Below are 55418 nucleotides of genomic sequence, written 5' to 3' on the forward strand. Positions count from 1 at the left end.
AGTTCCGGCTCGACTTTAATACATTTGGTATCCATTTGTTTATTCATCAGGTCAAACAGCACCATAGCAGCTAGACGGCCTATTTTTTGCTTGTCTTGTTTTACAGTCGTCAGTGGAGGTTCGGTATAACGACAGGCTTCTATATCATCACATCCCACTACAGCAATATCCTCGGGTACCCTCAAGCCGCTTTCCTTGAAAGCACGTATGGCACCAAAGGCAAGCAGGTCGGTCGCCGCAAAAATAGCTTTTGGTAAATTTCCTTGCTGTATCCACGCTTTCGCGACCTGGTATCCATCTTCTGCCGCGTAGTCCTTACCATACACGACCCATTCAGGTCTAACATCAAGACTAAACCGTTTTAGTGAAGCAATAAAGGCCTCCTCTCTCTCTTTAATAACCAAGGAGGGGCGTTCAATGCCTATAAACCCCATGTCGCGGTATCCATTCATGTAAAAGTGCTCAACAACCTTCATTGAAATCTTCTGATTGTCGGACATAATGTAGCAAGAACTGGCTCCGGTTAGTTCAATATCGACACCGATACAGGGGATAGGGCTGGCATCGAGATCAAAAACACTCTTCTCCACTTCATCTCCAGCAATAATAATGCACCCGTCCACTGAAAAATATTTCGAGCGAGCCAAATAGTCCTCTCCATTATCCAGAAATTTCTCATTTGAAAAAAACAATAGGTCGTAACCAAGCAAGCCAATCTGTTTTTTGAAGACATTAATGATATCTACAAAAAAAGGATGACTAAAATCAACATTCAGCTTACCAGCGAATATAACGCCTACCAGATTAGATTTTTTGGTAGCAAGCGTTTTAGCCGAGGAGGAGGGTCTATAGCCTGTTTCCTCCATGATTTTAAGTACCCGCTGCCGGGTTTCCTCACTGATGTCTGTGTAATTGTTAATGATTTTCGAAACCGTTGCTACTGAAACGCCTGCCATACTAGCTATTGTTTTTATATTCATGGAATCCTCCGCAACTAAACTGATTTAGTTAAATTGACTTTGTTTTTCAAAATTAATGATTACTCGTATTCTATGCTACCTCATAGAAGTGAGTCAACCGTGCTAATAAAGGATGGTTCCTAATATTTTAAGGAGTAATAACGGTGATTTGTATTTTATTTGATAATTTACAAATCTCTATTTACAAATACAGGCTATCCGATACATAATAGTAGCTGTAATTAACTAAACCGCTTTCGTAAAGGTAAGTGCATTTATTCTAAGATAGCCGGAGCTGTGAAGTCTTGATTCCTGAAAGGATGATACCAAGTATGAATGAGAATACCTATACATTCCCCACCACGTTTATGTGGGGAACTTCGACCTCTTCTTATCAAATTGAAGGTGGCGTGGATGAGGAAGGAAGAACGCCTTCTATTTGGGATACTTTCTGTCAAGTACCCGGGAAGGTGATCGGAGGGGACTGCGGAGATGTGGCTTGTGACCATTTTCACCGCTTTAAGGAAGACGTGCAATTAATGAAGCAACTTGGCTTTTTACACTACCGTTTTTCCGTGGCCTGGCCGCGCATTATTCCCGCACCTGGCGTGGTTAACGAACAGGGGCTACTCTTCTATGAGCGTCTGCTGGATGAGATTGAGTCGGCTGGGCTAATTCCAATGCTGACGCTGTATCATTGGGATCTGCCGCAATGGATTGAGGACGAGGGTGGCTGGACGCAGCGAGAGACTATCCAACATTTTAAAACGTATGCCTCTGTAATCATGGATCGATTTGGACAGCGTATAAGCTGGTGGAATACGATAAATGAGCCCTACTGCGCCTCTATTTTGGGCTATGGCACAGGCGAGCATGCCCCCGGCCATGAGAACTGGAGGGAAGCTCTTGCTGCCGCTCATCATATTCTGATGTGTCACGGGATAGCCATGAACTTACACAAGGAAAAGGGCCTGACGGGCAATATCGGTATTACGCTGAACATGGAGCATGTCGATGCAGCCTCTGAACACTCCGAGGATGTAGCCGCTGCTGTCCGGCGGGATGGCTTTATTAATCGTTGGTTTGCCGAGCCATTGTTTAACGGGAAATACCCTGAGGATATGGTGGAATGGTACGGGGAGCACTTGAACGGATTGGATTTTGTACAGCCTGGTGATATGGAGCTGATTCAGCAGCCAGGGGATTTTTTGGGCATCAACTACTACGCCCGCAGTATCATTCGAGCGACTACAGACGCTTCGTTGCTTCAGGTCGAGCAGATTTCCATAGAAGAACCGGTAACGGATATGGGATGGGAGATTCACCCTGAATCCTTTTATAAGCTGCTGACACGGATTGAGAAGGATTTTACCAGAGGATTACCCATCCTGATTACAGAAAACGGAGCAGCGATGAAGGACGAACTGGTGAATGGAAAGATTGAAGACATTGGGCGTCAGCATTACATTGAGGAACATTTAAAGGCATGCCATCGCTTTATTGGGGAGGGAGGTCAGCTTAAGGGCTATTTTGTATGGTCATTCCTCGATAACTTCGAATGGGCCTGGGGATACAGCAAACGTTTTGGGATTATACACATCAATTACGACACGCAGGAACGGACACCCAAACAAAGTGCGCTGTGGTTCAAGCAAGTGATGGCGAATAACGGGTTTTAAAAAGAAAAGGGGTGCACGATGCAGCAGTATTATTTTGACGATCAAGGACGTTTTGTGATTGAGAATTTTGCGCAGGCCAAGCCCTTTTCCAGTTTTCTACCCGGTATTGCTGGTGTTCAGGGAATTCCTCTGTGGGCGTATTATGTTAATCGTGGACAAGGAATTGCGAGCTTTGGTGTGGAGGATAAGAATGGAGCCATCATGGAGTTTTTTCCGGCCAACCGAACAGCTCCTTTATTGCTAGCAGTGCTAATGCTGATGCAAGTTTGCATGGAACGGGATATATCGCGAGGCTGAGCGGATCTACGGCAGAATTTATTCATATGTGGATATGGATGATGACGGGCGGGCAGCCGTTTGGCTATGATCATAGGGGCCTATCCTTGAAGCTGGAGCCCAAGCTGCCAGGCTGGCTGTTCACAGCTACAGGTGAGCTATCTTTCTGTTTTCTCGGAAGCTGTCAGGTGACTTATTTTAATACGGATCGCAAGGATACTTATCCACCGGAATGCATAGTGACCCAGTATGTACTGCATTACGCTAGTGGCGAAAAGAAGACGATAAGACAGGCTATATTAGATCATAAAGAGGCACAAGATGTGAGAGAGCGGTTGTTTTCCCGTATCGAGGTATATTTGGGGACATAGCTCCATTCATTAAAGCGGTCATGCTGCAATAACAGAGCATGACCGCTTTTTAAAGTTTCATAAATCCTTGTGTCAGGGCAGGGGACTTATGCTGAAATATCTTGCAACTCCAATATCACAGGACAGTGGTCACTGCCTGTAATATGACAATCAATGTTCGCATCCATCAATAGCGAACGAAGTCTCTCCGAGACGAGGAAGTAATCGATCCGCCAGCCAATATTCCTTTCTCTCACCTTTGGCATGTAGGACCACCAGGAATAAACATCCGTCCGGTCAGGATAAAAGGTTCTGAAGGTATCTATAAATCCGACGTCTAGCAGCTGTGACATGCGTTCCCGTTCCTCAGGCGTAAAACCGGCATTTCCGTAGTTAGCTTTGGCGTTTTTGAGATCGATCTCCTGATGAGCTACGTTCAAGTCTCCACACACGATGACAGGCTTCAAAGCATCCAGTTGTTGCAGGTAGCTGCGAAAACGGTCTTCCCATTCCAGTCTGTAGGGCAGTCGGGATAAGTCCCGTTTGGTATTTGGTGTGTACACATTGACGAGATAAAATTTTTCGAATTCCAAAGTGATGGTTCGGCCCTCCGGTTCTTCATTTTCTTCAAGTCCATAATGCACAGAGAGCGGCTTGATTTTGGTGAAAATAGCCGTGCCGGAATATCCTTTTTTCTCAGCATAATTCCAGTATTGTGTGTATTCCTCCATGTTCTCCATGAGGATCTGCCCTTCTTGAAGCTTCGTTTCCTGTACGCAAAAAATATCGGCATTCGTTTCTTTTAAATAAGTATAAAACCCTTTGGTCACACAGGCTCTTAAGCCATTTACATTCCAAGATATTAATTTCATTTGATTAATCTCCTTGCTACTTCACGCGGTCAAGCGATGTGATTTGTATATCCTTTGTTGACATAAGCTTATAAATGTCTTCTATCTGGACTTCATAGGTCTTTTCATCAAAATGGTCCTGACCAAACATATAATCGTTTAGTTCTATTGCCTTAAGGTTTCGGTTGGTATTCATAGCCGAAGGGAAGTATTCGATGTCTAATGAGGCTTTATTTCCGGCCAACACTGTTTTGAGAACTTTTGCAGTTTGTAATACCCGTTCTTTTTCCAATGACAATCCTGAGTCAGTTAGATCCTCGAATACAATTATACGAATATATTGATCGCCGACCGCTTCGGGATTCAGTTTAAAATCGTCGTATTCTTTGATCATTTTATCTGTTTCCCCTTCTTGCACCCCAGAATGAACAGCGGCTGCATCATTGTATAGCTTCTGTATAACAGGTTTGAGCTTCATGTCCAGTTGGCTCTCCCAAAGGGCGTTAAGATATTTTTCTCTAAATGGGACATCCTCATAAGGACGCTTGGTCATGTTAAAGAGGACGGAAGGATGACGATTAGAGATCGCCTCCATGGTATATTCAGTGAAGGGAATACTATGATAGCTAATATTTTGAATTTGAAAGTCCTCTCCGTATTTCTGCTCCAGATATTGCTCTGATTCTGCGGCTACGTTGCGTTTATTTTCACCTGTTTGTGTAAAAGGTTCTATAATATCTACGTATTTCATTGTGACTGCAAGAAGTAGAAGTGTAGCTCCCACAGTGAGACTGAGCAACATGCGCCATTTGGAAGGCAACGATGCACTTGTCGGCGCGCTACCCACATTGCTTGTAATTTGAAAAGATCGTATTGTAAAAATAATGCCTAAAATGTGGAGAATAATGGCCAGCGGTCCCGAAATAATAAGCAGGTATCCGAGAGAAAATAATGTAAAATAGATCAGAATTCCCTGTGTGATGATCAGAGCCGCTCCTCCAATCATATAGGAAGGAATGGCGAGATAAAACATACCCAATCCAGTACCTAATATAGAAAGCAAAGTGGCAACAAAACGATGAATTTCCCGCGACTTTTGGAGTTTATTCGTAGTCAAGGGAGTCAGCCAACCTCCTTTACTTCAAAATGGTGTAACATGATAGATGATAGCAATATCTGCGTTTTATTGAAAGAGTAGTGACTTGAAACCAGCGCCTAAAGTAGCGTGGCAGACTATTCTTTCTACATTATTTATCATCAAAAAAAGCTCCCTTGCGGAAGCTTTTTTTTGATGTAATTTATCAAGAGAGATACTCTCCTTATGGTTGACTGCGAAGTATAGGCTAACGATGCCGATGGGCCGACGTTCCCCTGTGAGTTATCTCATGAGAACAAAAAAAGCCTCCATTATGGAAGCTTCTTGTTATGACGTCCCAGGAGGGATTCGAACCCCCGACCGACGGCTTAGAAGGCCGTTGCTCTATCCAGCTGAGCTACTGGGACATAAAATTCAAGCGAATATTAATATATCATATGGATAAAAGAAATTCAAGTCTTATTTTGCATATATCGCTTATTTAGGCTTTATACAGCATAAATTCTGAGTAGACGTAGTTTTTTTTGCCTTGTAAAAGGGTATGTTAGAATACAGGTGAATATGTGTAAGACGAGTGGTTGGACTTCGGCTACTGTTTCTCATATAATCTACAAATACTTGAGCTTGTGAAGGAGAGGGGGTGCCTTGAATAAAGGACTCCAAGGTGACGACAAAAGAAAATAATATTGTATTGTTTCCGAAGACACTGGACTATTATCAAATCCAACTTACCGTGATGCTTGAAAACGAACGTTACGGAGAGGCGATGGCGATGCTGCGTTTTTTAATGCAGTGTCAGGGACAGGAGCAGAAGCAATACGATGAATGGAACGCTCTATTACAATGGCTGGAAGCTGCATTTCCACAGTACGCTGACAGCGGGGCGGTAACGGACGCTGTGGAAGAAGAGGTCAGTGAAGTAGAGTTAGCTCGCCGTCATGCACGCTTTAAGCAGGAGCAGGATGCGGGCTACGGCAACAAGCTGTTGCGGATGGCTATGGATGAACCCTTATCCGAACAGACGATTTTAGCGTTGGAGCAGTTGTCCTATTTGGAACTGCCAGAAATCGACGATGCCTTGCTTCGCTGGATTACGGACCGGGAAATCCATCCTTTACTTCAATTCCGTGTTCTACAGACAATGCGACGACGCGGAATGGAAGGGACGATAGAAATCAGACGGGGTGATGAACAAGCGGAAATCGACATTGAAACGGTTCCGTTACAGCCTGGTGATTTTCCAGAGTCGATTATGCGTATTTTGGAACGGGTGGCTGATCAGACTGAGGTGCACGAGCCTACACTATTCTATTTTGCACAGGAGTTGTGGTCACAGTTTGTGATGGCAGTATACGGTACGAATGATTATAGATCCATGTTGGTGGAAGAGGACGGAATGCCGGATATTTGGGCTGCAGCACTCCATCAGACCGTTTCGGAAAGTTTGAACGGTAATAATAATGAGGAAGAAACCCGTGCTATATATGGTATTACAGATGCGTTGCGCTTCCGTTTTGAGCAGGCGTATCGGTCGATGCGACTATTCGTAGCGGCGGGAATGCACACTCCTTAGTGACCGGAAACGTTTACCTGTGAAGCATTCAAAGGGCTGCTCTTGAAAAAGACAGTAATGTTAGATATACTATAGTGGTTATTTTGTGTGCGTTGATTGTAATGAAAACTAAGTGAAGATTTTGTTGGAGGGGAAAGCATAAAATGAAAGCAACTTGGGAGAAAATAGAGAAGAACCTTGGGGTTCTTGAAGTTGAGGTTGACGCGGATCGTGTAGCCGCTGCACTCGACAAAGCTTTTAATAAAGTGGCAAAACAAGTAAGTGTACCAGGATTCCGTAAAGGTAAAGTACCACGTCCTATCTTTGAAAAACGCTATGGTATTGAAAGTCTGTACCAAGATGCAATTGACATCCTGTTGCCAGAAGCTTACAGCCAAGCTGTAGAGCAAACGGACATCTTCCCGGTTGACAGCCCTGACGTTGAAATTGATCAATTTGCTAAAGGCGAATCTTTCAAGTTCAAAGCAAAGGTTACTGTTAAACCTGAAGTGACTTTGGGCGATTACAAAGGCGTAGAAGTGCCTGTAAGCAAACTCGAAGTAAGCGACGAAGAACTGGCTCAAGAACTGGAGCGCCTGCAACAACGTCATGCTGAACTGGTTGTCGTTGATGAAGATGCTGCTCAATCCGGTGATACAGCTATTATTGACTTCGACGGTTCCGTGGACGGTGTACCATTCGAAGGTGGACAAGCTGAGAAGTATTCTTTGGAACTGGGATCTAACACATTCATCCCTGGTTTTGAAGAGCAAGTGGTTGGTTTGCACACTGGCGATTCCAAGGACGTTGAAGTAACGTTCCCTGAGAACTACCATTCTGCTGACCTCGCTGGCAAACAAGCGGTATTCAAAGTGAAAGTTCACGAACTGAAACGCAAAGTTCTTCCTGAACTGGACGATGAATTTGCTAAAGATGTAAGCGAATTTGACACACTGGCTGAATTCAAGGAAGACTTGAAAAAGCAATTGTTGGATCGTAAGGAAAACGAAGCTAAAGCAGCCCGCGAGGGTGCTGTAGTGGAGAAAGTTGCTGAGAATGCAACAATCGACATTCCTGAAGCAATGGTGAAGAGCGAAGTGCAAAACATGGTTCGCGATTTCGACAACCGTTTGCGTAGCCAAGGTATGAACCTTGAAATGTTCCTTGGATTCTCTGGTCAAAGCAAGGAAGACCTGGAAGAGCAAATGAAAGCTGATGCTGAGAAGCGCGTACGTAACAACCTCGTGCTGGAGCAAGTGGCTAAAGCAGAAAACATCGAAGTTTCCGAAGCGGAAATTGATGAAGAACTGAAAAACATGGCTGAAGCTTACAAACGTTCAGTTGAAGAAATCCGTAGCATTCTGGAAGGTAACGGCTCGTTCGCTAACCTGAAAGAAGAAATTTCACTGCGCAAAACCATTGCTTTGTTGGTGGAAAACAGCAAAGAAGTAGAAGCGCCAGTTGAAGCTGCTGAGTAATTCAGACGATAAAATATACGGAGTATGCTGTAACAAGCTGAAACGTAGTAATTAGATAGGGATAAGGCACGTAGTGAAAGTTACGTGCCTTATTTTTACCTTTGATAACCCAAATTTTAGTCGTTTATGGAAAGTGCTGTGAGTCGCGTTTTCTTGTTTTACATAAGTCACTACCGTATATTTGCACATACATACGAAACATGGTTAAATATGAGAAGGTCTCGGCAGAGTGTACTGTAAATAGCCCGCACTGCATATATGAGCGCATGCAAATATGACACGAGACTCTGAACATGTTAAAATATTTTGTAAGGTGTTCACGTTTCATGCTTGCTGCTTCCGTTTTAATGGGACATAAGGAAGCGGATGAATACAGGTGTTCATTTTAATAAAGAAAAGAGGTTGGTCGTGATGAGTCTCGTCCCTATGGTTGTGGAACAAACGAATCGAGGAGAACGATCTTACGATATTTACTCGCGGTTGCTTAAGGATCGTATTATTTTCCTAAGTGGCCCGATTGATGACGATGTCGCCAATCTCGTCATTGCACAGCTATTGTTCCTTTCTGCGGAAGATCCAGAGAAGGATATTAATTTGTACATTAACTCGCCAGGCGGTTCTGTAACTGCGGGCATGGGTATATATGATACAATGCAATTCATTAAGCCGGACGTATCGACGATCTGTGTAGGCATGGCTGCAAGTATGGGTTCGTTGCTGCTAACAGCGGGTGCGCCAGGTAAGAGATACGCGCTTACCAATAGTGAAGTCATGATTCATCAGCCACTTGGTGGCATTCAGGGGCAAGCCTCCGATATGCTGATTCATGCGGACTGGATTATCAAAACACGTGCTAAGCTGAATCAAATCTATGTAGAGCGTACGGGTCAGCCCCTCGAAAAAATCGAACGTGATACTGACCGGGATTTCTTCATGGAAGCGGAAGAGGCAAAAGCATACGGTATCATTGACCAGGTGCTGTCTAAACCGATTAATCTGTAAAGGGGTGGCTCTATGTTTAAATTTAATGATGAAAAAGGACAATTGAAATGTTCTTTCTGCGGTAAATCTCAGGATCAGGTTCGCAAGCTTGTTGCCGGACCGGGCGTATATATATGTGACGAATGCATTGAGTTGTGTACGGAGATTGTAGAAGAGGAATTGGGTCATGAAGAAGAAGTAGATCTGAAAGACATTCCGAAACCAATGCAAATCCGTGACATTCTGGACCAATATGTTATTGGTCAGGATCAAGCGAAAAAATCGTTGTCTGTAGCGGTATATAATCACTACAAACGAATTAATACTCAAAACAAAATTGATGATGTGGAACTGCAAAAAAGTAACATCTTGATGCTTGGACCTACAGGTTCGGGTAAAACGTTGCTTGCGCAAACCATGGCTAAAATTTTGAACGTTCCTTTTGCTATCGCAGATGCCACTTCCCTTACGGAAGCAGGTTATGTGGGTGAAGACGTTGAAAATATTTTGCTGAAACTGATTCAAGCTGCCGATTATGATGTAGAAAAAGCCGAACGCGGCATTATCTACATTGACGAAATTGATAAAGTAGCCCGCAAATCCGAAAACCCGTCCATTACGCGTGACGTTTCGGGTGAAGGTGTACAGCAGGCGTTGCTTAAAATTTTGGAAGGCACGGTTGCTTCTGTACCACCTCAAGGCGGTCGCAAGCATCCACATCAAGAGTTTATTCAAATTGACACCACGAATATCCTGTTCATTTGCGGTGGTGCCTTTGATGGTCTGGAGCAAATGATCAAACGTCGTATCGGTAAAAAGGTTATCGGCTTCAACGCTACCAGCGAACAAAAAGACCTGAAACCAGGCGAATATACTTCAATGGTATTGCCTGAGGATCTTTTGAAATTCGGTCTGATACCGGAATTTGTAGGACGCTTGCCAGTAATTTCTACGCTGGAGCCGCTTGATGAGAACACATTGGTTCGTATTCTGTCCGAACCGAAAAATGCGTTAACCAAGCAATACCAGAAGCTGCTTGAGCTGGATAATGTGCAACTGGAGTTTAAGCAAGATGCTCTGGAAGCCATTGCTCGTGAAGCGATCAAGCGTAACACGGGTGCCCGTGGCCTTCGTGCGATCATCGAAGGTATTATGCTGGACGTAATGTATGAGGTTCCTTCCCGTGAGGATGTGACTACTTGCGTCATCAATGAGCAGGTTGTAAAAGACAAAATCGCACCGGAACTCGGTGGTACAGATAAGGATAAAAAACAAGAAGAGAGCGCCTAAGGATTGATACTTCGCGATCTCTAAAACATGAGAAGCCGGATCTCCACTTCACTAAACCTGTATGAGGTTTTAAGGGGTGGAGGTTTGGCGTTAATGGGAGAGAAAAGTACATGTTCTTAAGACAAGACACACGTCCCGTTAAAGTCGGGAATCTGACGATTGGCGGCAGCAATGAAGTCATCATCCAAAGCATGTGTACAACTAAAACAGCAGATGTGGAAGCAACTGTAGCCGAGATTCTTCGCTTGGAAGAAGCCGGATGTCAACTGGTGCGGGTTACCGTCAACAATGAGGAAGCTGCCGCAGCCATTAAGGAAATTAAAAAACGGATTCATATTCCGCTAGTTGCAGATATTCACTTTAATCACAAGCTGGCTCTACTGGCAATTGAAAATGGGATTGATAAAGTTCGCATTAATCCAGGTAACATAGGACGACGTGAAAAAGTAGAAGCTGTCGTGAAGGCATGTAAGGAAAAAGGGATTCCGATTCGAATTGGTGTGAATGCCGGGTCATTGGAACAGCATTTACTTGATAAGTATGGCTACCCTACGCCAGAAGCGATGGTAGAAAGTGCGCTGTATCATATCGGGATACTGGAAGAACTTGATTTCCATGACATTATCGTGTCACTGAAGGCGTCTGATGTTCCTATGGCGATTGCTGCTTATACGAAGGCCGCTGAAATTATTAAGTATCCGCTCCATCTGGGTATTACCGAAGCGGGTACACTCTTTACGGGTACAGTTAAAAGCGCGGCAGGTATGGGCGCTTTGCTAGCATCAGGCATCGGCTCCACAATGCGTATTTCACTTAGTGCTGATCCGGTGGAAGAAGTGAAGGTAGCCCGTGAGTTGCTCAAGACGTTTGGATTAATCACAAACGCAGCTACATTGATTTCTTGTCCGACTTGCGGACGTCTGGATATTGATCTGTTCTCTATTGCCAACGAGGTAGAAGACTACATTGCAAAACTCAAGGTACCGATTAAAGTATCAGTACTGGGTTGTGCAGTAAATGGCCCGGGTGAAGCGAAGGAAGCTGATATTGGAATTGCCGGAGCGCGCGGTGAAGGCCTTTTGTTCCGTTATGGAAAAATGATTCGCAAAGTACCTGAGGCTGATATGGTGGACGAATTGAAAAAAGAAATTGATATCATCGTCAAAGCATATGAGGAAACAGGGAAAATACCTGGACGTGAAGAACGTCATACCGCCGAGAAGGTGTAGGCAAAAAGCAGTTATTATAAAGAGGCATAGTCATAATCTATTGTCATCATTTAAACGCCGTGGAGAGCAGCTCTGCTACAGAACTGTTCTTCGCGGTGTTTTTGTATTTCTCTCTGATCTTTTGAAAGACCGCCGTTTAGCTATCGCGGAAAAGGAAATACTGTTTTTCATAGAGCGGCATTTTTAAAATTGCTGAGATGAGAAACGGAGGAAATACGATGGACTTGACTATGATTTTGTTATTGGTGCAAATGTTTTTCGGGATTGTTATTGGTCTGTATTTCTGGAACCTCCTGCGGAGCCAGAAAACGAACCGTAGTGCGGTGGATCGGGAATCCCGCAAGGAATTGGATAAGCTACGCAAATTGCGTTCTATTTCACTTACCAAGCCGTTGGCTGAACGCACACGTCCTGCCACATTACAGGATATCGTGGGTCAGAAGGATGGACTGCGCGCGCTCAAGGCTGCGTTATGTAGTGCGAATCCGCAGCATGTCATTATTTATGGCCCGCCGGGTGTAGGGAAGACAGCTGCTGCACGCGTTGTGCTGGAAGAGGCTAAGAAGAATCTGTCCTCTCCGTTCAAGGGAGACGCCAAATTCACGGAGATTGATGCTACGACGGCCCGCTTTGATGAGCGCGGTATTGCGGACCCGCTGATAGGTTCAGTGCATGATCCAATCTATCAAGGGGCAGGAGCGATGGGGGTAGCGGGTATCCCACAACCTAAACCCGGAGCTGTGACGAAGGCGCATGGGGGGATGCTGTTCATTGATGAGATTGGTGAGCTGCATCCAACGCAGATGAATAAACTCTTGAAAGTACTGGAGGATCGCAAGGTATTTTTGGAGAGTGCGTATTACAACTCGGAAGATTCGAATACTCCTGCTTATATCCACGATATTTTCCAAAACGGTTTGCCAGCCGATTTTCGTTTGGTGGGTGCGACGACCCGTTCGCCGCATGAACTGCCACCTGCGATTCGCTCCCGGTGCATGGAGATTTATTTCCGTGCCTTGCAGCCACAGGAGATTGCTCGTATTGCAGAGGATGCCGTCCACAAGCTAGGCTTTGGCCCTTGTCCTGAGGCGGTAGAAGTTGTACAGCGTTACGCAACGAACGGTCGGGAGGCGGTCAATATGATCCAGCTGGCTGCTGGTTTGGCACTTACCGAGAAAAGGGAATGTCTCAATGCTTCCGACGTCGAATGGGTAGCGGGCAGTAGTCAAATTCAACCGCGTCCTGACCGAAAAATACCAGGCTTGCCGCAAATCGGATTTGTTAACGGATTAGCTGTATATGGCCCGAACATGGGGATGCTGCTTGAAATTGAAGTTACAGCAGTTCCGGTTCCTGAGGGAAAGGGCAGCTATAATATTACGGGGGTTGTGGATGAGGAAGAAATCGGAGGCGGGTCCCGTACACTGCGCCGTAAGAGCATGGCTAAAGGTTCTGTAGAAAATGTTCTAACCGTTTTGCGTACGCTCGGATTGTCTCCGTCGAATTACGATTTGCATATCAATTTCCCTGGGGGTACGCCGGTAGATGGCCCGTCCGCAGGAATTGCGATGGCAACAGCCATTGCTTCCGCGATGCGGGGAATTCCGGTGGATCATGAAATTGCAATGACTGGCGAAATTAGCATCCATGGTCGTGTCAAACCGATTGGTGGTGTATTAGCCAAGGTTGAAGCCGCTTTTCAGGCAGGAGCCAAAAAAGTGATCATTCCGCAGGACAACTGGCAAGCTCTTTTTGACAGCATTGAGGGTTTAAAAGTGATTCCCGTACAGTCGGTTACCGAAGTGTTCCGACATGTGTTCGGGGAAGAGATAACGTCGGATTCGCCTGTACATGCGCCAATTGAGACTTTTCGCCCATCCCAATCTTCCTTGTTACAGGCTGATGGAACGCATAACGGGACGATATCAGATACAGGATCTTGCTGATGAACCACCCTTTCATTGGTTTTTTCATAAAACATTTGATAAAATATGAAAGATAACAACTTGAGGATTGTAAAATCCGGAACCTGAGAATCACTGGAGGTGCGAAAGCGATGGGACCCACCAAGACAAAAGGTCGTCGTTTTCCTTTGCTGCCTTTAAGAGGGCTTCTGGTCTACCCGAGTATGGTTCTGCATCTCGATGTGGGCCGGGAAAAATCGGTCAAGGCTTTGGAAAAAGCGATGGTTGAAGACAATTTGATTCTCCTGTGTTCTCAATCAGAAGTAAATATTGAAGAACCTACACAAGAGGACATCTTTCGAGTCGGCACGGTAGCCAAGGTACGCCAGATGCTCAAACTTCCTAATGGAACCATTCGAGTATTGGTGGAAGGGCTGGAACGGGCCGAGATTATTCAATATACGGACAATGAAGAATATTACGAGGTAATGGCGAAGGAGCTGCACGAGGCAGAAAACGTACAGCCTGAGACGGATGCGCTAATGCGCACTGTATTAACTCAGTTCGAGCATTATATCAACTTGTCCAAAAAGGTAACACCGGAGACTCTCGCTGCGGTATCGGATATTGAGGAGCCGGGACGGCTAGCAGACGTAATCACAAGTCATTTGACGCTCAAAATTAAGGAAAAGCAGGATATACTGGAGACGATCGACGTTACTCAGCGTCTGGAGAAGCTTCTGGATATTTTGAACAATGAGCGTGAAGTACTGGAGCTGGAACGTAAAATCAACCAGCGTGTGAAGAAGCAGATGGAAAAGACGCAGAAGGAGTATTATCTGCGTGAACAAATGAAGGCAATTCAGAAGGAACTTGGCGAGAAGGAAGGTCGCGCGGGAGAAGTTGAAGAACTGCGCAACCAGCTAAGTGAACTAGAGTTGCCTGTTCCGGTGAAGGAGAAGGTCGAAAAGGAAATCGATCGTCTGGAAAAAATGCCGGCAAGCTCTGCCGAGGGTGGCGTCATCCGTAATTATGTGGATTGGTTGTTAAGCTTGCCATGGAACAAGTTTACCGATGATGATCTGGATATCGTCAAAGCTGAAGAGGTACTTAATAACGACCACTACGGATTGGATAAACCCAAGGAGCGTGTATTGGAGTATTTGGCTGTACGCAAGCTGGTGAAGACCATTAAGGGACCGATTCTGTGTCTCGTGGGTCCGCCAGGGGTCGGCAAGACCTCGTTGGCCCGTTCGATTGCCAAATCCATGGGTCGGGAATTTGTCCGCATCTCTCTCGGAGGTGTGCGGGATGAAGCGGAAATCCGTGGTCACCGTCGGACTTATGTTGGTGCGATGCCAGGGCGGATCATTCAGGGGATGAAGACCGCAGGAACGTCTAATCCAGTATTTTTGCTGGATGAGATTGATAAAATGGCTTCCGATTTTCGAGGAGATCCATCGGCGGCATTGCTCGAAGTGCTTGATCCTGAACAAAACAATACGTTCAGTGACCATTTTGTTGAGCTGCCGTTTGACCTGTCCAATGTGATGTTTGTAACGACAGCCAATGCTGCACACAACATCCCGCGTCCGCTAATGGACCGCATGGAGACGCTCTATATTCCTGGCTACACCGAACTGGAGAAGCTGGAAATCGCCAATCGGTACCTATTGCCCAAGCAGAAGAGAGAGCATGGCTTGGACGAGGAACAACTGGTTATCGGGGAGGATACGCTACTGCGTGTCATTCGCGAATATACGCGTGAATCTGGTGTGCGGAATCTTGAGCAGCAAATGGCTTCTCTGTGCCGCAAGGCGGCGAAGTCCGTTGTATCTGGTGGCGAAGGACCAATTCAAATCACACCGGATAATCTGAAGGATTATCTGGGTATCGCTAAATTCCGTTACGGTGTTGCAGAACTGGAGGATCAGATCGGTACGGTTACAGGCTTGGCATGGACAGAGGTCGGTGGTGAAACACTGATGATTGAAGTGACGGTCGTACCTGGTAGTGGTAAACTGATTCTTACGGGTAAACTGGGAGACGTTATGAAGGAATCTGCACAGGCGGCATTCAGCTACACCCGTTCCAAAGCAGTTGATCTGGGCATTGAACTAGACTTTTATGAGAAAAATGATATCCACATTCATATTCCTGAGGGTGCGATTCCGAAGGATGGTCCATCTGCGGGAATTACTATTGCTACCGCGTTAATTTCAGCTTTGACCAACCGTCATGTATCCAAGGATGTGGCTATGACGGGCGAAATTACTCTACGCGGCCGTGTATTGCCGATTGGTGGTTTAAAAGAGAAGTCGCTGGCTGCCCACCGGGCAGGCTACAAAAAAATTCTGCTTCCCAAAGATAATGAACGGGATTTAAAGGATATTCCCGACAGTATCCGGCAGGATGTTGAATTTGTCCCCGTTGCCCATATGGATCAGGTGCTAAAGCATGCTTTGGTTGAGCAGGCAAGGGTACATTAGAGAGGAATTAAGGACACAATGAAAGTAACAAAAGCAGAATTTATAATAAGTGCGGTTGGTCCCGATCAGTTTCCTGTGGACGCTTTGCCAGAGATTGCTCTGGCGGGGCGCTCCAATGTAGGAAAGTCTTCATTGATTAATCGGTTGATTAACCGTAAAAATTTGGCGCGTACCAGTTCTACGCCAGGTAAAACCCAGCAACTCAATTATTACCGGATTAATGATGATCTCTATTTTGTCGATTTTCCCGGTTACGGTTACGCCAAGGTATCCAAAACGTCCCGCAAGGCTTGGGGGCAGATGATTGAGTCTTATTTGCTGGAGCGTGAGCCACTCAAACTGGTGCTTCAAATGGTAGATTTGCGCCATCCGCCGTCCAAGGACGATATCATGATGTATGATTGGCTGCGTCATAACGGGCTTCCCGTATGTGTTGTAGGCACGAAGGCAGATAAAATCCCTAAAACGCGGCGAGAAAAGCATTACAAGGTAATCAAGCAGGAACTCGGAATACTTCCCGGGGGATTGTTTATCCCCTTTTCATCCGAAGAAGGTATGGGCAAGGAAGAGCTGTGGTCTGTCATCTCCAGCTATATAGAGAATGACGAAGAAGAGCAGACGGAATTGTAAGGCTAGGGACGTCCTTGAGGACGTCCTTTTTTCATGGTTCGGGCTTCAAAAAAATAAACTTACTAAATAGGTGGGAATAATATATAATAACAAAAAGAACTCGTGGATTTTAAGCCGAAAAGTGAGTATATGGGGGATAATGCAGTCTCAACCCCATCATTTTCCGTTTATTTCCGATGTATGGCGGGAATTTATGATTTGATGTGCAAGAAAAGCACTTTAGGTCTGATGTATAATAAATTTAAAGCTTAAACTTATAGGTTCAGGAAAGAATTGAGGAGATGGGTATGGCTCAGCGGTTAGCCACAGAGTATGTTAAAACCACTTTGACCTTGTTGGAAACCCAAATGGACGAATTTTTGCGGGCAGTGGATGATCCCCAGGTGCATTACTATATTAAAGTTCTAGATAACGGAAGACAGGAAATCGTTCTGGAGCATAGTGCGGGTGAGGAAGTTCATTTGTTTTTTGAAGCCAAAGAGGGAGCGTTTGTGTGTGAATTGACTTGTCGCTTAATTCATCCGCAACTAACCCTGTTTATACGCAAACTTTTTGTTCGTTTTAAGGGCGAAGGCATCGTTTACCGAATGTATCAAGGATTCACTATGGTGTATTTTTATAATGAAGGTACGGTTCGTAAAATTATGGAGAAGAATGCCGGAGGTTCCAGGCTGGTATTCGAATATAAAAATACGGTGCAGGAATTGCAACAGCTTTTTCAGCATCAGAACGTTGAAAATGAAATATCTGACGTATATCATCTCATTAATTCGTTGCTTGACCAGCGGAATTTGGCGCGTACTTTCTCGGAGTTGGAACAGATTGACCACAAGCTTCGAATGAGTTGCTCAAAATTATTTGCACTGGAAGCTTAATAAGGCATGAATATATGGAATGAATCGTTATGCCATGTAGTCCCTTTCTTTACCGAAATAGGCTTTTTTATTCTTAAAAAATGATTGCATTTGCTGCACATAGATGTTATTTTTAATCTCGTTGAAAATGAAATATAGGAACCAGGATTCACTCAGGACATTGAATGTTGCGAGAGGTTATTCCCTCGGGAAGTGAATGACGTAGGTCCTAGCGGATGAAATTTTTCCAAACATTTTATTCCTAGGAAGGGGGAACCGAAAGATGGAATTGGAGTACTCAACTTTCGGAAGACACGTTGCCGTAGATACTTGGGGTGTTGAGTTTGAATTACTGAATGATGCGCAGTTTTTGGAGGCTCAATTAGTTGAAGCAGCTGAAGCTTGCGGAGCAACGGTGATGTCCGTTCAATCCAAGCAGTTCGAACCACAGGGAGCTACCGTGCTTGTACTGTTGTCGGAGAGTCATCTCTCTATTCATACGTATCCTGAGAGAGGGTTTGCCGCTATTGATTGTTATACTTGCGGTGAGACTGTCGATCCGCAGTTGGCTATTGATTACCTGGTATCCGTTCTAAAACCGAAAAAAACATATGCGAAAAAGCTGATTCGCGGCTTGGGAGAACTTCAGGTGGAATCACCAGAGTGCAAGCTGGCTGAGTTAGTGTAAATCGTTTTTTATGGAGCCGTTTGTGCGTCCTATATTATAGCCATGGAACATTTCCATGGTTATTTGTTTTAAAAGTGGTCTACACTAAATCAAATCATACAGAACGTGCTGGTTTCATGAAAGCTATTCAATTTTCATAAACAATTCATAAAACAGCCGGAGGAGATTCGGACTTCTGTGATATAATTAACATAGTTTATGATAACAGTGGTTATTCTTATTACAGTTTAGGCAGGTGAATTTGCAATGCACATCGTCGTTGTTGGGTTGAATTATCGTACGGCGCCTGTGGAAGTCAGAGAGCGTTTTACATTTGCAGAACAAGATTTGCCAAAAGCGCTGGAGCAACTCAAACTTACCAAAAGTGTGTTGGAGGGCGTAGTTGTCGCAACCTGCAATCGGACTGAAATATATGTTGTAGTGGACCGCCTTCACATGTGCGGCTATTTTATACGCAGTTTTATGGAGCAATGGTTTGGCATTCCGCGTGATCAATTTACACAACATTTATATATATATGAGGACGAGCAGGCGATTCGGCATTTGTTCCGTGTGACTTGTGGTCTTGATTCTATGGTAATCGGAGAAACACAAATTTTGGGACAGGTAAAGAACGCTTTTCTTCAGGCTCAATCCCAGAAAATTACGGCAACGTGGTTTAATATGTTGTTTAAGCAGGCCGTCACATTGGGCAAGCGTGCCCATTCAGAGACATCTATTGGAGAAAGTGCCGTATCTGTCAGCTATGCAGCAGTTGAGCTAGGCAAACGGATTTTCGGGATGTTTACCGATAAAAAGGTACTGATTCTCGGTGCTGGTAAAATGAGCGAACTTACGGTTAAGCATTTGTACAGCGGCGGAGCAGCCGAGGTTATTGTAGCCAACCGAACCTTGTCCCGTGCGGAAGACCTTGCCTCCAAGTTCCATGGAACGCCGGTTACGATGGAGGAAGGCATGAATCGGTTGGCGGACGTGGATATTGTTATTAGCTCGACAGGTGCCCAGGGGTATATTCTGGATCGGACTCGGGTTGAAGCAAGTATGAAACGTCGACAGTCCCGTCCTTTGTTTATGATTGATATTGCGGTTCCGCGTGATCTCGACCCGGCTATTGGTGAATTACAGAATGTTTTCCTGTACGATATTGATGATCTGGAAGGGATCGTGGAGAGCAATTTGGAAATGCGCCGTACCGAAGCTACAAAAATCGAGCATATGATCGAAGATGAGCTTAGCGAGTTTTATCAATGGTTGAAAACGATGGGAGTGCGTCCGGTGATTCGTGCATTACAGGAAAAAGCGGAGTCTGTACATCAGGATACGTTGGAAAGCTTGTTCAATAAGCTTCCCGAGCTGGATGAACGGCAACGCAAAGTGATTAGCCGTTTGACGAAGAGCATGCTGAACCAGATGATGCATGATCCGATCAATCGGGTAAAGGAACTGGCTGTCCAAAAACAGGGGAATGAGGCCCTAGACATGTTTAGCCACATTTTTGCTCTGGAGGATCGTTTGGATGACGCCGCTCAGAAAGTAGATAAAAGCGATGCATCTGCGTTAATAAAACCGGAAGCCGGTGTTCATGAAAAAACCGTTCAGGCTCAGGCTTTGCCAGCGTCGTTTGCGCCGGCCAGCCTGTAAAAGTGGGTGAACAGACGTGGCTTCAGGCATGCTTATATATGATTCAATGATTTATGTTTTTGCCCTGAGCCTTCTGTTTGTATTCTCGGATGGGATTCGTCGCAATGCGAATGCTAAACGGACAGGTACAGGGCTTCTTGTTGTCGTTCTGGTGCTCCAGCTTGCTTATATGGGGATAAGAACCTGGAATGAAGGGCACCTTCCTATTTTCGTGACCTACGATTTTCTATTTCTGTTTTCAGTTATTTTAGTGCTGATTTCTTTGATTTTGACACGTTATCAGCGTTCCGAATTTGCGGTATTGCTGCTTAATATTATTAGTTTTGCAGTGCTGGTGCTCAACAATATATGGATGGAGCCTCTCGACAATCCACTTGGAAATTGGCATACCGTGCATGGGCTGCTCCTGATTCATATTGCGCTGGCTAATCTTGGTTTTGTAGCGATGACGGTAGCAGCTGTATTTTCGGGGTTATATCTGTTTTTGCATCGTAAATTGAAAGTAAAGAAATGGAATGACACGATCAGACGCCTGCCGAGTCTGGAAATGATGGATCGGTATACGCATATGGCGCTGTTGATTGGTACTCCTTTGCTGGGAGTCTCTATTGTAGTTGCCGTTATTTCTATTATTGCTGAGGAACGCTGGCTTCTCTTGCTAGATACCAAGGTGCTGATGACAGCGATTGCCCTGTGTGTGTATATTATATTTTTAGTGAGCAAAAGATTGAATCAGCGTTCAGGGCTTGTGATGGCAAAGTGGGCATTGGTGGGCTACACGCTATTGATTCTTAATTTTTTGCTGAATTCCTGGTCTGTATTTCATCAGTGGACGGGAGAGTGAAAAGCCATTTGCAGCATTTTGTCCCGATTTCGTTGAATTGTAACAATAAGATCTGTTGTATTGTAGGCGGCGGCAGGATTGCGGAACGAAAGGTTAAGGGGATGATGGAAAGTGGGGCGTCCATTACCCTCATTAGCCCGAATATAACGCCGGATTTACAGGTCCTGGCCGATCACAAGCAGCTCCACTGGGTAAATCGCGTATATCGCGAGGGTGACCTCCAGGGAGCCTTTCTTGTATATGCCGCTACGAACCAGAGAGAAGTGAATAATAAGGTTGCGCATGAGGCCAGACAAAGGGGTATACTGGTAAATGTGGCGGATCGCTCGGAAGAGGGAGATTTTATAACGCCGGGCATCATCCGACGAGGGAGACTGACGATTAGTATCTCTACAGAAGGGGCAGGCCCCGCTGTGACCGCTGATATTACATCAGCCTTGGATACGTTGTTTGGTAGCGAATACGAGCCATATCTGGATTTCATGCACGATATGCGACAGATCATCAAACGTAAGATAAGTTCCCCACAGCAAAGGACTAAACTACTGAGGCGCTTGGCGAGTAGCGGAATTTTGGATCAAATACGCCGTCATGAATTTATGGCTTGGACCGAACAACAAATAGACCTGTGGATTGCGCAAAATCAGGAGGAATAACATGCGAACAATTGTGGTAGGCAGCAGACAGAGTGCGCTGGCGTTAACTCAGACCGGGCATGTCATTGAAGATTTGAACGCGCTATGCGCGGAGCATGGAATGGATTTGCAATTTGTCGTAAAGAAAATCCTGACCAAGGGTGATCGAATATTGGATGTAACCTTGTCCAAAGTGGGTGGCAAAGGGCTTTTTGTCAAAGAGATTGAACAGGCCATGCTGGCTGGTGAGATTGATATGGCAGTACATAGTATGAAGGATATGCCTTCCGAATTGCCGGAAGGGCTTGTCAACGGCGCTGTACCGCGTCGTGAGGATCCACGTGATTGCCTGATCACATTGGGCGCCGAGAGCCTGGAGGATTTGCCTCAAGGGGCAAAGGTGGGCACGAGTAGCCTGCGCAGAGCCAGTCAAATCAAGTCCATGCGACCTGATCTACAATTGGAGCCTGTGCGTGGGAATATTGATTCCCGTCTGAAAAAGCTGGAGACGGAAGGTTTTGACGCTATCATTTTGGCGGCAGCAGGTTTGCATCGGATGGGCTGGAAAGATCGAATTACATCCTATATACCGGAAGAAGACTGTTTGCCGGCGGTTGGGCAGGGAGCGCTGGGTATTGAATGTCGCGCGAGTGATGAAGAGCTATTGGCCTTGCTGCGCCTTTACAACGACCGGGATACCTCGGCTACCGTTGCGGCAGAACGAACCTTTTTGGGCGTGTTAAATGGGGGGTGCCAAGTGCCGATCGGGGCTCATGCCGTCTGGGCTGGTCAAGAAATCAGCCTTACGGGCATGGTAGGCTCGCCAGATGGCGAGGTTATTTTGAAGGAAACGCTCCAGGGAAATGATCCGAAAAAGCTGGGAGAAGCGGTGGCGGCCAGTTTGATAGCCAAAGGAGCAGAACAGATTCTGGCGCAGGTGAGGGGATGATAGCATGGCAGGAAAAGTATATTTGGTAGGTGCAGGACCCGGAGACGCAAGATTAATTACGGTCAAGGGTTGGGAATGCATTCAATTGGGCGATGTCATTGTGTACGACAGACTGGCAAGCCCGCGCCTCTTGGGATTGATGAAGCCAGGGGCCCAAAAAATATATGTTGGAAAGTTGCCAGATCGTCACACTATGAAGCAAGAGGAAATTAATCAGCTGTTGGTGGATTTGGCCTTGGAAGGAAAAACAGTTGTTCGTCTTAAAGGGGGAGACCCTACTATATTTGGACGAGTCGGCGAGGAAGCCGGGCTACTGCGTAAACATGGTATTTCCTATGAAATTATACCCGGCATCACATCAGCAATCAGTGTGCCCGCCTATGCGGGGATTCCAGTCACACACCGGGATATGGCCTCATCGCTATCTATCATTACAGGTCATGAAAGTCCGGATAAACTCGACAAAAGTATTCATTGGGATAAAGTGACGAACGCAACGGGCACACTGATCTTTATGATGGGTGTAGCAAAGATTGGCTATATCAGTGAACAGCTGATAAAACACGGCAAGCCATCAAATACTCCTGTTGCCTTGATCCGCTGGGGAACCCGTGCCGAGCAGGATACGCTGGTGGGTACGCTTGCGGATATTGAAGCTAAGGTGAAGGCTACGAATTTTCAGCCTCCCGCCGTCATCGTTGTCGGAGAAGTGGTCAATCAACGTGAACAGTTAAAATGGGCTGAGGACATGCCTTTGTTTGGCAAGCGAATTTTGGTTACTCGCGCGCGTGCGCAGGCCAGCAGTCTGGTCCATCGGATAGAAGAGCTTGGTGGCGAGCCTTATGAATTTCCAGTTATTCAGACGGTCGCCCCTTCGGACGAGCCAACCAAACAGGAAATTAAAGAGGCATTTGCGCGACTGCCAGAATATGATTGGGTGTTTTTTACCAGCGTTAATGGAGTGGAATACTTTTTCACGCACTTAAAGGAACAGGGCAAGGACGTACGTATGCTGTTCAAAGCGCGTATTGCCGCAGTCGGACCGGCTACAGCAGCCGCGCTTCGGACGCACGGAATTGTGGCAGAACAGATCGAGGGCCCATTTCAGGCAGAGGGCTTGCTCGAGGGATTTGAGCAGGATTTGCAGGCAGGGCAGAACGTATTTCTCCCAAGAGGTGATCTAGCTCGGCCGTGGCTGCCAGAAAAGCTGAGGGAGATGGGACTTCATGTGACCGAGGCTGATTTGTATCAAACGGTGCTAGCAGCCAACACACAGGATGATGAACTTCTCAAGCTGCTTGAGGAGCGTGCCATTCATGCGATTACGTTTACCAGTTCCTCAACTGTAACCTTTTTCTTAGAAGCCCTCAGACAAATGGGGATCCATGATCCGGTGTCGCTGCTGGAGGGAGTTACGATTGCTGTGATAGGTCCTTTGACCGGTGAGACAGCTACCCAAGCCGGCTTGACTGTAAGTTTTATGTCAGAGAAGGCGACCATTGAAAGTCTGATCCAATCGTTGTGTGAGTGGAAACGTTCAAGTACTGTTATGACATTATAATTTTTTTGTTTTTACTAATGAATGTATAAAAAATGGAGGTTTGTAATCATGAGTGTTCCTTTTACCAGACATCGCCGTTTGCGCCAGTCGGCTGCAATCCGCAGTATGGTGCGTGAGACCGTATTGAATCCCACTGATTTTATCCAACCGATCTACGTAACATTTGGCACTGGGGTGAAACAGGAAATTAGCTCTATGCCAGGTGTATACCGTTTTTCTCTGGATCGGCTGGAGGAAGAACTGAAAGAGATTAGTGAGCTCGGCATTCCCGCTGTGCTCCTATTTGGCATCCCAGAAACCAAAGACAGCGTAGGGACTTCGGCTTTTGTGGACGATGGTATTGTTCAGGAAGCTACTCGTCTGATCAAGTCGCGTTATCCCGAACTGCTGGTTGTGGCTGACACTTGTTTGTGTGAGTTTACGGACCATGGACACTGCGGTATGGTGCACATGCATGAGCATGATGGTGAGGTATGCGGTGAGGTATTGAATGATGAATCTCTGGAGGTGCTGGTACGTACAGCTGTATCTCAGGCCAGAGCTGGTGCAGATATTATCGCGCCATCTAATATGATGGACGGTTTTGTACAGGCGATTCGGCAGGGGTTGGATCTAGAAGGCTTTTCACATATTCCAATTATGTCGTATTCCGTCAAATATGCGTCTGCTTTTTACGGTCCTTTCCGGGAGGCCGCAGATTCTGCGCCGCAGTTTGGTGACCGCAAATCCTATCAGATGGATCCTGCTAATGCACGTGAAGCATTGCGAGAAGCAGAATCTGATGTGCTGGAGGGGGCAGATATGCTGATGGTGAAGCCTTCCCTTTCTTATCTTGACGTAATGCGCACGATTAAGGATCAATTTGATCTGCCTATGGTGGCTTACAACGTTAGTGGTGAATATGCCATGGTCAAGGCAGCGGCTCTTCAAGGCTGGATTGATGAAAAAGCAATGGTGCTAGAGATTTTGACAAGTATGAAGCGTGCGGGTGCAGATATGATTATTACCTATTCGGCCAAGGATGCGGCAAGATGGTTGAAGCAATAAGTCTATTTTCAGAAGATAGGAGTGGTCAGAATGATCGACGAACAACGAACAGTGCGCAAGGATACGAACTCCAAAGTAGCCTTTGATGAGGCAAAACAATACATTCCGGGTGGCGTAAACAGCCCGGTACGGGCTTTTAAATCTGTTGGAATTACACCTGTGTATATCGACCATGGCGAAGGATCGCGCGTATATGATATTGATGGTCAATCCTATTTAGACTATGTATGTTCATGGGGACCGCTTATTATGGGCCATGCACATCCCGAAGTGGTTAAAGCTTTACAGGCTGCTGTTGTAAAAGGAACCAGCTTCGGCGCACCAACGTTGGCAGAAACCGAAATGGCCAAGCTCGTATGTGAGCGTGTTCCTTCTATGGACATTGTACGTATGGTTAACTCCGGAACTGAGGCGACTATGAGTGCGATTCGACTCGCACGCGGATTTACGAGCCGTAGTAAAATCCTTAAATTTGAGGGATCATATCACGGTCATGCGGACAGCTTGCTGATTAAAGCAGGCTCTGGTGTTGCCACATTAGGCTTGCCCGATAGTCCCGGTGTGCCTGAAGTTGTGGCCACCCATACAATCACTGTCCCTTATAATGATCTAGCTTCGGTGAAGCTAGCTTTTGAGAAATTTGGCGAAGAGATTGCCGCAATTATTGTCGAGCCAGTAGCAGGCAATATGGGAGTTGTACCGCCACAGCCTGGATTTTTGGAAGGTTTGCGTGAGGTAACCCAGCAGTACGGAAGTCTGCTGATTTTTGATGAAGTGATGACTGGATTCCGGGTTGGACTTCATTCGGCTCAAGGTCGCTTTGGTGTGACACCGGATCTTACCTGTTTGGGTAAAGTGATTGGTGGTGGACTCCCTGTAGGTGCTTACGGCGGACGTCGTGATATTCTGGAGCGGATTGCTCCATCGGGGCCCATTTATCAAGCGGGTACGCTTAGCGGAAATCCGCTGGCTATGGCAGCAGGTTATTCGACACTTAAATTGCTGACGCCAGAAGTATACGATCGCTTGGAAGAGCGGGCAGCACGACTTCAAGCCGGATTCGAACGTAATGCGAACGAGCTAGGTATCCCTGTCATGATCAATCGCGTGGGTTCCATGGTTTGTCCATTTTTTACAGAAGAAAAGGTTGTCAATTTTGATACAGCTAAAACGAGTAATCAGGACCACTTCCGTCGTTACTTTACTGAAATGGTGAATGAGGGAGTCAGTGTAGCACCATCTCAATTTGAGGGTATGTTTGTATCGGGCGTGCATACGGTAGAGGATATTGATGCCACCATTGAGGCGAACTATCGCGCGCTCAAACGTCTATGAGCTGGCAAGGTGGCTGGAAAAGAAGAGGACCCTGGCTGGAAGTCACGCCAGGACGGGAAATCACAGACGGGGAAAAAAACAGCGCTGATGCTGTAGATCAGTGGTTGCTGAATCGTTTGGAATTACCGGAAAAGCTGTGGCGCAGACTGCGCCATGATAAAGAGATTGAACTTACAGGGGACCGGCTGCGGCTGGCCCTTTTTCCTGTAATGAACCTTGGCATCACCCCTCGCTGGTATGATTTGAAGGTACTGTATGAAGATGATTTTTGTCTGGTAGTACATAAACCAGCAGGTATGGCAGTACATCCGGACGGTGGTGTGCAGGATGGTCCGCTGACGTTGGATCATGCTGTCGCATCCTACTATGAGATGAATGGCATTCATGCGGTGGTACGGCATGTACATCGTCTGGATGTGGATACGACGGGCCCGGTGCTATATGCCAAAAATGAGTTTGCGTTGCTCAAGCTGGACGAGCAAATGAGAGCTAAGGATATCGACCGCCGGTATGTAGCTTTGGTACGAGGGGAAGTACCTCCATCGCTGCGAACGTTGGATTGGCCGATTGGCAAGGACAGGCATCATAAGCAGCGCCGTCGTGTATCTCCGACTGGGCAGAAGGCGGTTACCCATATTGAACTCGGGGAAGTATGGGGAAGCGGTTCAAGTGCAGTGAGTCTTGTATATCTGACGCTGGAGACAGGACGGACGCACCAGATTCGCGTACATCTTAGTCATGCTGGCTACCCGTTGCTTGGGGATGTATTATACGGGGGGCGTGCTACTGATTTTGGCAGGCAGGCGCTACACGGAGAGCGTCTTACCTTCTGTCATCCGCTGAGTGGCGAAACGATTACTGTGGAGGATGCTTGGCCGGATGATTTTCAAAAGCTGCACAAACAGCTATAAAAGATGGCATGCCTTCTATTTTGGCGCATATACTTGAACCTAGAAACGGTTTGCAATATGGAGTTTCCGTGCGCCTGACCAGAAGTCAGAGGATGTGCGGAGACTGCCCAAAGGAGGATGCCATCCTTGAACAAACAACAGAATGATCAGCCGCAAGGCTTGCGTTTTGATATTTATGAACGCATTCATTTGACGGAGGAAGCTGCCGGGATTGCTGAGTTGGAGGAAATCGAGCTTCTGCCACGCATTCAGGTTGTAACCCACGGCGACCATGCCGCTTTGCGAGGGCATTTGCTGCTGGAGGGCGTGTACCGCACACCTGAACAGTTCACGAGCGAGCTTCATCATTTGATCCCTGTGGAAATTACCATTCCGCTAAACCGCGTAGGGAGATTGGAAGATATCTCTGTCGAGATTGAAAATTTTGATGTGGACCTGCTTTCTTTACGTAGTCTAAACATTACAGGCGTTCTTTCTTTGCATGGTGTGGAAAGCTCGCACGCGGAAGAGACGGCGGTCTGGTTGGATGAAGAATTTACCGTAGTGCATGCACCTGAGCATCCGGTTCAATCCCTTTCCGCCGATGAAGAGTATCGTCAGGCAGAGGCCTATTCTACCAATGATTCTACCAATGATTCGACCTCTGATTACGTTACAGATCCTGAAACCTCCTACAGTGTGCCAGTACAACAGGAGTCCATTTCCTGGGAACAGCTGTCTGAGGACCAAGGGGAACAGCAATCATCGTCGGAACAGCAAGCTTATGAGCCAGCAGTAGATCCTAACCGATTCTATGAGCCTTGGACGGGCAAAGCAGTTGAAGATAACTCTCCCGAGGTCAAACATGAGCATGGGTCTCCGGAAGTGTGGGGATTTCAGCAAAAGGAAGCATGGGCAGGGGGAAATGAGTCCAAAGTATCTTCCGCATCTCCTAATGTAAATTATGACCCTTTGCTGTCTGAACCGCATCCTGCTACGGAGTCCGAGGTCTATCTGGAGCCACAGTTGGAAGCGAGTCAAGTAGATAGCTTCGACTTCAGGCCTGAAGCGTCAGAACAGGTGAATCACGAGGCCCATGACACTTTTACTGAGGATAAGCCAGAGATGCGTGTGGCGCTTAACAGTAAAAAGGATGAAGAGGCAGACGAGCCAGACCCGGTTGTCTACTCATCATTGCTCCAATCCAGCCGTTCGGTGAAAGAAGCGGAATACCAGCAGCAATTGGAGCAGGAGCCGCAGGATCAGAAAGCCGAAGAAGAGCGGGAGAATGCCAAGTGGAAGAACCTTTTTTTTCATACACAAGATGAAACACCTTTTCGTAAGGTGCGGTTATGCATAGTACAGCGCGAGGATACACTGGAAACCATAGCTGACCGTTATCAGCTCAGCACGCGTGAGCTTCAACTGTATAACAGATTGGCGGAGCATCATGTGGAAGAAGGACAGGTATTGTACATCCCTTGATCCGGTTGCTGAAAAATGCACAGCGGGTGTTGACTATAGTCAATGGGAAATGTATGATGTGGTATAGTTATTGAAAGACTGAGATCGGGAAGAGTAGGCAGCAAGCCCTTCAGAGAGTGGAATTGCAGCGCTGTGAGGTTCCGCAGGAAGCTACTGGCCGAAGTCACCCGGGAGTCGCCTGTTTGAACGGTTCCTCATTTAATTCCTACGGAAGATAAGAGGTTCACGGTAGAATAAGGCCGGTCCGCAACCGTTATCTGCATAAAGTGTCACACCATGTGTAATGGATCAGTGGATACATACACTAGGGGTGAAACAAAGGTGGTACCGCGAGAGAACAGCCTTTCGTCCTTTGAGGATGAAGGGCTTTTTTTATTTGCCAATTGAAAAATCATGGAGGTATCCTGATATGTCAGAACAAGACAACAAGACAACCTTGGAAATGCCAACAACGTACGATCCAAAATCAGCAGAACAAAAATGGTACAAAACGTGGATGGAGAAGGGCTATTTCCGCGCTGGGCAACATCCAGAGGCAGAGCCTTTTACAATCGTTATTCCACCACCGAATGTTACAGGTATGTTGCATATTGGACATGCTCTTGACTTTACTTTGCAGGATATTATTATTCGCGCCAAGCGGATGCAGGGCTATGATGCCTTGTGGCTGCCAGGGGCAGACCATGCGGGTATTGCTACCCAAACAAAGGTAGAGCAAAAGCTGCGTGAAGAAGGCCTGACACGTTATGATTTGGGCCGCGAGAAGTTTTTGGAGAAAGTGTGGGAGTGGAAGGATCTTTACCTAGATAATATCCATAACCAATGGGAAAAGATGGGCTTTTCTCTCGATTATTCTCGTGAGCGTTTTACGCTGGATGAGGGACTGTCCCAAGCGGTACGCGAGGTATTCGTTAAACTGTACAAGAAGGGTCTGATTTATCGCGGTAAACGCATCATAAACTGGGACCCTGCTGCACGTACTGCATTATCGGACATTGAGGTGGAATACAAAGAGGTGAACGGAAATCTGTATCACCTGCAATATCCACTGAAAGACGGTAGCGGATTTATTACGGTAGCCACTACACGTCCTGAAACGATGCTGGGCGATACAGCTGTAGCTGTACACCCGGAAGATGAACGCTACAAGCAAATGATCGGCAAAACGCTTGTGCTCCCAATCATCGGACGGGAAATTCCGGTCATTGCGGATGATTATGTTGATAAAGATTTCGGTAGCGGCGCGGTTAAAATTACACCGGCTCACGACCCGAATGACTTTGAAATGGGACAACGTCACCAGCTGCCACAAATTACAGTGATGGACGAAACGGGAACGATGAATGCCGAAGCAGGCAAATATCAGGGCCTTGATCGTAGCGATTGCCGTAAGCAAATCGTCGCTGATCTGAAAGAGCAGGGCGTACTGATTCGTATTGAAGAGCACGTACATCAAGTAGGCCACAGCGAGCGTACAGGTGTAGTTGTAGAACCTTATCTGTCCACACAATGGTTTGTGGAAATGAAGCCTCTGGCAGCTAAAGCCATTGAAGTGCAGAAGGCTGGCAACGGGGTAAACTTTGTACCGGATCGCTTTGAACGTACTTATCTGCATTGGATTGAAAATGTGCGTGACTGGTGTATTTCCCGTCAATTATGGTGGGGACACCGTATTCCGGCTTGGTACGATGAGGATACCGGAGAAGTGATTGTATCGGCGGAGGACCCTACAACTTTGCCTGAGTATGCTGGCAGAAAGCTAAAACAGGATGAGGATGTGCTGGATACTTGGTTCAGCTCGGCTTTGTGGCCGTTTTCGACACTGGGCTGGCCTGAGCAGACAGAGGACCTCAAACGCTACTATCCGACTAATGTCTTGGTTACAGGCTATGACATTATTTATTTCTGGGTATCGCGTATGATTTTTACAGCACTCGAGTTTACGGAAGAGATTCCGTTCAAGGACGTACTTATGCACGGGTTGGTTCGTGATGCGGACGGTAGAAAAATGTCCAAATCCCTCGGCAACGGTGTTGATCCGCTCGACGTGATTGACCAATATGGTACCGATGCCATGCGTTATATGATTTCCACCAGTAGCACGCCTGGGCAAGACCTTCGTTTCCGCTGGGAGCGGGTGGAGCAGGCCCGCAACTTTGCCAATAAAATCTGGAATGCGTCACGCTTTGCGCTGATGAATCTGGAAGGCGTCACTTCGGCAGATATAGACATTACTGGTGACCTGAGCACCGCTGATCGTTGGATTCTGCATCGTCTAAACGAAACTTCACGCGACATCACGCGTCTAATAGATGCTTATGAATTTGGCGAGACAGGCCGCCTTCTGTATAACTTTATTTGGGATGATTTGTGCGACTGGTACATTGAGTTTGCGAAGCTTTCCCTATATGGCGACAACGCAGATGCGAAAAAGAAAACGCAGTCCGTACTTGCATATGTATTGGACCGGACGCTGCGCATGATTCATCCGTTCATGCCGTTTATCTCTGAGGAAATATGGCAGCATCTTCCACATGAGGGAGAAACGATTACACTGGCCGCTTGGCCTGTTTATGATCCGGCTTTTGAGGATAAGGATGCAGTTGCAGAAATGAATTTGCTGATCGACGTAATTCGCGCTGTGCGCAATATCCGTGCTGAAGTCAATGTGCCGATGAGTAAAAAAATTGAGTTGCTCATAAAACCCGGCGATCAAGCCGTTCTCGATATCATTAACCGCAATGGGGAATATGTGCGTAGATTCTGTAATACGTCTGAATTCGACGCGGGATTAGAGTTCACCGTTCCAGATAAAGCGATGACATCTATAGTTAGCGGCGCAGAGTTGTACCTGCCGCTGGCCGGACTGCTTGATATTGCCCAGGAAATTAGCAGACTGGAAAAAGAACTTCAGCATTTGAACAGTGAAGTGGAGCGCGTGGAGAAAAAGTTATCTAACCAAGGCTTTGTGGCGAAGGCACCAGCTAAAGTCATCGAGGAAGAGAAGGCCAAGCAAGCCGATTACTCAGATAAGCGCGCTAAAGTTATCGCACGTATTGAAGAACTCAAGGGATAATTTCACTCACAATAAAATGACCTGAAGGTGAAGAGGATGTCAGATACGATCAGGGGCGGAGATACGGCTCCTTTACAAAGCTATGATGAGGCAGTGGAATGGATTAACGGCTTGATTCCGTTTGGTATCAGACCTGGACTGGAACGAATTGAACAACTAATGAGTAAATTGGGTGATCCGCAACGACATCTGAAATTTGTGCATATTGCGGGAACCAACGGTAAAGGCTCGACTTGTGCCTTTCTGACCTCTGTGCTACTTAAATGTGGGTACGATGTCGGGACTTTTACGTCTCCGTACATCACCCGATTTACGAACCGCTTTCAATTCAATGGGACCGATATTCCCGATGAAACGCTGGTTTTGCTTGCCAATCGCTTGTATCCGTTGGTGAAAGAAATCGCAGATAGTGAATTGGGATCACCTACAATGTTTGAGGTATCGACAGCGTTGGCTATTTTATACTATGCTACGGTATCTTTCCCAGATGTTGTGGTATGGGAGACAGGTCTTGGGGGAAGGATGGATGTAACTAATATCGTGAATCCAATCCTCTCGGTTATTACAAATGTCGGCTATGACCATACGGATATTTTGGGAGATACGCTCGAACAGATTGCAAGGGAAAAAGCCGGTATCATCAAACCGGGTGTACCTGTCGTCAGTTGTGTTTCCCAACCCGAGGCTATTCAGGTCATACGTGAAACGGCGACAAAGCAAGGAGCTACCTTGTACCTGGCAGGAGAACAATTTACGTATGAACGGCTAAATGGAGATGAAACAGCTCAAACCTTTTCATTCGCGGGGCCCTTCCGACATATGGAAATTGACATCACGTTGTTAGGCGAGCACCAATGTTCTAATGCGGCAGGAGCTATGATGGCACTTGAGGTCCTACGTCAGTATATGGCTTTTGTGTTGGATGATGCAGAACTGCTGGAGGGCTTTAGACAAACTGCCTGGGCAGGGCGTCTCGAACAAGTCAGTACATCACCGAGAATTGTTCTTGACGGGGCTCATAATCCAGAAGGAGCACAGACGCTGGCCAAGAGTCTTCCTCAAGTGTATTCGTACAAAAAATTGGTTTTAATGATGGGGATGCTGTCAAACAAGCATCATGAAGCATACTTGCAGCATATACTGCCACTAGTGGATACGCTTATCCTGACCGAGCCCGATTTTCGGCGCAAAATGAATGCCGCTGAATTGGCTCATCTCGTGGAGAAGCTGCGGCCGTCTTATGCCAAAACGGATTTAAAAATAATTGTAGAAGGTGACTGGAAAAAGGCTCTTGGCCTGTTTCAATCACATACGGAAGCGGAAGATCTGGGGGTGGTGTCCGGCACGCTGTACCTTATTGCGGATGTACGGGCTACCCTTATGTATCAAACCGATTCGGAAAAAGGTTGGTGAAATTTGTTGATTACTTCGGAACATGTTCATTTTATCGGTATCGGCGGCTACGGGATGAGCGCGATTGCTCGAGTCATGCTGGAGATGGGTTATACCGTGACTGGCTCAGATGTGGCATCACAGGAGCTGACAGAAAAACTGGCGGCAAAAGGCGCAAAAATATATATTGGACACACGCCTGAGCATATTGCAGGCGCGGATATCGTCGTCTATTCAACAGCATTGTCACGTGACAATGTGGAGCGGGTGGCAGCGGAGGAATTGAATATTCCAACTCTGCACCGTTCGCAGATGCTGGCTCGCTTGCTTAACGAACGTAAGGGAATAGCTGTTGCGGGTGCGCACGGTAAAACGACAACCTCTTCCATGATCGCTCTGGTTATGGAGAGATGTAACGTTGATCCAACGTATATTATTGGCGGCGAAATTACGAATTTGGGGACGAATGCCAAAGCAGGTAAAAGCGAGTTTGTCGTTGCTGAGGCGGATGAGAGTGATGGTTCTTTCCTGCAATATCATCCTTGGCAAGGCATCGTAACCAATATTGAAGCAGATCATTTGGAAAATTACGATGGCGACTTTAATCGTCTGAAAAGTGCTTATGTACAGTTTTTGAGTCAAATTCGACCGGATGGAGCGGCTATTGTATGCGCAGATGATCAGAACATCCGGGAAATGCTGCCTCAACTCCAGACTCGGGTCATTACTTATGGAGTGGAGCATGAAGCGGATTATATGGCGACAGATATCCAATTAGGTGACCGTCGATTAAGCTTCACTATGAGCCGTAAGGGAACAGCACTCGGAACAATCGAACTATCAGTGCCGGGTAAACATAACATGTATAATGCGATGGCGACTGTAATTTCATGTTTAGAAGCAGGGATTCCATTCGATCAAATCGCTGCTACAATTGTGGAATTTCACGGAGCGAAGCGTCGGTTTCAAGTACTAGGTGAAAGCAATGACATACTGATTATTGATGACTATGCGCATCACCCAACAGAGATTGAGGCTACGATTAGCGCAGCGAGAGCGACTGGCAAGCGTATTATTGCTGTATTCCAGCCGCAACGCTATAGCCGCACCTTTTTCCTGCTCGATGCGTTCAGCCGCGCGTTTAGCGAGGCTAGTGAAGTCATCATTACCGATATTTATTCACCAGCGGGAGAAAAACAGATTGAAGGCGTGCATTCTTCCAAGCTCGTGGATTTAATCGTCCAAAACAGCAATGCTAATGCAATCTATTTGCCGACCAAAGAAGCTGTGATCGAGGAGTTGAAAGATCGATTACAGCCGGGTGATCTTGTGCTGACGATGGGAGCGGGAGATATCTGGAAAGCAGGTGACGCGTTAGCGCGCCATCTTCGCGGACAGCAAGTGTAAACCGTATAAAAATGAGCTGTTGCACCAATGAATTACAAAAAAAGGGTATTCCGAACACGACTGTGTTTCGGGATACCCTTTTTTGTAATGCTGGGGCATATATTCTTAGCTTAACTCATACAACAGACTATGAGGAAGTATGGGACAAGGAGGGAGTGCATCCATGAACAAGACCAAGATGACATTCCGGTTCGACCAACAGTTGCCGGAGACAAGCCGGGAGGATAAGCTACAGGTGCTTCCGTACAAAAACGAGTCGATTACGAACGAACAGCGTGAAACTGATAACCCGCATAAAGGAACGGAACGGAACAGAGGAATGGAGAAAAATACTGCAACTACACAAGAATCAAAGATCAATGAACCTGAGGATCGGAATAAACGCATTTCAAGTCGGCGTTTTGCTCCGACATTAAGAGTACAAGAGGGATGGGATGACCCCTTTGGTCGTTCGGCGGCTTCCTGGTCAGATGCGGAAGTTCTACCGGATAGCCTGGAAGAGGATGAGGAAGCTTATCATTCTGGCCAAGAGTACAGAAGACGTCCGCCCCACCCTTCTAGATGGAAACTGGTTGGCTCTGTAGCCAGCGCACTGGTGACCGGAGGCATGTTTGGATATATTATGTTGTTACTGTTTAACGGAGGAGGCATGGTTCCGGGATCAGATCCTTCAGTAGAGGAGGCTGTACCGGTCTTTAAAGAATCTGTTGGTGTGGATGCAATATCTGCAAAAGAGAATTCTGTCCCTGTCACTGTCATAGAGGCTCAGGTACCACCTCAAACCTACTATTTGTTGCAATATGGGGTTTTCAGCACCCCAGAACGGGCCTTACAAGCAAAAGAAGAACTATTAAAGGCAGGTATTGCAGCAGGAGGGGATACCGAGGACCAAAACCGGGTATATGCAGGAATATCACCGGATAGGGAGCAAGCCAAGTTGCTCAGCAATCAGTTGAAAACACAAGGAGTCGAATTGTATGTTCGTGAGCTTGAATTGCCTGGATTTGAAAAAGCGGCTTACGGAGGCGAAGGTGATAAACTCACTAGCTTTTTTCAGTTAAGTAGCTCATTGGTGGGTAAGTTGAGCGGACTTTCCTCAAACTTGCTCGGAGAAGGAGGTCCGAATACGGTGCCAGCCTCCGACATGAAGGAGCTGAACGACCTGCATCAGCAGTGGACACAAAATATCACTGTACTTCCCAGTGGTCTTCCGAAGGAAGCGGTTGCCTCCGCAACCTCACTTGAAAAGGCGATGAACAGCGCGATCTCTGCACTTGGGGAATATAATAAGAATACAGCCAAGGAACACATTTGGGAGATTCAGTCCTCCATAATGGAATATGTTTTGCGTGAGAGGGAATTTATCCAATTCATAAAACAATAGGCTAACCATATTTTCCGGCAAGGAACTGGAAATAGTTCCCCATGCCGGATTTCTGTTTGTATTGCAGTACAAATCACCGTATAATAATGAAGGTGTCAAAAAATGGCGAGGGAAGATCAGGATGAAAAAAAATGTAGGAATGCTTATACTGTTTTTGTTGCTCGGTTGGCTCTTGGGTGCATGGATTGCCAAAGCCCTTCAATCGATCAAATTCCTTTCTTTTCTGACCCACCCCACTAGGATATCTTGGTCGCCGAGAGCGGACCTGGATATTATCAGCTACAACATAACAATAAATTTTGAATTGAGCCTGCTTAGTCTGATCGGCATCATTGCCGCGTTCTGGCTGTACCGCAGGCTCTAACTGATGAAAAGGAGCTTCCCTTATGGACGGGAAAATTACGCCCCGCATTATTTTGGCATCGACTTCACCAAGAAGGAAGGAATTGCTCGCATTTTTGAGACTCCCCTTTGAGGTGGTGCCAAGTCATGCGGATGAGAGCACGCCTGAGAGCTGGACGCCTCAGCAAATCGTGGAGACCCTTGCGGCACGCAAAGCCCAAGCGGTCGTGAACACCGTCACTCAGTCGAAGGAAGCCGGACTGGTGATTGGCAGTGATACCATTGTCGTGCTGGATGGTTCGGTATTGGGCAAGCCAGCCGACCATGCGGACGCAGTTCGCATGCTGACTGCATTGCAGGGAAGGACACACCGCGTGTACACCGGGGTAGCCTGCATACATACCGGAACCGGCGAAGTGCTTGTCAGACATCGCCAAACGGAGGTTACAATGAAGCCTCTGAGTCAAGAGCAAATTGTGGCATACGTGAATACTGGTGAACCGTCTGACAAGGCAGGAGCGTATGGCATTCAAGGCATGGGTGCTACGCTGGTGGAATCTATTCAGGGTTGTTATTTTAACGTCGTAGGATTGCCGCTTTCCTTGCTGTCGGACATGCTGTCCGATTTTGGAGTGAATGTGTTGCGTCCATAAAGGGGATAAACATATGCTGGAGTCGCCAATACTGATGCTTCGCGACCTCCCCCATGAAGAACGACCAAGAGAGCGCATGATGACATATGGGGCGGATGCCTTAAGCAACGCGGAGTTGCTGGCAATATTGCTGCGTACAGGAACGCAAAATGAGTCTTCGGTGCATTTAGCGCAGCGTATTTTGCAGCAGGCAGGAAATTTGCGTCAACTGGTGGATATGAGCTTGAACGAGTTGACCCAGATTAAGGGCATTGGGGATGCTAAAGCGATACAGCTAAAAGCGGGTATCGAACTGGGGCGTCGATTAGCTTTGTCTCGCCATTTGGAGACCCCGGTGATTAGTTGCCCGCGGGATGTGGCAGATCTGTTGTTTGAGCAGCTTCGTTATTTGCAGAAAGAGCATTTTGTATGCTTGTTCCTTAACACTAAAAATCATGTCATTGCTCAGGAAACACTATCTATGGGTAGCCTGAATTCTGCCATCGTGCATCCACGTGAAGTATTTCGGGCAGCAATCAAATGCAGCAGTGCTTCAATAATTTGCGCTCATAACCATCCGAGCGGTGATCCGAAGCCAAGCCCGGAAGATGTCCAGTTGACTCGCCGCCTGATGGAAGCGGGCAACATCGTGGGTATCGACGTGCTTGATCATATAGTGATCGGGGACGGGACCTTTGTAAGTTTGAAGGAACAAGGTCTGATATAATATAATATTTAAATCAAACATTAAACACGACCGGATAATCCGGCCTGAATAAACCGCTTATACATGGATAACAGATTTCAGGGAAGAGAAAAGGAGATTACATCATGCTGGGTGGCTTTACAAAAGATTTGGGAATAGATTTGGGGACGGCAAACACGCTTGTATACGTAAGAGGTAAAGGAATTGTGGTTCGTGAACCATCTGTAGTCGCTTTGCGTACAGATACAAAAACCATTGAGGCTGTTGGTGAATCTGCGAAAAAAATGATCGGTCGCACACCGGGAAATATCCGTGCGATTCGTCCGATGAAGGACGGTGTCATTGCTGATTTTGATACGACAGCAACGATGATCAAATATTTTATCCGTCAGGCGCAAGCCCAACGCTCTTTGTTTCCACGCCATCCGAACGTGATGGTTTGTGTGCCTTCGGGCATTACTGCGGTGGAGCAGCGTGCTGTTGAAGATGCGACGAAGCAAGCAGGCGCAAGAGAGGCATATACGATAGAGGAGCCGTTTGCAGCAGCAATTGGCGCTGATCTTCCTGTATGGGAGCCTACAGGCAGTATGGTTGTCGATATCGGTGGAGGTACAACCGAGGTGGCAGTCATTTCCCTGGGTGGGATTGTAACAAGCCGCTCCGTGCGTGTCGCTGGCGATGAAATGGACGAGTCCATCATCCAATACGTGAAGCGCCAATACAATCTGATGATTGGTGAACGGACTTCAGAGCAACTGAAAATGGAAGTGGGTTCAGCTATGCCATTAGAGCAAGTGGAAACCTCGGAAATCCGTGGACGTGATCTGGTAACAGGTTTGCCGAAGACGATCACGATTACTTCTGATGAAATTAGTGAAGCATTATCGGATACAGTCAATGCAATCGTGGATGCGGTTAAAGTAACACTGGAAAAATGCCCTCCCGAATTGGCAGCGGATATCATGGATAGAGGTATTGTACTTACTGGCGGTGGAGCACTTCTACGTAACCTGGACAAGCTGTTGGCAGGTGAAACCGGAATGCCGGTGATCGTAGCAGAAAATCCTCTAGATTGTGTGGCAATCGGCACAGGCAGAGCGTTGGAAAATATTCATTTGTTCAAATCGCGCAGCAGTTCTGCCGTCCGTTCCAAACGTTGAATCGGGGGTGTAGGAACTGTTTAAGCTGCTTGGCAATAAAAGACTATTTGTTCTATTGATTGGAATCGTTCTGTTTATTGCCCTTATGGGGATTACACTTGGACAGAGGAATTCCTTAACCTGGCCCGAGAAGTTCGCCAGAGATTCGATTGGCTTTGTGCAAGGTATCTTTTACAGGCCCGCTTCTGCAATAGCGGGCTTCTTTGAAGATATCGGGAATATGCGCAGTATCTACGAAGAAAATGAACGGTTAAAAATTGCTGTGGCAAAGCTGACTCGTGACCAAATTCAGACCCATAATTATGTTGAAACAAATGCCAGACTGCAGAATGAACTGAAGTTCACCCAAACGCAAAAGGCGAAAAATAATTATGATTATCGTGTTGCTCAAGTGAACAGCGTCAGCAATGATTCCAAAACGCTTGTGATCGATATTGGTGAGAAGGACGGAGCGAAGGTTGGTCAGGAAGTCAGTTCGCTTGAAGGATTTGTAGGAGTCATTAGTCAAACGGGGAATTTTACGTCCACCGTTACCCTATTGACTACATTGGATCCTAAAAATCCGAATTCTTATGCTATTGCAGCGACAGTCTTGGGCAAGGAAAATCAATCGTTTGGTATGATTGAAAGCTATGATCCGGGTACGAACAGATTTCAAATGACTCGCATTGAGGAAAAAGATCCAATCGCAAAGGGTGATCAGATTATTACATCTGGCGCAGGTGGTAAATTCCGCAAAAACCTAATGGTTGGAACGGTAGAGAAGATTCAGGTTGGGGAGTTTGGCAAAACACGGACAGCGATTATTAAACCGGCAGCCAGCTTTGTGGATTGGAAAGAACTGCTCATCCTCTACACTCCTGAGGTACCGGAATAATGAAGATGCGCGGTCAGGTTCTAATACTGCTGCTGTTTGTACTGTTTATAGCTGAAGGGACGATTCTTCCATGGCTTCTTCCGGATAGTTGGCATTCAAGAATGGTTCCGAATTTTGTGTATGTCGTGATCTTGTTTGTGTCTGTGTATTACAGCCGTCATACAGCATTGGTGCTAGGTATTGTTTTTGGACTTATTCATGATGTAGTGTTCTATGGGTTTATCATTGGGCCTTATTCTTTTGCAATGGGGTTGTCTGCATACTTATTGGGGCTTGTTTTTACAGCTCGACGTGCGCAGATGCCCATTATGATGGCAGCCGTGTTGATTGGTAGTTTCCTCTTGGATTCTATGCTTTTTGCCATTGACCAGCTGTTCCAGCTGAATCATCAGACTTTCAATTGGGCACTTGCTCAGTATATAATTCCTGATTTATTTATCCATTTTCTGTTCGCCCTCATCATTTATGTCCCAGTTCGCAAGCAGTTGCAGCGTTTGGGTACCCGTGTGAAAAAGGAAGAGGCTGTCTAGGTCTTTTTACACACATTTTGTCCGGGTTAGCAGGGATTTGACGTCCCGGGGACGAAATGATTGAGATAGGAGGGACAGGCTAATGGCAGTGAAATCGAATCATGTCACGATTAAAGGCATCAAAGATGGCCTGGTATTCCTGCTGGACGATCAATGCGAGTTTGAGAATTTGCTGGGTGAGCTGCGTTTTAAGCTGGAGCACAGTCATCAAAATATTTTAACAGGCCCGATCATTCATGTGGATATTAAGCTGGGAAGCCGAGAAGTGACAGAGGAACAGAAGGAAAGTATTCTGGAGATTTTGAAGCAAAAGGGGAATCTGCTCATCAGGTCTGTAGAATCACCTGGACTGCCTGTGGAAGTGCAGGGAAAGCCTCCTATTCATACGGTGACAGGGATTATCCGATCTGGTCAAGTGCTTCATCACAATGGGAACCTACTCTTTTTGGGAGATGTAAACCCGGGTGGAATTATAACATGTACTGGTGATATTTATGTCCTCGGCGCTCTGCGAGGCATGGCGCATGCAGGGATGGAGGGAAATAGTGAAGCGATTATAGCGGCTTCCTATTTTGCACCGACACAGTTGCGAATTTCCGATATGATTAGCCGTCCACCAGACGAATGGGAGACACGTGAATCCGGTATGGAATTTGCGTATCTCAAGGATGGCGCTATGCAAATAGATAAAATGAGCAATATTGTGCGTCTGGGCCGCGATTTTAACGTGTTCAAAGGGGTGTAGCACATGGGAGAGGCTATCGTCGTCACTTCAGGAAAAGGCGGCGTCGGCAAAACGACGACGTCAGCCAATATAGGAACAGCGCTTGCACTGCTCGGCAAAAAGGTATGTTTGGTGGATACGGATATCGGTTTGCGTAATCTAGACGTTGTGATGGGTCTGGAAAACCGAATTATTTACGACCTTGTTGATGTAGCGGAAGGTCGTTGCCGTTTAAATCAGGCACTGGTTAAGGACAAGCGTTTTGAGGAGCTGTATATGCTGCCAGCCGCTCAAACCAAGGACAAGAGTGCTGTTACGCCGGAGCAGGTTAAGGATATTATTTTGGAGCTTAAAAAGGATTTTGAATATATATTGATCGATTGCCCTGCGGGTATTGAACAAGGCTTTAAAAATGCCATTGCTGGGGCGGATCAGGCTATTGTTGTGACTACTCCGGAAAATGCAGCCGTACGCGATGCAGACCGGGTAATTGGTTTACTGGAAAGCTCACATGTGATATCACCCAAGTTGGTGGTTAACCGCATTCGCAATAGCATGGTTAAATCCGGAGATATGTTGGATATTGATGGGATTTTACAAGTGCTTAGCATAGACCTTATTGGGATTGTGCCGGATGATGAAATGGTAATTAAAGCAGCTAATACAGGGGAGCCTACCGTTATGAATCCAGATTCACAGGCCGCGATTGCTTACCGTAACATTGCGAGACGGATTTTGGGCGATACAGTGCCCCTCATGCAGCTAGACCAGAAGAAAAGCGTGATGACACGTTTTAAGAAGTTTTTTGGTATGGGTGGATGAGGAAAACCGGAAGTTATGGCTGGTAAATTGCTTCCACGCTTCCTAAGTGATTTTCTATTGGTTCTAAGGTAGGAGCTGTAGTAGTATTCATTTGTAATACTAGACACTTAAATAAGTAATAATCTTATTTAAGTGTTTTTGGTTTGTCTTTTTAAATTCCTATAATACGGCTTCTCAAAATTTAGGGTCACTACATAAATATTATAAATACAAAACAAATCCGGTGCGCTAGCGCCGGTTTTTTTTGATTTTTAGGTACTTATTCCCGAGCGGGACAACATAAGTTGAAGCCCGTCCTCATAAGATGTATCAAACATACCTCGCTGAGGGGGCTGAACAGGATGAATAAAAATTCCGGAATCAAGCAGCGCAGAGAAGAACGTATACAGCAGCTAATCGCGGGAAGCAAAGCGGAGACGTATCCCTCTGGCATATATCAGTACAGGCACGGGGATAAAGATATGAGGTCGATGCCTATAGTCAGTGCCAACTCGCCCAGAGACCCAGAAACGGAGTGGAAAAATGAGCGGCAACACTGGCAGCAATCTTTTGGGGCGAATCGTGCTCCGTCTTTTTGGACTTCCTTTTGGCGAAGATCAGTCATAGCAACGGTGTTATTTGGAATGGTATGGGGAATGTTTCGTTGGGATATTCCCTATGCAGTGAATTTGAGAATGTTTATTGCGGATGCCTTGAATAAGGATATGGATTTTGCAGCCGTCGGACAATGGTATGAAACTTATTTTGACGGAGCTCCTTCCTTTTTGCCGATTTTTGGCGAGGAGCATGAAACGCACAAGGTAGCCGCAAATCGAAAGGGCTCTCCACCGATCGAAGGCACTATAACACAGCCTTTTGTACTGAGCCTGAAAGGGGTAGAAATTACGCCGAATGTCACTGACAACGGGCCAATCGTTGTTAAAAGTATAGATGCAGGACGAGTATTAGACATATTAAATCATCCCAAAAGCGGGATTTCGGTTACAGTTCGACACACTGGCGGTATCACAGCAACTTACGGGAGGCTTTCCCGCTCTACCTTAAAAGTGAACGACTGGGTTCAGGAGGGAGATGAGATCGGTGTACTGCCAGCAAGTCGCAGCGGCAGCGAGGCGGCAACTTTATTTTTGGCAGTTCAGAGAGGGGATCACTACATTGACCCGTCGGAAGTGGTAGCCCTTGATTAATGTCCGAGGGGTGACCTTATCACTACATCCACTGTTTGTATTGGTTATGCTGACCTCCATAATAACGGGACATTTTATCGAGATCATCACTTTATTTACATTGGTGTTTATTCATGAGCTAGGTCATGCGACAGCTGCTTCGTTGTTAGGCGCGCGGGTGCTTTCCATACAGATGTTACCCTTTGGAGGAGTTGCGGTCATTGAGGATCAGGGGAAGCTCAATGCGTGGAAGGAGATTGTCATTGCGCTAGCGGGGCCCCTGCAAAACGGAATCATGATCATCATCCTTTTATGGTTCAAAAATGTGAGTGGACCGGAGTATGATTATGTAAATTATATAATTCAGGGGAATGCAGTTATTGCACTGTTTAATTTGCTGCCCATTTTACCACTTGATGGTGGGAAAATATTGCAGGCAATGATTAGTTTATCCTTTTCTTATCACCGCACATTAGTGTGGACCTTTAGGGCCAGTATCGTAACGAGTCTGCTATTTTGTATGTATGGTATTTCACCGTTGTTAAGGCAAAATGGGCCTATGCATTTAAATCTGCTGGCGGTAGGGATTTTTTTGCTTTATTCTAATATTGTGGATTATCGGAATATCCCTTACCGTTTTATACGGTTTTTGCTGGGGAGGGACGAGCTTTTTTACCGCGAAATAGCTAAGGGAAGTATTGCCTTACCTATTGTATCCCTGCCAATGAAACATTTGGAGCCTATTTTGCGTCTTTTCAGAAGAGATCGGTATCATATGGTTTATGTTATGAATGAACAGGGACGAATTGTAGCCGTACTGCCGGAGCAACGCCTTATTCGCTCTTATTTTGCGACACGCCCGCCAGATGGTGGAGAACCCAAGCCTAAATAATGTTTTATGAGTAAGAAAGAGGCTGTATCCAGAGAGGTTGAAAAACCATGAAGCAAATGATTGTACAATGCCAGCAGCAGATGACCCAAATGGCGCTGTTGGAAGAGGGACGATTGGTTGAATATGCGGCTGAACTACCGCGAAAACGGGGGATTCTAGGTTCTTTTTTCAAAGCGAGGGTGGTCAATGTGCTACCAGGTATGCAAGCCGCCTTTGTTGACATTGGACAGCGAAAGAATGCCTTTTTGTACGTAGATGACGTACTTCACGCTCATTTGGACAAGCAGCCGGAGGTAAAGCCATCCATTTCTGAAGTGTTAAAGGTGGGGCAGGAAATTGTAGTACAGGTATTAAAAGAGGCAGTTGGTAGCAAAGGAGCCAGGGTCACCACTCATTTTTCACTTCCGGGTCGCTGGATCGTATATATGCCCCGTGCTGATTATGTGGCCGTATCCAAGAAGATCGAACGTGAGGGCGAGCGCACCCGTTTGAAAGCAATGGGAGAGCAGCTACGCACAAGTGAGGAAGGACTCATAATCCGTACCGTTTCGGAGGACATGAGTATAGAGGCGATTGAAAATGATCTGAATCAACTACGTAAGCAGTGGGGGGCTATTCAGCGTAAAGCTGGTGAACACTCGGCTCCGTGCGAATTACACCGGGATTTAAGTATTGTTCAGCGATTGATTCGGGATGTGTTTACACCTGAACAGGATGAACTGGTTATTGACAGTGAAGAGCAAGCAAAGGATGCAGAAATCATGCTGCAACAGATTGGTCCTGCGAAAGCTCATGTAAGTATATTTCGTGGTGCAGAAGAAACGATTTTTAAAGCTTATGGCATTCATGAGCAGCTGGAACGCGATTTTGCGCGAAAGGTATGGCTGCAGGGCGGTGGATACATTGTCATTGATCATACGGAGGCACTAACCGTCATTGATGTGAATACCGGGAAGTTTACGGGAGGCAGTAATCTGGAAGAAACGGTAACCCGGACTAACATTGAAGCAGCTGAAGAGATTGCCCGCCTGGTACGTGTGCGTGATATTGGTGGTATCATCATCATTGATTTTATTGACATGGAACAAGAGGAGAACCGTCGGGAAGTATCCTCTGTGCTGGAAGCAAGATTGAAGAAGGATCGGACCAAATCTTATGTTGTCGGTTGGACGCGGTTAGGTTTGCTGGAAATGACCCGCAAAAAAGTGCGTGAAGAAAAGACGCTCGTGTAGAGCGATGCGTAACCCAAAATCATTTTAAAACTAAAGGTTGAATGTGTATAAAGCTTGTGCTACAATCATTTAGTATGTGTGATGCGTAAGATTGGCTGCACATGCTGTAACCGCTCCAATCAGGTACTGAAGTGCAGTATCCTAAGGGAATCTGCCACCTGCTATTAGGCGAGTCTGAGACATAAGGAGGTGCAAGCAAATGTACGCAATTATCGAAACAGGTGGTAAGCAATACAAAGTTCAAGAGGGCGACGTATTGTTCATCGAGAAGTTGGAAGCTAATGATGGTGAAACTGTAACGTTCGATCGTGTTCTGGCAGTGTCCGGCGACAATGGCTTGACAGCAGGTACACCGCTTCTTTCTGGAGCTTCTGTAACAGCTAAAGTTGAGAAGCATGGTCAAGGTCAAAAGGTCATCGTATACAAATACAAACCTAAAAAGAACTACCATGTGAAGCAAGGTCATCGTCAACCGTACACGAAAGTGACGATTGAAAAAATCCAAGCGTAAGAGGGTGCGATAAGTGATTATCGTGCGTATTACACGACTGGAGGATGGCAGCATACAGGGGTTTTCCGTTAAAGGACATGCAAATTTCGCTAAATCTGGCGAGGATATCGTATGTGCTGGCGTTTCGGCGGTAACAGTAGGAACTGTCAATTCGATTGGAGCTCTTACGGACGTTGAGATGGAAACGGAAATGGAAAACGGCTTTTTAAGCGCGTATCTTTCTCCTGAAAGTTATCATGATGCGAACGCACAGGTTCAACTGTTGCTGGAGTCCATGGTGATTATGCTGACAAGCATTGCTGAATCATACGGTAAGTATATTCAAATAGAAAATAATCAAAGAAGGAGGTAGACATCATGTTGAAATTGACATTGGATCTTCAATTATTCGCATCGAAAAAAGGTGTAGGTTCCACAAAAAACGGACGTGACAGTAAATCGAAACGTCTTGGAGTGAAACGTGCTGACGGTCAAGCAGTTACCGGCGGTAGCATCCTGGTTCGTCAACGCGGAACGAAAATTCACCCGGGCACGAACGTGGGCATCGGTAAGGACGACACCCTGTTCGCGAAAGTGGACGGCGTTGTGAAGTTCGAACGTTGGGGCCGTGATCGCAAAAAGGTGAGCATCTACCCGATCGACGTTGCTCCAGTAGCAGCTACTGTAGAAGCTTAATAGCGGCTTAGACACGCTGAAAAGCCTCCGGCACTTTTGTCGGAGGCTTTTTTGCATGATGGTAATGAACTGGAAAGTTAGTCTGTGCTATACTGGATTAAGGTTCTTTAATAATCCATTTAATTATCGCAGAACGGAGAGAAGCCATGTTCCAGCGGATAAGAGCGCCTTATCTGGCGTTGGGTTCCATTCTGATTCCTTTGGTTTTTTCACTGCTCTATCCCGAAGTATTAACGATTATCTTATTAGCAGTATGGTCTGTAGTTGCTGCATGTTTTGGTATGTGGTATACGAATAGACAGGTTGAGTATGAGCGGAAAGCTGCTTTGCGTTCTTTTGAGCGTACAGCGATTGCAATGCTTAACCATCATCGGCATGACTGGATGAATGACTTGCAGGTGCTTTATGGATATATTCGCATGAATAAGCATGATAAATCTGTTGCTTATGTGGAAACAATAAAAGGGCGCGTGGCGGAAGACAGTAAAATATCTAAGTTGGGTATTCCCTCACTGGTGTTTTATTTACAGTCTTTTCGCGTGAACGCCGGTAATTTACAGTTGTCGGTACAGGTTGAGGAGCAGTTAAAGTTAGACGCTGTCATGTCTCCCGAAGACGGCGAGTCGCTTGCCTCGGCCGTCATAGAAACGGTGCGTGCGTATCAATATGGCGGGGGCCGGTCGTCCTGGGGAGAAGTGCGCAGATTGACACTTTATTTCGGTATGGATCAGAATGATGTTATCGTCCGTTTTGAAGGAAGTGACATACCTGCGGATTTGAATATCCTTAAGCGGGTCAGATCCGTACCCGGAAGTGAACGCATTCGAACAGAGAAGCTCCCTACGGGCGAAATGTTTCAAATTCGGATGCAGTGCCAGACATAAGGAAGGTGTAACCATGTTTGTAGATAAAGCGAAGATTTTTGTTAAAGGCGGAGACGGCGGAGACGGATTAATTGCGTTTCGTCGTGAGAAATACGTTCCTGAAGGTGGCCCAGGTGGTGGTGACGGAGGGAACGGTGGAGATGTAATTTTCCGTGTAGATGAGGGTTTGCGTACCTTGATGGATTTTCGGTACCAACGACATTTTAAAGCCCAGCGTGGAGTGAAAGGTCGTAACAAAAGTCAACACGGAGCCAATGCGGAGCACATGATCGTACGTATACCGCCGGGAACGGTCATCATAGATGATGATACTGGTGAAGTAGTAGCAGATATGACACGTCATGGTCAACAAGTCGTCGTAGCTAAAGGAGGACGCGGAGGGCGCGGGAACATCCGTTTTGCTACGCCGAGTAATCCAGCGCCTGAGTTGGCTGAGAACGGTGCAGAGGGACAAGAACGTTATATCACGCTTGAGTTAAAAGTAATGGCTGATGTAGGCTTGGTCGGGTTTCCTAGTGTTGGGAAGTCTACCTTGTTGTCGGTTGTATCTTCCGCAAAACCGAAAATTGGGGCCTACCACTTTACAACGATTACTCCGAATTTGGGTGTTGTGGATGTGGGTGATCATCGTAATTTTGTGATGGCGGATTTGCCTGGTTTAATTGAAGGGGCTCATGAAGGTATTGGGCTGGGACATGAATTTCTGCGGCACATTGAGCGGACGCGTATTATTATCCATGTCGTGGATATGGCGGGCTCCGAAGGACGTGACCCGTTTGAAGATTGGACTAAAATTAACGACGAATTGAAGCAATATAATTCAGCATTGGCTGAGCGTCCGCAAATTGTGGCGGCCAATAAAATGGATATGCCGGAAGCTGAAGAAAACCTGGCTCACTTCAAAGAGCAGATTGCTTCTATACGTCCTGATCTTGAAATCATGCCTATTTCCTCACTGACACGTCAAGGTGTGAAGGAACTGCTCTACCGGGCTGCTGATTTGCTGGATCAAATACCGGACGAGCCGGTTGTTGAGGAAGTAGCAGAAGTTAATGAACGTAAGGTATTTAAGCTGGATACAGCAGAAGACGAGGGCTTTACAATTGTACGTGAAAACGATACATTCGTGGTGCAGAGCCCTAAAATTGAGCGCATGATGAAGCGCATGCAGTTGAACTCGCATGATGCCATTTTGAAATTAGCAAGAACGTTACGCCACATGGGTGTGGATGCTGAGTTACGCAAGCGTGGCGCCAAAGATGGTACATCTGTACGCATTGCTGATTTCGAGTTCGAATTTGTTGAAGGCAGCAGCTACTACTAAATTTCAAATAAAGGTCTAAAACCTGAACGGTTACTGTACTATAGGAAACTCTATAGAAGGCAGTAGCCGTTTTTTGCATTGTTTGCTTGCCGATTTTCATGAGTTTCGATATAATGTCCTCTATACAAAAACATAAGTCTTTGAGGAGAGGACGTTCTTGAAAGAGCGCTATTACTTGGTACGGGAAGATATTTTGCCTGAAGCTATTGTTAAGACAATACAGGTGAAACTGCTGCTGGCTTCAGGAGATGTTAAAACCGTGCATGATGCCGTGGAGCAAGTTGGGCTAAGCCGAAGCGCCTTTTATAAATATAAGGATGGCATACATTTGGTTAACCAGCTGGAGCGTGAGCGAATTGTTAATATCTCTATTGATTTGGAACATCAATCCGGAATGTTGTCCAGGGTACTTGGCAGAGTGGCAGATTTCGGAGGCAATGTGCTGACGATTCAGCAAAGTATTCCACTGCAAGGCAGAGCCAACGTAGTCATCTCGGTAGAAATGTCCAGACTCAGTGAAGAGTTGGGTGTTCTACTGGAGGGCTTGGAAGATATCTCTGGAGTCAAACGTGTTCGCCTGATTGGGCAAGGTTAAGGCAATACAGTTCATTAGATAAAAGTTATCAGGAGGGGAATGGATGAAACCGGTCAAAGTAGGATTGTTAGGTTTGGGGACGGTAGGAACGGGGGTCGTTCGAATCGTAGAAGGCAATCAGGAAGACTTGAGCAGACAAGTCGGTTCACCGATCATCATTGAAAAAATAGCTGTAAAAAACATAGAAAAATATCGTTCCATTGAAGTGGAGACGAGCAAACTTACTGAGGACCCATGGGAAGTTATTCGGGACCCTGAAATTGATGTAATTATCGAAGTCATGGGCGGCGTTGATCAGACGAAGGAGTACATTCTTGAAGCGCTGGAGCGGGGTAAACACATCGTAACGGCAAATAAGGACTTAATGGCTTTGCACGGTTCTGAAGTATTAGCAAAGGCGCAGGAAAAGCAGTGTGATATTTTTTATGAAGCGAGTGTAGCGGGTGGTATCCCGATCATTCGTACACTAATTGAAGGTTTCTCCTCCGACCGCATTACCCGCATTATGGGGATTGTGAACGGTACGACAAACTTTATTTTAACCAAAATGAGTCAGGAAGGGGCCTCGTACGAGGAAGTTCTCAAGGAAGCACAGGAGCTTGGGTATGCTGAATCCGATCCGACCTCAGATGTGGAAGGACTGGATGCAGCCCGTAAAATGGCAATTCTCGGCACGCTGGGTTTCCGCTCTAATGTAGAGCTCAAGGATGTAAGTGTCAGCGGCATTTCAAAGGTAACCAGTGAAGATATTGCTTTTGCTAAAAAACTAGGATATGAAATGAAATTGCTAGGCATTGCAGAGCGCCAGGGTGATGAATTTACGATTAACGTTCAGCCGACCATGGTACGCAAGCAACATCCATTGGCTTCGGTGAACGGGGTATTCAACGCGGTGTATGTGCATGGTGAAGCAGTGGGTGAAACCATGTTTTATGGTGCGGGTGCAGGTGAAATGCCGACGGCAACATCAGTTGTAGCCGATTTAGTTGCTGTAGTGAAAAATCTCAAACTTGGTGTCAATGGGCTTAAAGCCATCGTTCCTTACAACCCTAAAAAAATTAGTAACGACGAAGATGTGTATTTCAAAAACTTCGTGCTTCTGCATGTGGATGATAAAGCAGGGGTGTTGGCACGGATTACGCAAGTATTTGCTGAATTTGATGTCAGTCTGGCATCTGTTGTGCAGCAACCGAATGAGGTTAACCCCGATGCTGAAATTATTATCGTGACTCATTTAGCCAGTAAAGCAAGTATGAAAAAGGTTTTGGAGCATTTTGAAACTTTGGACGTCATCCGTCGCATCAAGAGCGTATATCGAGTAGAGGGATAGTCAATAAAAGCAGGAGGAATTGTCTGTATGACCGTTTTAAAAACAGCAAGAGTGCGTGTGCCCGCGAGTACGGCCAACTTGGGTCCGGGCTTTGATACATTGGGCATGGCGTTGTCCTTATATGCATGGATTGAAATGAAGGAGGCCGAACAGACGGCTTTTCATTTATACGGAGATGAAATGAATGGTGTTCCCCAAGATAAAACTAATCTGATTTTCAAGGTAGCACAAATGGTTTTTCGGGAAGCGGGTGTATCAGTTCCTGAGCTCGATATTTCGATGTACTCAGATATTCCACTCACTCGTGGTTTGGGCAGCAGTGCTTCCGCCATTGTGGGCGCCTTGGTCGCTGCAAATACGTTGATTGGCTCGCCTCTGCCGGATTCCAAGTTGTTCGATATGGCAAGCGCCATTGAAAAACATCCGGATAATGTTGGAGCTTCTCTGTTTGGCGGTATTATTACAGCGATGTGGGACGGTGAGCGTGCTAGGCATTTACGACTTGAACCGGATACCAATCTGGAGGTTATGGTAGTTATTCCAGATTTTCAGCTGTCCACGTCGAAAGCCAGAGAGGTTCTACCCGCACAAGTATCATTGAAGGATGCTGTATATAATATAAGTCATGCTTCCATGTTGGTAGCAGCATTGGCATCAGGGCGAACCGACTTAATCGCTGAAGCGATGCGTGATCAGCTTCATCAGCCTTACCGCGCGGCACTTGTGCCAGGTATGACAGAGATCTTGCAGGATGCGCACCATTATGGTGCTTTGGGTGTGGCTCTAAGTGGGGCTGGACCAACGTTGCTGGCATTGACAGATCGGCGGGAAAATCGGAAAGCAGAGCTGGAGCAGTATTTAACGGATACCATGAACAAAGAGGGGATCACTGCTTCTGTTTTAAAATTGCGCCCTGAGAATGAAGGAGTTAAAGTATATACAGAAGGGAATACTCTCCCTTTTATGGATATGATTAAAGGGGAACTTACGATATGAAACGAATTGCACTTCTTCCTGAGGGGACTGTTTCTCATGAAGCGATTAAGTATTTGTTAGGAGATACGTCCCATGAATTACTTTTTTACAAACATATCGCGGACGTATTTCAGGCAGTAGACAAGGGTCAGGCAGACTATAGTGTAATTCCCATTGAAAATACGATTGATGGCTCTGTAAGTTTGCATATGGATTGGCTTGTACATGAAGTAGACATTCAAATGCAGGCGGAATGGGTATATCCTTCAATTCAAAATCTTATTGGTCATCGCAGTGAATTTACGAAGGATTTGGACAAGCTAGATTTGAGCAAAGTGGTCAAAATTATGTCTCATCCTGTGGCGCTTCCCCAGTGTAAAGAATTCATACAGGCTTCCGCTCCTCAGGCCGAGTTGGAGAGTGCAGGAAGTACGGCGGAAGCCGTCGAAATTGTTAAACATAACCCCGGTAAAGGCTGGACCGCTCTCGGAACCAAGCTTGCGGCTGCCAAACACGGATTGGATATTTTGGCCAGCAAAGTGACGGATCACGATAACAACTTTACCCGCTTTGTCTTGATCGGTCATCAACCTATAAGTCTCCCGGGTACGCCTGAAGGTCAGCGAACCAGTATTTTGGTCACGCCGCCGCAGGATTTCCCGGGAGCGCTGCATCAGGTTTTATCCGCATTTGCATGGCGCAGGTTAAATCTGTCCCGTATTGAATCGCGTCCAACCAAAAAGCAATTGGGGAATTATTATTTTTACATTGAAGTTTTGGAATCTCTGCATTCCGTGCTACTTCCGGCAGCCTTTGCAGAGATCGAGGCTTTGGGGTGCCATGTACGTGTTCTTGGCTCTTATCCAAGCTACAAGTATGTTGAAGCAGCGATCGAACCTATTTTAAAGGAACATTAATCGGAGGTGTGATTTTAATGGCAGAACAATGGATCTATCTGGATGGGCAGCATGTGACTAAGGAAAACGCAAAGGTTTCCGTATATGATCATGGATTCTTGTACGGAGACGGTATATTTGAAGGCATTCGTATTTATAACGGGAATATTTTTAAATGTAAGGAGCACTTGGAGCGCCTGTATGATTCTGCGAAATCCATTCAATTAAACATTCCGTTGTCTTCTGATGAAATGTTGGAAGCAATGGCTGAAACGATTCGTCTTAACGAAATGCGTAACGGATATATCCGTCTAGTTGTATCCCGAGGTGCAGGAAATCTAGGTTTAGACCCTCTTCGTTGTGCGAAGGCGAGTGTCATCATTATCGTGGAGCAGCTCGCCATTTACCCAGAAGAAGCTTACTTGACTGGCCTGAAGACAATTTCTGTCTCTCAGCGTCGCAACATCCCGGATGCTTTGAATCCGAAGATTAAATCATTGAACTATCTCAACAATATCCTCGTGAAGATCCAGTCTAACTATGCTGGTGTAGGTGAGGCTATTATGCTCAATTCCCAAGGATATGTGACGGAAGGCTCTGCAGACAACATTTTCATTGTCAAAAACGGAGTGTTGTATACACCTCCTTGCTATTTGGGAGCGCTTGAAGGAATTACTCGTAATGCTATTATCGATTTGTGTGCTAAGCTTGGGTACTCCCTTAAGGAACAACCTTTTACACTGCATGATGTATATGTTGCGGACGAGGTGTTTTTTACAGGAACTGCGGCAGAAGTTATTGCAGCTTATGAGGTGGATGGTCGTACGATCGGCTCCGGCGTTGCTGGCCCAGTGACTTTGGAGCTCCTGACTGAATTCCGGAAGATCGTGGATCAGGATGGCTACAAAGTGTGGCAGGACTAAAATAAAACCGAATCCTTTTAACTGAATGCTCGCGAGAGTATTTAGTTAAAAGGATTTTTTTGTTTGTATGGGGTCATTCGCCCGGTAGGTGCATAGGATGTAATAACAGAAGCCGGGCGTTTATCCCGCCCGAACGAAAGTCTAGGAGGTTTGTGACCTGTGAAAATACACATCGTCAAAAAAGGTGACACTCTATACTTGCTGGCACAGAAGTATAATGTGACGCTGGAGAAAGTTATTGCCGCCAATCCCCAATTGGCAGACCCTAATCAGTTGAGCATCGGAGAGAAAATTAAAATTCCGACAGAGCCTGTCACGATGGAAACACAGCCGTCAACGGTATATCAACACAAGGTTAAGCAAGGAGATTCATTGTGGAAATTGTCCAAGGCGTGGAATGTACCGCTCAAGCTAATTATTGATGCCAATTCCCAGCTTAAAAACCCGAATGCACTACTGGTTGGAGAAACAGTTAATATTCCACACTACAAAGAAGAGAATTCTGATTTTACTGAGAATAAAAAAAATACCGCAGTCAAAGAAGAGATGACACAGCCTAAACCTGAATCCCCCACTAAGCAAGAACTTACCCAGCCCAAGGCAGAGATGACACAGCCTGAGCCGGAGAATATGCCTAGCCCTAAAGAGGAGATGACACAGCCGAAAGAAACAGTGAATCCTCCTAAGCTTCCTGAATTAAAACTGCCTGAAGTTCCTATGGCACCCGTAAATCCCGCTCCACCTCAAATGCAGCCCATAGTTACACCACCTGCTCCACCTCAAATGCAACCTATAGTCACCCAACCGATTGCATCTAAGCCACAGCTTCCTACAACTGTTGTGAAGCAACCTGTAGCTGAAAAGTTTTGCGGCTGCACAAAATCGGAGCCGATGGTAAATTCCGAGTGGTCGATACAACAGCCGACATCTGATTATAGCCCACAAATAAATGCAATGCCGAACTCGTGGTATCCGGGGATTGGGTCTCCTCAAGCGCCTATAAATACCTCCTTAGCAGAATATGCCTCTCCTACTGTAGTTTCTGATCAGGGCTATCATCATGACTGTGAGCATCCATGGTGCTGGGGACCTGTGCAGACACCAATTATAAATGCCTATCCAACTCCTTATCCTGCCTATTCAGATTGCTGCGCCCCCGGATATTATCCGAGCCATGAAGCGTCTGAAAATGCATCCTATCCTGTCTATCCTCCATTTATCCATCAAGGGCATCCGCCGCAGTATTCAGAGAGTACAGTCCAGAGCAGTCAATGGAGCCAGGCATGGGGAGGACCTCCATATGGTTTGCCTGCGGCTGGACACGTATCCGACTATAGCCAACTACAAGGGCAACAATCTGCGAATTCCCCTTATCATCCGTTTGCGCATGGGAATGCACCTATGTATCCATTAGAGGGATATACAACACCCTATATGTTTATGCCAGACTGTGGATGCCGGGAAGAGAACGTCCAGTCGGCACCAGCAATTCCAGGAACGCAGGAGGTAGGTAACAATCTGACTATAGCATCCCAAAATGAAATTGATTCTTCTTCTAAAACAAAGGATCGTAGCGTGAGTAAAGGTAAATCAAAAGACAGCTCTGGCAGCACATCCAAAGAAGAGACGTCCAAAGTCAAGGTTTCCAGTAAAAATGCTACTCATAAGAAGCAAAAATCCCGTAATTCAACTGGAGGAGAAACTCGTTCCTCATCCTATAGTGCTCGTTCGCGTAAAAATCCATGGATTAGGGACTGACGTGGCTAAAAGTAAAAAGTAAAAGAAGAGAGACTCCTAGTAGTGCCCCGGCTTTATTAGTCATTAAGAGAAAGAAATGAATGTTAAAGAGACTGTTATTCTGCTTGAGGGAATAATGGTCTCTTTATTTAAATGCAGTGATTTTAAAGATGAGAAAATAATTTTTTAAAAAAGGTGTTGCTACTAAGCTTATATATGTGGTATATTCTTATAGCTGTCTTTTACAAGATAGTTAGCAACACGAAAACAAAGCAGAGTTGATTATAAAATTCTCTTAAAAAAAGTGTTGCAAAGACGCGGAAAACATGATATATTATTTAAGTCGCCGCAGAGATGCGGTGGTGAAACAAAGTGAGATATGATGTAGGTTTGATCTTTGAAAACTGAACAACGAGTGAGTAAAACGATTTTGTTCGCAAAATCAAACAAGAGATATTTTTATCTCGTCAGTTTCAACATGAGCTTATCGCTCTTTCTATAAACCAACTTCGGTTGGTCTTTAATGGAGAGTT

At 46.1% G+C, this 55418-nt stretch carries 51 protein-coding genes, 1 tRNA gene and 1 other annotated feature (1 of these 53 running past the window's edge); of the genes, 48 read left to right on the top strand and 4 right to left on the bottom strand.

What is annotated here, in order from left to right:
- Nucleotides 1–980: the 5' portion of a LacI family DNA-binding transcriptional regulator gene (locus G9G53_RS15425; protein ID WP_029518397.1), read on the bottom strand. 61 nt of this gene lie to the left of the window's left edge; only the first 980 of its 1041 coding nucleotides appear in the window; the start codon lies at nucleotides 978–980; its stop codon lies beyond the left edge, outside the window.
- A gap of 311 nt (nucleotides 981–1291) precedes the next feature.
- Between G9G53_RS15425 and G9G53_RS15430 the strand changes: the two genes are divergently transcribed.
- Genes G9G53_RS15430 through G9G53_RS15440 form a run of 3 tightly spaced genes read left to right on the top strand, consistent with a single transcriptional unit; the run spans nucleotide 1292 to nucleotide 3285 of the window.
- On the top strand, nucleotides 1292–2638 hold the full coding sequence (locus tag G9G53_RS15430) for a GH1 family beta-glucosidase (RefSeq protein ID WP_165148781.1): 1347 nt from the start codon (nucleotides 1292–1294) through the stop codon (nucleotides 2636–2638).
- An 18-nt stretch (nucleotides 2639–2656) separates the two neighbouring features.
- Entirely contained in the window at nucleotides 2657–2935 is a 279-nt protein-coding gene (locus G9G53_RS15435) for a hypothetical protein (RefSeq protein ID WP_165148783.1), read from the top strand.
- A gap of 26 nt (nucleotides 2936–2961) precedes the next feature.
- The gene (locus G9G53_RS15440) at nucleotides 2962–3285 is read left to right on the top strand and encodes a hypothetical protein (protein WP_238437838.1); all 324 of its coding nucleotides are present in this window, start codon (nucleotides 2962–2964) and stop codon (nucleotides 3283–3285) included.
- 86 nt (nucleotides 3286–3371) lie between these two features.
- On the opposite strand, the gene G9G53_RS15445 is transcribed toward G9G53_RS15440, so the two are convergent.
- From G9G53_RS15445 to G9G53_RS15455, 3 genes are all read right to left on the bottom strand, one after another.
- Nucleotides 3372–4136, bottom strand: a complete 765-nt coding sequence (locus G9G53_RS15445; RefSeq protein WP_165148785.1) for an exodeoxyribonuclease III — start codon at nucleotides 4134–4136, stop codon at nucleotides 3372–3374.
- A 16-nt stretch (nucleotides 4137–4152) separates the two neighbouring features.
- A complete protein-coding gene (locus G9G53_RS15450; protein WP_029518402.1) occupies nucleotides 4153–5232 on the bottom strand; it encodes a hypothetical protein in 1080 nt (359 codons plus the stop codon).
- Between the two features lie 312 nt (nucleotides 5233–5544).
- A tRNA-Arg gene (locus tag G9G53_RS15455) sits at nucleotides 5545–5618 on the bottom strand.
- 257 nt (nucleotides 5619–5875) lie between these two features.
- Between G9G53_RS15455 and G9G53_RS15460 the strand changes: the two genes are divergently transcribed.
- From G9G53_RS15460 to G9G53_RS15680, 45 genes are all read left to right on the top strand, one after another.
- Nucleotides 5876–6784, top strand: a complete 909-nt coding sequence (locus G9G53_RS15460; protein WP_185156363.1) for a hypothetical protein — start codon at nucleotides 5876–5878, stop codon at nucleotides 6782–6784.
- A gap of 143 nt (nucleotides 6785–6927) precedes the next feature.
- Entirely contained in the window at nucleotides 6928–8241 is a 1314-nt protein-coding gene (tig, locus tag G9G53_RS15465) for a trigger factor (RefSeq protein ID WP_028541569.1), read from the top strand.
- A 411-nt stretch (nucleotides 8242–8652) separates the two neighbouring features.
- Nucleotides 8653–9243 (top strand): ATP-dependent Clp endopeptidase proteolytic subunit ClpP, encoded by a 591-nt coding sequence (gene clpP, locus G9G53_RS15470; protein WP_016324659.1) that lies wholly within the window; start codon nucleotides 8653–8655, stop codon nucleotides 9241–9243.
- 12 nt (nucleotides 9244–9255) lie between these two features.
- Nucleotides 9256–10512 (top strand): ATP-dependent protease ATP-binding subunit ClpX, encoded by a 1257-nt coding sequence (gene clpX, locus G9G53_RS15475; protein ID WP_013311623.1) that lies wholly within the window; start codon nucleotides 9256–9258, stop codon nucleotides 10510–10512.
- A 110-nt stretch (nucleotides 10513–10622) separates the two neighbouring features.
- Nucleotides 10623–11741 (top strand): flavodoxin-dependent (E)-4-hydroxy-3-methylbut-2-enyl-diphosphate synthase, encoded by a 1119-nt coding sequence (gene ispG / locus G9G53_RS15480; RefSeq protein WP_025718670.1) that lies wholly within the window; start codon nucleotides 10623–10625, stop codon nucleotides 11739–11741.
- A 218-nt stretch (nucleotides 11742–11959) separates the two neighbouring features.
- Nucleotides 11960–13687, top strand: a complete 1728-nt coding sequence (gene lonB, locus G9G53_RS15485; protein WP_029518404.1) for an ATP-dependent protease LonB — start codon at nucleotides 11960–11962, stop codon at nucleotides 13685–13687.
- Nucleotides 13688–13797: 110 nt separating this feature from the next.
- Nucleotides 13798–16134, top strand: a complete 2337-nt coding sequence (gene lon, locus G9G53_RS15490) for an endopeptidase La (RefSeq protein WP_023989969.1) — start codon at nucleotides 13798–13800, stop codon at nucleotides 16132–16134.
- Nucleotides 16135–16152: 18 nt separating this feature from the next.
- Complete coding sequence (gene yihA, locus G9G53_RS15495) at nucleotides 16153–16764, top strand: ribosome biogenesis GTP-binding protein YihA/YsxC (protein ID WP_029518405.1); 612 nt, start codon at nucleotides 16153–16155, stop codon at nucleotides 16762–16764.
- Nucleotides 16765–17051: 287 nt separating this feature from the next.
- Nucleotides 17052–17639, top strand: a complete 588-nt coding sequence (locus G9G53_RS15500; protein WP_165148787.1) for a non-ribosomal peptide synthetase module — start codon at nucleotides 17052–17054, stop codon at nucleotides 17637–17639.
- Between the two features lie 268 nt (nucleotides 17640–17907).
- Nucleotides 17908–18306, top strand: coding sequence for an adenosylmethionine decarboxylase (speD, locus tag G9G53_RS15505; RefSeq protein ID WP_025365654.1), 399 nt, complete (start codon nucleotides 17908–17910; stop codon nucleotides 18304–18306).
- A 246-nt stretch (nucleotides 18307–18552) separates the two neighbouring features.
- The gene (hemA, locus tag G9G53_RS15510) at nucleotides 18553–19947 is read left to right on the top strand and encodes a glutamyl-tRNA reductase (RefSeq protein WP_029518407.1); all 1395 of its coding nucleotides are present in this window, start codon (nucleotides 18553–18555) and stop codon (nucleotides 19945–19947) included.
- 16 nt (nucleotides 19948–19963) lie between these two features.
- On the top strand, nucleotides 19964–20791 hold the full coding sequence (gene ccsA / locus G9G53_RS15515) for a cytochrome c biogenesis protein CcsA (protein ID WP_029518408.1): 828 nt from the start codon (nucleotides 19964–19966) through the stop codon (nucleotides 20789–20791).
- A gap of 8 nt (nucleotides 20792–20799) precedes the next feature.
- Nucleotides 20800–21447, top strand: coding sequence for a precorrin-2 dehydrogenase/sirohydrochlorin ferrochelatase family protein (locus G9G53_RS15520; RefSeq protein ID WP_069011260.1), 648 nt, complete (start codon nucleotides 20800–20802; stop codon nucleotides 21445–21447).
- A gap of 1 nt (nucleotide 21448) precedes the next feature.
- Nucleotides 21449–22375, top strand: a complete 927-nt coding sequence (hemC, locus tag G9G53_RS15525; RefSeq protein WP_165148789.1) for a hydroxymethylbilane synthase — start codon at nucleotides 21449–21451, stop codon at nucleotides 22373–22375.
- Between the two features lie 4 nt (nucleotides 22376–22379).
- Nucleotides 22380–23936 carry a uroporphyrinogen-III C-methyltransferase gene (gene cobA / locus G9G53_RS15530; RefSeq protein ID WP_165148791.1) on the top strand — a complete coding sequence of 519 codons (1557 nt, stop codon included), beginning with the start codon at nucleotides 22380–22382 and terminating at the stop codon, nucleotides 23934–23936.
- Between the two features lie 48 nt (nucleotides 23937–23984).
- Nucleotides 23985–24983: a porphobilinogen synthase gene (gene hemB / locus G9G53_RS15535; protein WP_069011262.1), complete on the top strand. Its 999-nt coding sequence runs from the start codon at nucleotides 23985–23987 to the stop codon at nucleotides 24981–24983.
- A 30-nt stretch (nucleotides 24984–25013) separates the two neighbouring features.
- Nucleotides 25014–26318 (top strand): glutamate-1-semialdehyde 2,1-aminomutase, encoded by a 1305-nt coding sequence (gene hemL, locus G9G53_RS15540; protein WP_165148793.1) that lies wholly within the window; start codon nucleotides 25014–25016, stop codon nucleotides 26316–26318.
- A complete protein-coding gene (locus G9G53_RS15545) occupies nucleotides 26315–27229 on the top strand; it encodes an RluA family pseudouridine synthase (protein WP_165148795.1) in 915 nt (304 codons plus the stop codon). Before hemL ends, G9G53_RS15545 begins: the two co-directional genes overlap by 4 nt.
- 126 nt (nucleotides 27230–27355) lie before the next feature.
- Entirely contained in the window at nucleotides 27356–28693 is a 1338-nt protein-coding gene (locus G9G53_RS15550) for a LysM peptidoglycan-binding domain-containing protein (protein ID WP_165148798.1), read from the top strand.
- A gap of 409 nt (nucleotides 28694–29102) precedes the next feature.
- The gene (locus G9G53_RS15555; protein ID WP_029518416.1) at nucleotides 29103–31769 is read left to right on the top strand and encodes a valine--tRNA ligase; all 2667 of its coding nucleotides are present in this window, start codon (nucleotides 29103–29105) and stop codon (nucleotides 31767–31769) included.
- 36 nt (nucleotides 31770–31805) lie between these two features.
- Nucleotides 31806–33182, top strand: a complete 1377-nt coding sequence (locus G9G53_RS15560; RefSeq protein ID WP_029518417.1) for a bifunctional folylpolyglutamate synthase/dihydrofolate synthase — start codon at nucleotides 31806–31808, stop codon at nucleotides 33180–33182.
- Between the two features lie 6 nt (nucleotides 33183–33188).
- Nucleotides 33189–34568 (top strand): UDP-N-acetylmuramate--L-alanine ligase, encoded by a 1380-nt coding sequence (murC, locus tag G9G53_RS15565; protein WP_013311605.1) that lies wholly within the window; start codon nucleotides 33189–33191, stop codon nucleotides 34566–34568.
- A 163-nt stretch (nucleotides 34569–34731) separates the two neighbouring features.
- The gene (locus G9G53_RS15570; RefSeq protein WP_165148801.1) at nucleotides 34732–35952 is read left to right on the top strand and encodes an SPOR domain-containing protein; all 1221 of its coding nucleotides are present in this window, start codon (nucleotides 34732–34734) and stop codon (nucleotides 35950–35952) included.
- Nucleotides 35953–36073: 121 nt separating this feature from the next.
- Nucleotides 36074–36316, top strand: a complete 243-nt coding sequence (locus tag G9G53_RS15575; protein WP_023989955.1) for a DUF4321 domain-containing protein — start codon at nucleotides 36074–36076, stop codon at nucleotides 36314–36316.
- A 22-nt stretch (nucleotides 36317–36338) separates the two neighbouring features.
- Nucleotides 36339–36947, top strand: coding sequence for a Maf family protein (locus G9G53_RS15580; RefSeq protein WP_039272577.1), 609 nt, complete (start codon nucleotides 36339–36341; stop codon nucleotides 36945–36947).
- 13 nt (nucleotides 36948–36960) lie between these two features.
- Nucleotides 36961–37653: a RadC family protein gene (radC, locus tag G9G53_RS15585; protein WP_103050169.1), complete on the top strand. Its 693-nt coding sequence runs from the start codon at nucleotides 36961–36963 to the stop codon at nucleotides 37651–37653.
- Between the two features lie 104 nt (nucleotides 37654–37757).
- The gene (locus G9G53_RS15590; protein ID WP_013311600.1) at nucleotides 37758–38792 is read left to right on the top strand and encodes a rod shape-determining protein; all 1035 of its coding nucleotides are present in this window, start codon (nucleotides 37758–37760) and stop codon (nucleotides 38790–38792) included.
- A 55-nt stretch (nucleotides 38793–38847) separates the two neighbouring features.
- On the top strand, nucleotides 38848–39669 hold the full coding sequence (gene mreC, locus G9G53_RS15595) for a rod shape-determining protein MreC (RefSeq protein WP_029518420.1): 822 nt from the start codon (nucleotides 38848–38850) through the stop codon (nucleotides 39667–39669).
- Nucleotides 39669–40199 (top strand): rod shape-determining protein MreD, encoded by a 531-nt coding sequence (gene mreD, locus G9G53_RS15600; protein WP_029518421.1) that lies wholly within the window; start codon nucleotides 39669–39671, stop codon nucleotides 40197–40199. The genes mreC and mreD overlap by 1 nt, the downstream gene beginning before the upstream one ends.
- Nucleotides 40200–40281: 82 nt before the next feature.
- Nucleotides 40282–40944 carry a septum site-determining protein MinC gene (gene minC, locus G9G53_RS15605; RefSeq protein ID WP_165148804.1) on the top strand — a complete coding sequence of 221 codons (663 nt, stop codon included), beginning with the start codon at nucleotides 40282–40284 and terminating at the stop codon, nucleotides 40942–40944.
- Between the two features lie 3 nt (nucleotides 40945–40947).
- The gene (gene minD, locus G9G53_RS15610; RefSeq protein WP_013311596.1) at nucleotides 40948–41745 is read left to right on the top strand and encodes a septum site-determining protein MinD; all 798 of its coding nucleotides are present in this window, start codon (nucleotides 40948–40950) and stop codon (nucleotides 41743–41745) included.
- Nucleotides 41746–42086: 341 nt separating this feature from the next.
- Nucleotides 42087–42932: a peptidoglycan DD-metalloendopeptidase family protein gene (locus G9G53_RS15615; RefSeq protein WP_165148807.1), complete on the top strand. Its 846-nt coding sequence runs from the start codon at nucleotides 42087–42089 to the stop codon at nucleotides 42930–42932.
- Nucleotides 42925–43803 carry a M50 family metallopeptidase gene (locus G9G53_RS15620; RefSeq protein ID WP_029518424.1) on the top strand — a complete coding sequence of 293 codons (879 nt, stop codon included), beginning with the start codon at nucleotides 42925–42927 and terminating at the stop codon, nucleotides 43801–43803. The genes G9G53_RS15615 and G9G53_RS15620 overlap by 8 nt, the downstream gene beginning before the upstream one ends.
- A 47-nt stretch (nucleotides 43804–43850) precedes the next feature.
- Nucleotides 43851–45035: an Rne/Rng family ribonuclease gene (locus G9G53_RS15625; protein ID WP_165148810.1), complete on the top strand. Its 1185-nt coding sequence runs from the start codon at nucleotides 43851–43853 to the stop codon at nucleotides 45033–45035.
- Between the two features lie 98 nt (nucleotides 45036–45133).
- Nucleotides 45134–45221 (top strand) — a sequence feature (ribosomal protein L21 leader region).
- A gap of 13 nt (nucleotides 45222–45234) precedes the next feature.
- Nucleotides 45235–45546, top strand: coding sequence for a 50S ribosomal protein L21 (rplU, locus tag G9G53_RS15630; protein WP_013311592.1), 312 nt, complete (start codon nucleotides 45235–45237; stop codon nucleotides 45544–45546).
- Nucleotides 45547–45559: 13 nt separating this feature from the next.
- Nucleotides 45560–45898, top strand: coding sequence for a ribosomal-processing cysteine protease Prp (locus G9G53_RS15635; RefSeq protein WP_013311591.1), 339 nt, complete (start codon nucleotides 45560–45562; stop codon nucleotides 45896–45898).
- 5 nt (nucleotides 45899–45903) lie between these two features.
- Nucleotides 45904–46221 (top strand): 50S ribosomal protein L27, encoded by a 318-nt coding sequence (gene rpmA / locus G9G53_RS15640; protein ID WP_039272574.1) that lies wholly within the window; start codon nucleotides 45904–45906, stop codon nucleotides 46219–46221.
- Between the two features lie 146 nt (nucleotides 46222–46367).
- On the top strand, nucleotides 46368–47105 hold the full coding sequence (locus tag G9G53_RS15645) for a Spo0B domain-containing protein (RefSeq protein ID WP_029518427.1): 738 nt from the start codon (nucleotides 46368–46370) through the stop codon (nucleotides 47103–47105).
- Nucleotides 47106–47118: 13 nt separating this feature from the next.
- Nucleotides 47119–48429, top strand: coding sequence for a GTPase ObgE (gene obgE / locus G9G53_RS15650; RefSeq protein WP_029518428.1), 1311 nt, complete (start codon nucleotides 47119–47121; stop codon nucleotides 48427–48429).
- Nucleotides 48430–48586: 157 nt separating this feature from the next.
- Nucleotides 48587–49024: an ACT domain-containing protein gene (locus tag G9G53_RS15655; RefSeq protein WP_013311587.1), complete on the top strand. Its 438-nt coding sequence runs from the start codon at nucleotides 48587–48589 to the stop codon at nucleotides 49022–49024.
- Between the two features lie 43 nt (nucleotides 49025–49067).
- Nucleotides 49068–50354, top strand: coding sequence for a homoserine dehydrogenase (locus tag G9G53_RS15660; protein ID WP_029518429.1), 1287 nt, complete (start codon nucleotides 49068–49070; stop codon nucleotides 50352–50354).
- 27 nt (nucleotides 50355–50381) lie between these two features.
- Nucleotides 50382–51350, top strand: a complete 969-nt coding sequence (thrB, locus tag G9G53_RS15665) for a homoserine kinase (RefSeq protein ID WP_165148813.1) — start codon at nucleotides 50382–50384, stop codon at nucleotides 51348–51350.
- Nucleotides 51347–52246: a prephenate dehydratase gene (pheA, locus tag G9G53_RS15670; RefSeq protein WP_029518431.1), complete on the top strand. Its 900-nt coding sequence runs from the start codon at nucleotides 51347–51349 to the stop codon at nucleotides 52244–52246. The genes thrB and pheA overlap by 4 nt, the downstream gene beginning before the upstream one ends.
- A 17-nt stretch (nucleotides 52247–52263) precedes the next feature.
- Nucleotides 52264–53148, top strand: coding sequence for a branched-chain-amino-acid transaminase (gene ilvE, locus G9G53_RS15675; RefSeq protein WP_165148833.1), 885 nt, complete (start codon nucleotides 52264–52266; stop codon nucleotides 53146–53148).
- A 159-nt stretch (nucleotides 53149–53307) separates the two neighbouring features.
- On the top strand, nucleotides 53308–54906 hold the full coding sequence (locus G9G53_RS15680; protein ID WP_165148836.1) for a LysM peptidoglycan-binding domain-containing protein: 1599 nt from the start codon (nucleotides 53308–53310) through the stop codon (nucleotides 54904–54906).
- Nucleotides 54907–55418: the final 512 nt, after the last annotated feature.

The sequence above is a fragment of the Paenibacillus sp. EKM206P genome (assembly GCF_011066155.1).
Taxonomy (GTDB): Bacteria; Bacillota; Bacilli; order Paenibacillales; family Paenibacillaceae; genus Paenibacillus; species Paenibacillus polymyxa_D.

Excerpts from the sequence above, each read along its gene's own strand:
- yihA (WP_029518405.1), top strand. The coding sequence starts at position 16,153 with ATGAAAGTAACAAAAGCAGAATTTATAATAAGTGCGGTTGGTCCCGAT.
- G9G53_RS15560 (WP_029518417.1), top strand. The coding sequence starts at position 31,806 with ATGTCAGATACGATCAGGGGCGGAGATACGGCTCCTTTACAAAGCTAT.
- minC (WP_165148804.1), top strand. The coding sequence starts at position 40,282 with ATGGCAGTGAAATCGAATCATGTCACGATTAAAGGCATCAAAGATGGC.
- minD (WP_013311596.1), top strand. The coding sequence starts at position 40,948 with ATGGGAGAGGCTATCGTCGTCACTTCAGGAAAAGGCGGCGTCGGCAAA.
- G9G53_RS15645 (WP_029518427.1), top strand. The coding sequence starts at position 46,368 with ATGTTCCAGCGGATAAGAGCGCCTTATCTGGCGTTGGGTTCCATTCTG.
- G9G53_RS15575 (WP_023989955.1), top strand. The coding sequence starts at position 36,074 with ATGAAAAAAAATGTAGGAATGCTTATACTGTTTTTGTTGCTCGGTTGG.
- G9G53_RS15440 (WP_238437838.1), top strand. The coding sequence starts at position 2,962 with ATGTGGATATGGATGATGACGGGCGGGCAGCCGTTTGGCTATGATCAT.
- mreD (WP_029518421.1), top strand. The coding sequence starts at position 39,669 with ATGAAGATGCGCGGTCAGGTTCTAATACTGCTGCTGTTTGTACTGTTT.
- thrB (WP_165148813.1), top strand. The coding sequence starts at position 50,382 with ATGACCGTTTTAAAAACAGCAAGAGTGCGTGTGCCCGCGAGTACGGCC.
- hemL (WP_165148793.1), top strand. The coding sequence starts at position 25,014 with ATGATCGACGAACAACGAACAGTGCGCAAGGATACGAACTCCAAAGTA.
- pheA (WP_029518431.1), top strand. The coding sequence starts at position 51,347 with ATGAAACGAATTGCACTTCTTCCTGAGGGGACTGTTTCTCATGAAGCG.
- G9G53_RS15430 (WP_165148781.1), top strand. The coding sequence starts at position 1,292 with ATGAATGAGAATACCTATACATTCCCCACCACGTTTATGTGGGGAACT.
- hemB (WP_069011262.1), top strand. The coding sequence starts at position 23,985 with ATGAGTGTTCCTTTTACCAGACATCGCCGTTTGCGCCAGTCGGCTGCA.
- G9G53_RS15590 (WP_013311600.1), top strand. The coding sequence starts at position 37,758 with ATGCTGGGTGGCTTTACAAAAGATTTGGGAATAGATTTGGGGACGGCA.
- G9G53_RS15445 (WP_165148785.1), bottom strand. The coding sequence starts at position 4,136 with ATGAAATTAATATCTTGGAATGTAAATGGCTTAAGAGCCTGTGTGACC.
- G9G53_RS15545 (WP_165148795.1), top strand. The coding sequence starts at position 26,315 with ATGAGCTGGCAAGGTGGCTGGAAAAGAAGAGGACCCTGGCTGGAAGTC.
- G9G53_RS15580 (WP_039272577.1), top strand. The coding sequence starts at position 36,339 with ATGGACGGGAAAATTACGCCCCGCATTATTTTGGCATCGACTTCACCA.
- rplU (WP_013311592.1), top strand. The coding sequence starts at position 45,235 with ATGTACGCAATTATCGAAACAGGTGGTAAGCAATACAAAGTTCAAGAG.
- ispG (WP_025718670.1), top strand. The coding sequence starts at position 10,623 with ATGTTCTTAAGACAAGACACACGTCCCGTTAAAGTCGGGAATCTGACG.
- ilvE (WP_165148833.1), top strand. The coding sequence starts at position 52,264 with ATGGCAGAACAATGGATCTATCTGGATGGGCAGCATGTGACTAAGGAA.
- G9G53_RS15615 (WP_165148807.1), top strand. The coding sequence starts at position 42,087 with ATGAATAAAAATTCCGGAATCAAGCAGCGCAGAGAAGAACGTATACAG.
- rpmA (WP_039272574.1), top strand. The coding sequence starts at position 45,904 with ATGTTGAAATTGACATTGGATCTTCAATTATTCGCATCGAAAAAAGGT.
- G9G53_RS15435 (WP_165148783.1), top strand. The coding sequence starts at position 2,657 with ATGCAGCAGTATTATTTTGACGATCAAGGACGTTTTGTGATTGAGAAT.
- clpX (WP_013311623.1), top strand. The coding sequence starts at position 9,256 with ATGTTTAAATTTAATGATGAAAAAGGACAATTGAAATGTTCTTTCTGC.
- radC (WP_103050169.1), top strand. The coding sequence starts at position 36,961 with ATGCTGGAGTCGCCAATACTGATGCTTCGCGACCTCCCCCATGAAGAA.
- G9G53_RS15555 (WP_029518416.1), top strand. The coding sequence starts at position 29,103 with ATGTCAGAACAAGACAACAAGACAACCTTGGAAATGCCAACAACGTAC.
- tig (WP_028541569.1), top strand. The coding sequence starts at position 6,928 with ATGAAAGCAACTTGGGAGAAAATAGAGAAGAACCTTGGGGTTCTTGAA.
- G9G53_RS15500 (WP_165148787.1), top strand. The coding sequence starts at position 17,052 with ATGGCTCAGCGGTTAGCCACAGAGTATGTTAAAACCACTTTGACCTTG.
- hemC (WP_165148789.1), top strand. The coding sequence starts at position 21,449 with ATGCGAACAATTGTGGTAGGCAGCAGACAGAGTGCGCTGGCGTTAACT.
- obgE (WP_029518428.1), top strand. The coding sequence starts at position 47,119 with ATGTTTGTAGATAAAGCGAAGATTTTTGTTAAAGGCGGAGACGGCGGA.
- clpP (WP_016324659.1), top strand. The coding sequence starts at position 8,653 with ATGAGTCTCGTCCCTATGGTTGTGGAACAAACGAATCGAGGAGAACGA.
- lon (WP_023989969.1), top strand. The coding sequence starts at position 13,798 with ATGGGACCCACCAAGACAAAAGGTCGTCGTTTTCCTTTGCTGCCTTTA.
- lonB (WP_029518404.1), top strand. The coding sequence starts at position 11,960 with ATGGACTTGACTATGATTTTGTTATTGGTGCAAATGTTTTTCGGGATT.
- G9G53_RS15660 (WP_029518429.1), top strand. The coding sequence starts at position 49,068 with ATGAAACCGGTCAAAGTAGGATTGTTAGGTTTGGGGACGGTAGGAACG.
- cobA (WP_165148791.1), top strand. The coding sequence starts at position 22,380 with ATGGCAGGAAAAGTATATTTGGTAGGTGCAGGACCCGGAGACGCAAGA.
- G9G53_RS15625 (WP_165148810.1), top strand. The coding sequence starts at position 43,851 with ATGAAGCAAATGATTGTACAATGCCAGCAGCAGATGACCCAAATGGCG.
- hemA (WP_029518407.1), top strand. The coding sequence starts at position 18,553 with ATGCACATCGTCGTTGTTGGGTTGAATTATCGTACGGCGCCTGTGGAA.
- G9G53_RS15570 (WP_165148801.1), top strand. The coding sequence starts at position 34,732 with ATGAACAAGACCAAGATGACATTCCGGTTCGACCAACAGTTGCCGGAG.